This is a genomic window from Roseateles sp. T103, assembly GCF_057219915.1.
In genome coordinates this window covers 220,597-274,770 of record NZ_JBXVVS010000003.1, presented here as the reverse complement: position 1 = coordinate 274,770, position 54,174 = coordinate 220,597, and the positions used below count along the sequence as shown (strand labels likewise).

Sequence of the window (54,174 nt, the reverse complement as noted above, 5' to 3'; positions counted from 1 at the left end):
GAGAACTTGATCGCGTTGGCCAGCACATTGCGCAGCACCTGCTGGAAGCGCAGCGGATCGACCTTGGCAACCAGCGGCTGCTGCGGCAGCCGCGGCAGCAGTTGCACCCGGCGTCGGTCGGCCAGCGGTTCCAGCTCGTGCAGCACCGCCTGCACCAGGCCGCGCAGATCGCTCAGCTCCAGCTCCAGCGCGCCGACCACGCTCTCGATCTTGGAGACGTCCAGCAGATCGTTGACCAGGGCCAGCATGCGCTGGCCGGAGGCATGGATGTCGTCGAACATGCCGGCCAGCCGGGGATGGGCCTGGGCGCGCGCCTGCCCCAGTTCGGAGAAGCCCAGGATGGACTGCAAGGGCGTGCGCAGCTCGTGGCTGATGTTGGCAATGAACTCGGACTTGGCGCGCGAGGCCTCCTCGGCCGCGTCACGCGCCTCGCGCGTGGCGCGCTCTGCATCGCGGAACTCGCTGATGTCCAACAGCGTGCTCAGCGAGCCGGTGACGCTGCCCAGCTCGTCTCTCAGCAGCACCTTGGTGATCTGCACATCGCGGCGCGATCCGTCGCGATGCGGCCAGCGCGCCTCGTAGCGCATCGTGCCCCCCTCGGCAAGCAGGCGCTCGTGCATGCGCTCATGCAGCGCGCGATCGGCGGCATCCAGGAAGCTGGCGAGTCGCGCGCCGATCACACGCTCCCGCGGCAGGCCGGTGAACTGCTCCCAGGCCCGATTCACCGTGGCATAACGGCCCTGCGCATCGAACAGCACGATGGGCTGCGGACTCACCTCGAGCAGCAGCGTGGTGAAGGCCAGCTCCTGCCTGAGGCGCTGCTGGGCCGCATGCCGCTCGGTGGTGTCGATCGCGCTGCCGGCGAAACCGGCGACACGGCCCTGCGCAATCAACGGCACCACCGAGATCGCCAGCCGGCGATGGCTCCCATCGGCCAGACGCAGCACCGCCTCCGTCGCACGCATGCCCGGTGCATCGACCGCGCGGCCGAACAGCGCCGCAACACGGTGCTCATAGGCCGGCTCCACCAGTGCGGCGAGCCGACGCCCGATCAGCTGCTGGCCGCCCGCTGCGCCGAGCAGGGTCCAGCGAGCGTTGACGAAGCTCAGGCGACCGTCGGCATCGGTACGGAAGATCAGCTCCTGCACGCTCTTCATCAGCACGCTGAGTTCGCGCTCGCGCAAGGCCACCTCCTGGTGTGCGCGATCCAGAGCGGCCCGCGCGCGCTGACGCGCCGCCAGGCTGCGCAGCACCACCAGCGTGCCGGCGCCGACGGCCAGCAGCATCAGCGCCGCCACGCCGCTTTGCCAACCCAGCGAGGCACGCCAGGCCGCCAGCACGGCATCACGGCTCTGCTCCACCGCCAGCACGAGGGGGCGCTCGCCCAGCGCGCGGTAGGCCACCAGCTGCTCGCCGTCCGTCAGTCCGCCGCCGTCGTAGGCACCGATCTGTGCCAGGCGCAGCCAGTGATCGAACACGGGGTGGGCCGACAGCGTACTGCCGGGCTCGGCCTCGACACCCTGGGTCGCCGCCAGCAGCTCGCCGTCGTAGCTGGCCATCCAGGCCCGGCCAGGCATCTCGTCCAGCACACGCTGCTGGTAGTTGGCGAAGGCGTCAGGGCTGAGCAGCAGCACGATGAGCAGCGCGCGCCCATCGGCACTTTGCAGCGGACGAGACATCGGCAGCACGGCGACACCGGCCGGCACGTGCCGCTGCGCCTGCCCCTTGGCCAGATCGCGCAGGCCGCGCGCGGCCAGCACGCGCGGCCGGCGCGCGTCGCCGGCCTCACGCAGCGCTGTCAGCGCGTCGCCACGCAAGAGCAGCCCGGCCTCATGTGGCTCGCTGGACGCGATCACCCGGCCGCGCTCGTCGAGCAACGCCAGGCTGCGGATGTGGTTCAGGCCCAGCAGTGCGTTGGCGAACGCCGCCTGCAGCGCCGATTCCTCGCGCAGGGCGCCAGGGCGCTGCAGGCCGTCGCCCACCGACGCTAGCACCAGCACGCTGCTATCGAACGCCCGACGCGCATGGTCCTCGAGCACGCGCACCGCCATCGCGCCGCGGTCGCGCGCCTGTTCGAGCGCAGCCTGGCGTTGCGCCTGCAACAGCGCCAGCAGCGCCGCGACGATCGCCAGCGCAGCCATGCCGCCTATGGCCAGGACGATGCGCGCGGGCTTGCGCAGCAGGGCGTCGGCAATCCGGGCGAAGGCAGCCATGAGTCGGCCCGCTCTAGCGCACGACGATCTCGTCCAGGCGGTGACGGCGCGCCGCACCGAGCAGCCGGCCATCGGACTTGATGCGTGCCACGAAGGCATCGAGCACAGTCAGCCATTCGCCATCGCCCTGGCGCGTCGCGTAGGCATAGGGCAGCACATGGAAGGGCCGAGGCGGCGCCACCAGCCGCGCCCAATCGACGTTGTCGAGCAGACGGCGGCTGTAGGGGTAGTCGGTCATGAACACATCGACGCGGCCCGCCTCGAGCTCGGCCTCGCGCGTCTGCGGCGGGCGCACCACCACCATCTGGGCCTGCTTGAGCGACTCGCGCATCACCGGCTCCATGAAGGTGCCGGCTTGCACGGCGACGAGCACACCGGGCTTGTCGATGTCGGCCCAGTCGCGCACGACGCGGTTGCTGCGCGTGGTCACCGCATAGATGTCGCTCTGCATATAGGGCTGGGTGAAGGCCAGCCTCTCCTTGCGCGACGGCAGCACGCCAACAGCGAACATGGCGACGTCGCAGCGCCGCGACTCCAGGTCCTCGATCAGCTTGGCGAAGCTGCTGTCCACGTAGTCCACCGCGACCCGCAAATCGCGCGCCAGCTCGGCAGACAGCTCGATGTCGATGCCGCTGAGCTGGCCGGTATGCGGATGGCGGTAACTGATGCCGTGGTAGGAGGGCCAGATGCACACGCGCAACTTGCCCGAGCTGCGCACGCGCTCCAGCGTGGCACCGGTTTCACGCGCACTCGGCTGTGCAGTCGCTGCATCGCACAGCAGCATGGCAGCGCCTGCAAGCCAAAGTGCGTGTAGCGGCGCTCGCTTCATGGGCTGTCCCGTGGCAGTCGTCGCGACGCTCAGTCGAGCTCAGCCAGCGACTCGAAGGTCGGCGGATGCCGGTTGATGTAGTCGCGCAGCGCAACCAGGCGGTGAATGTTGCGCACGAAGCAGTCGACGATGTGCGGATCGAAGGCTCGGCCGGATTCCTGTTCGAGCATGCGCAGCGCGACCTCAGGGCTCAGCGCCTCGCGATAGCAGCGATCCATGGTCAACGCATCGAAGAAATCGCACACGGCGACGATGCGGCCACTGAGCGGGATCGCCTCGCCGCTCAGGCCCCGCGGGTAGCCGCTGCCGTCCCAGCGCTCATGGTGGGTCAGGGCGATCTCAGCCGCCAGCTCGAACAGCGCAATGCTCGATCGACCCAGGATGTGTGCGCCCAGCACCGGGTGCTGCTTCATCTCCGCCCGCTCGCTCTCGGCGAGCGGGCCGACCTTCTTCAGCACGCGGTCGGCGATCCCGATCTTGCCGATGTCGTGCATGGGCGCCGCTCGGCGCAGCTGCTGAGCGTATTGAACCGGCTCACCCAGCATCAGGGCCAGTGCCTCGGCCAAGTAGCCGATGCGCACGATGTGCACGCCGGTGTCGTCGTCGCGCAGCTCGGCCGCCAGCGACAGGCGCAGCAGCGCCTCGTGATGGGCACGCGTCACCTCTCGCAGCGCCTCGTTGCGCTCCTTGTACATGCGCCCGAAGTCAGCGACCAGCCGCTCCATCTGCGCCACTGCGGCCGCGTCGAAGGATCGGCTCGCCACGCCAGAGCTACCTGTACCTAGCATTGCATGAGTCCTTCGTGTGTCAGGCGTGCGCCCAGATGCCGGCAATGCTGTCGATCAGCTGCAGCGGGCTGAAGGGCTTGACCAGATAGGCGTCCGCACCGGCCTCGCGACCGGCCTCGCGATCACGGGCCTGACCGCGGGCGCTGAGCAGCATGACGTGCGGCGCGTAGTCACCCCAGGTCGATTTCAGGCGGCGACACGCCTCCAGACCGTCAAAGTCTCCTGGCATCATCACATCCAGCAGCACCAAGTCCGGATGCAAGTCGGCCGCCATGGCGATAGCCGACGGTGCATCTCCCGCCTCGAAGATCTCATAGTCCTCGAACTCCAAGGTCATGCGGATCAATTTGCGAATATCCGCATGGTCATCGACGATCAGTATCTTTCTCATGATCACTCCCCGCAGATGTGATACATCAATAGTATCATTTACAGCAAATCTTATTGGGGCAATTCCGCGCTGCCCGACGCCGAATTCCGGCAAAATTACGCTATGAGGAGCAAGAGAATTGCCGAGGCCGTCAGCGACGGCGACTACAGCACCATGGAAGTCGCCCGCATGCTCGGCATGGCGGTGCGTTCGGTGCAGCTGATGGTCGACCGCGGCGAGCTGTCGGCCTGGAAGACACCGGGCGGACACCGACGCATCTCGCGCGCCTCGGTGGACAGCTGGCTGGCGCGGCGCAGCATCGGCCCGGGCGGCAGCGAGGCAGCCCGTCAAGTGGCGCTGAGCCGTTCGGCAGAAGCACGCACCGGCGGCGGCCGGCCTCGCGTGCTGCTCATCGAGGATTCGGTTCACTATCAGAACCTGCTCGCGCTGCTGCTCAACCAGCAGTTCCCTCAGGCCGAACTGCATACGGCGCCGGACGGAATCGTCGGCCTGGCGATGTATGGTCAGTTGCAGCCGCAGGTGCTGATCGTCGACATCCTGCTGCCCGGCATCGATGGCGCCACGCTCATCACCAGCCTGCGCTCGCAGCCGCAGTTCGCCAACAGCAGGCTGATCGTCGTGACCTCGCTGGACCAAGAGCAGATCAAGCCCTACGCCTTCGCACTGGCAGGCGTGCCGGTGGTACATAAGCCCAATCTGGTCGCCGAGCTTCCGCCCCTGCTGGAACAGGCGCTCTCCGAAACCGCGCATCTGGTGGCATGAGCCTGCCGCGCGTCCTCCTCGTCGAGGACGACCCCTCGCTGCAGCGCTTCGTCGAGATGGCGCTCGACGGCCTGCCGATCGAGTTGCGTTGCTGCGCCACGCTCGGAGACGCCACGGCGCTGCTGCGCGAACAGCGCTTCGCGCTCATCATCACTGACCTGCTGCTGCCCGATGGCTCGGGGCGTGAACTGCTGGCACTGCTGCAGCGCGAACCGGCGCTGCGCGGCACGGCGCACTGCGCGGTATTCAGCGCCGGCCTGGACGATGCCGCCAAGCGTGCCGACCTGACCCGCCTGGGCGCCTGGCGCCTGCTCGGCAAGCCCTGCTCGCTGGACGAGCTCGAAGCCCTGGTCAACGATGCGCTGGCCGCCGGGGCGGCAACGCCGACACCGTCCCCGGCCAATGATCAGGTGCAGCGCCATTTCGGTGGAAACGAAGCACTCTATCTGGCCTTTCGCGCCAGCTGTCTGCAGCAGTTCGGCCAGGATCGGCTGCTCGGCGACGCGGCCTGCCGTGATGGCGATGCCCCCGCGCTGCAGCGACTGGCCCACAGCCTCAAGAGCGTGTTGCTGACGCTGGGCCACGGTGGCGAGTCGATGGCGGCCGCCGCGCTGGAGCAGTCGGCCGCCAAGGCGGACTGGGCCCATGCAGTGCCGCAATGGCAGGCCCTGCGCGAACAGCTTGCCGCGCTGCGCTGAACGCACCGGCGAGAGGCGCACCGAACGCCGACAGCCACAACCGCCAGCCTCAGATCGCCAGCGGGTCCACGTCCACCGCCCAGCGCAGCAGGCCCCGGTGCTCGCGCTTGAGCGCGAAGAGTTCAGGCATCCAGGCTCGTAGCAGGCGCTGCAACGAGGCGCGGCTGGCGGACTCCACCAGCATCTGCACCCGCTCAACGTTGGCCACGCGCGCCACGCTCATCGGCACCGGCGGATAGATCAGGGCTTCCGCCGCCTCTGGCTGCGCTTGCGCCCATCGCGCCGCTGCAGCCAGAAAGGCTTGCGCCACCTCGGCCGTGCGCGCCTCGGCACGCAACAGCGCCAGATGGGAGAACGGAGGCAAGCCGGCGCTCTCGCGCTCCTCGAGCTGTGCGCTCGCGAAGGCCTCGTAGTCATGCCGCGCAAGAGCTTTGTACAGCGCATGCTGCGGATGCCAGGTCTGCACCCACATCTCGCTACGCGCCGCCGCCTCAGCATCGCGCCCAGCGCGGCCGGCGGCCTGCATCAGTAGCGAAAAGAGCCGCTCGGGTGCACGGAAATCGCTGCTGAACAACGCACCATCCGGATTCACCGCGGCCACCAGCGTGATGCGGCGGAAGTCGTGGCCCTTGGTGATCATCTGCGTGCCGACGAGCACATCGACCTCGCCGGCATGGACGGCGTCGAGCTGAGACTCCAGCGCACCCTTGAGTCGCGTCGAATCGGCATCGATGCGCGCGACTCGGGCGCCGGGTAGCGCTGCGGCCAGTTGCTCCTCGAGCCGCTCGGTGCCGCGGCCCAGCGGCGCGATGTCCTGATTGCCGCAGTCGGGGCAGGCCTGCGGCACGCGCTCGCTGAAGCCGCAGTGGTGACAGCGCAGCGTACGGTCGCCCTTGTGGAAGACGCGAAAGGCACTGCAGTGCGCGCACTGGCTCTTCCAACCGCACTCGGTGCAATGCAGCACCGGTGCGTAGCCGCGACGGTTCAGGAACACCAGACTCTGCTCGCCACGCTCCAGCCGAGCACGCAGTGCGTCCACCAGGGGCGTGGTCAGCGTGGTCATCACGCCCTTGTTGCGCGGCAGCGTGTTCATGTCGAAGATGCGCACCCGCGGCAGCGCGCCGCCGCCGATGCGCTCGGGCATGGCCAGGCGCAGGTAACGGCCGCTGTTGGCATGCTGCCAGCTCTCCAGCGACGGCGTGGCTGAGCCCAGGATCACCGGCACCTTCTCCAGCCGCGCACGGTAGATGGCCAGGTCGCGCGCCGAATAGCGCGCGCCGTCCTGCTGCTTGTAGGAAGGATCGTGCTCCTCGTCGACGACGATCAGGCCCAGCCTTGGCAGCGAGGCGAACACCGCCAGCCGCGTGCCCAGCACCAACTCGGCGCGCCCCAGGTGGGCGGCCAGCCAGTGCTGCAGGCGCTGTGCCGGCGTGAGGCCGCTGTGCAGCGAGACGATGCGGCGGCCGGCGAAGCGCTGGGCGAAACGCGCCTCCAGCTGCGGCGTCAGGTTGATCTCCGGCACCAGCACCAGGACCTGGCGCCCCTGCGCCAGCGCATGTTCGGCGGCACGCAGATAGACCTCGGTCTTGCCGCTGCCGGTCACGCCGTAGAGCAGCAGCGGCGGCGGCGCCGCAGCCACTTCGCCGGCATCCGGGCCGGCACTCATCAGCGCGTCGATCTGGCGCAGCGCCGCATCCTGCGCCGGGCTGAGTTCGGGGCGCGACGCGCCTGCGGCAGCAGGCCCAGGTCTTGCCTCCTCGGCAGCGGCAGCCCATTTGTCCAGCTTCTTCAGCCGTGCCTGCAGTTGCCGCGCGTCAAGCTCGCGCAGCTGCGGCGGCAGCACCGACAGCGCCACCTCGCCGACGCTGCGCTGGTAGTAGCTGGCAGCGAAGTCCAGCAGCGCGCGCCAGCTGCGCGACAGCGGCGGCAGCGCGTCCAGGACACTGCTCAGCGACCTGAGTTGCCCTGGATCCAGCCCCGGCACAGGCGGCTGCTCATCCCAGACGATGCCCGCCAGTTCGCGCCGCCCCAAAGGAACACGGACGATGCACCCTGGCTCGGCGCCCGAGACACCGGCAAGATAGTCCAGCGGACCGGTCAGCCCGCTGTGCGCTGGAGCGTCCACCGCGACGCTGATGCGCACGCCAGTCATCGCCCAGCCCCGCTCGCAACTTGAACAACAGCGCCTAAGCACATGATTTCAAATTGCTTTCCTGCTCACCACAGGAGTCTGTGGATAACTTTGTGGGAAATTGGCGTGAATGGCGGCCTCGTCGTGAATTGGCGAAACAGCCTGCCTTGGACAACATTCCGCCGTTTGCGCAATTGCCTGCTTTGAAATCAAGTACTTAGCGCGCAATCGGGAAAACCAGGGCTTGCGCCGCAGCACGCACAGCCTGCGCCGACGGCAATCCCCAATTTGGGGATAAGTGAGTTCCCGCTTGCACGAAATCACGGCAGCGGCCGCACCGGCTCAGGCTGCGGCACGCAGCCGGCGCGAATGCGCATGCACCTCGTCCACCAGGGCCGAGACATGCTCGGGCGGCGTGAACTGGCTGATGCCATGGCCCAGGTTGAAGACATGGCCGCCCCAGCCGCCGTCGGCGCGCTGCGGACGGCCGAAGCTGTCCAGCACCGCACGCACCTGTTCGCGCACCGCGTCGGGCGGCGCGAACAGCACGTTGGGGTCCAGATTGCCTTGCAGCGCCACCTTGTCCTGCAGCTGGGCGCGGGCGCGGGCCAGGTTGACCGTCCAGTCCAGGCCCACCACGTCGGCACCGGCCGCGGCGATCTCGTCCAGCCAGAGGCCGCCGCCCTTGGTGAAGAGAATGCGCGGGATGCGCTGGCCTTCGTGCTCGGTTTTCACCTGCGCCAGCACGCGGCGCGAATAGTCCAGGCTGAAGCGCTGGAACATGCCATCGGCCAGCACGCCGCCCCAGGAGTCGAAGATCATCACCGCCTGAGCGCCCGCCTCGATCTGCGTGTTCAGATAGGTCGCCACGGCGTCGGCATTGACCTGCAGGATGCGATGCATCAGATCGGGCCGCGCATACATCAGGCTCTTCACCTGGCGGTAGTCGTCCGAGCCGCCGCCCTCGACCATATAGCAGGCCAGCGTCCAGGGGCTGCCGGAGAAGCCGATCAGCGGCACGCGGCCGTTCAAGGCCTTGCGGATCGAGGTCACGGCGTCGAACACATAGCGCAGCTTGGCCATGTCGGGCACCGCCAGCTCGGCCACGGCGGCCTCATCGCGCACGATCTTGGCGAACTTCGGCCCCTCGCCCTGCGCGAACGTCAGGCCCAGGCCCATCGCATCCGGCACGGTGAGGATGTCCGAGAACAGGATCGCCGCGTCCAGCGCATAGCGGTCCAGCGGCTGCAGGGTCACCTCGGTGGCGTAGTCCACATTGGTGGCCAGGCCCATGAAGCTGCCGGCCTTGGCACGCGTGGCGCGGTACTCAGGCAGATAGCGGCCCGCCTGGCGCATCAGCCAGACGGGCGTGTAGTCGGTGGGCTGGCGCAGGCAGGCGCGCAGGAAGGTGTCGTTTTTCAGAGTTGCGCTCATGGCCGGATTATCCGCTGCGATACTGGCGCCGGCACTTGATGCCGGCGGCGCTGACGCCATCTGCAGGCAGCGCACCGAGCGCCCAACGCACCACCTAGGAGGACCTCTGCCATGGCTTGGCTAGACACGCGCCGCGGACTCGGCGCACTCTTGATTGCCTCGACACTGTCGCTGTCGGGCTGCGGCTACAACGAGTTCCAGCGGCTGGATGAGCAGGTCAATGCCAACTGGGCCGAGGTGCTGAGCCAGTACCAGCGCCGCGCCGACCTGATCCCCAACATCGTCAACACCGTCAAGGGCGAGGCGAACTTCGAGCAAGAGACGCTGACCAAGGTGGTCGAGGCCCGTGCCAAGGCCACGAGCATCCAGGTGACGCCTGAGCTGGCACGAGATCCCGAAGCACTGAAGAAGTTCCAGGCCGCACAAGGCGAGCTGTCCGGCGCGCTGAGCCGCCTGCTGGTGATCAGTGAGAACTACCCCAACCTGAAGGCCAACCAGGGCTTCCAGGACCTGCGCGTCCAGTTGGAGGGCACCGAGAACCGCATCACCGTGGCGCGCAACCGATACATCAAGTCTGTGGCCGAGTACAACACGCTAGCGCGGAGCTTCCCGACCAACCTGACCGCCATGGTCTTCGGCTACCAAGTCAAGCCCGGCTTCCAGGTGGAGAACGAAGCCACCATCAAGACTGCGCCGACGGTGAACTTCGACAAGCCCGCAGCGCCCGCCGCCTCGAAGTGAGGTTGCCCTGAGCGCTCGGTTCCAGCCCCTTTCTGCGGTGATCGCGCGGCTGCGTCTGCTGCTGCCGGTGTGGCTGTGCGTCTTCGCCTGGCTGGCGCCAGCGATCGCGTCGGCCCAGGACGTGCAGCCCGTGCCGGTGCTGACCGCCCGCGTGATCGACCAGACCGGCACGCTGGATACCGTGCAGCGCTCGGCGCTGGAGGGCAAGCTCGAGGCCTTCGAACGCGAGGCCGGCCCGCAGATCGTGGTGCTGATTGTTCCGTCCACGGCGCCGGAGGACATCGCGGCGTATGCGCAGCGCGTCGCAGACAGCTGGAAGATCGGCCGGCGCGAGCTTGGCGACGGGCTGCTGATCGTCGTGGCCAGGAATGACCGCCGCGTGCGCATCGAGGTCGCCAAGGCGCTGGAAGGCGCGATCCCCGACCTCGCCGCGCGGCAGATCATCCAGGACGCCATCACCCCGGCGTTCAAGGCGGGCGACTATGCCGGCGGACTGAACCGCGCCGTCGACCAGTTGCAGGCGCGTATCCGCGGCGAGCATCTGCCCGCGCCGCCGCCGCGCGCGGCAGGCAGCGGCGGCGCTGGCTTCGACTTCGAGGATCTGGGACTGTTCTTCTTCGTTGGCGTGCCCGTCATCGGCTCGGTGCTGACAGCCATCTTCGGCCGCAAGCTCGGCGGGCTGCTGACGGGCGGCGCCGCAGGTCTGGTGGGCTGGCTGCTCGGCACCGGACTGCTGCTGGCTGTGGTGGCCGCCTTTGCAGCGCTGATCATGGTCAGCGTGATGGGGATAGGCGCCAGCCGACGCGGCCTGCCCACGCACTGGGGCGGCTGGGGAAGTAGTGCCGGCCATGGCAGCAGCGGCTGGGGTGGCGGAGGCGGAGGCTTCTCGTCCGGTGGGGGCGGCGACTTTGGCGGTGGCGGCGCCTCAGGAGACTGGTGATGGATGTGAGACGCGTGCTGCGCGTGATCAAGCACCGCTGGACCGACAGCGCGGACCTGAGCCGCGCGCTGCCTCACGCGGCAGTACGTCGGCTCGAGGCGCATGTGCGTGCCAGCGAGAGGCGGCACAGCGGCGAAATCTGCGTCTGCGTGGAGGCAGGCTTGCCGCTGTCCTATCTCTGGAAGGGTCTGCGTGCCCGCGACCGCGCACTGACGCTATTCGGCAAGCTGCGCGTCTGGGACACCGAGGACAACAACGGCGTGCTGATCTACCTGCTGCTGGCCGAGCATGCGATCGAGATCGTCGCCGACCGCGGGCTGAGCCGTCGCGTGTCGGGCGAGCAGTGGCAGGACATCGTCCACTCGCTCAGCGCCTCGCTGCGCGGCGGACGATTCGAGGAAGGGCTGAGTACCGCGGTGGACGCGGTCGACGCCCTGCTGCAACACCACTTCCCTCTGGCCCCCGGACAGCTCAATCCCAACGAGCTGCCGGACGCTGTGCTGCTGCTGGGCTAGGCAGGGAGAAGTGGCGTTACACGCGCCTCTGCGAGTCGGCCGGTAGCACGCTTCACGGCCGCACAGCGACTGGCAACCTTGGGCCAGGTGGAATGCCCTGAGGTGTTCCCGCAGCAAAGAGTCGGTTAACAGCACGCCCCGCAACAGGAAAGCTTCGATCAGTGGCCGTATTGAGGATTTGCTCGACCAAGGCCTTGACCAGAAGGCCGACGATGCCCTGCTGAGAGCTCCCGCCCTCTTCCGAAGAAGCGGCGCTTGCTTGGCCCTTCCATAGCTCTGCTCCACTGCGCAGATCGACGATGCGGGCCTCTACGGCAACGATCGTGTCACTTGCCACAACCATGTACTTGGTGCCGTACTGCTTGACCGTCACGTACACCGCAGCGTCAGCACCAAACACTTCCCTCAGCTTGGGGAACGAGATTTGATGAATGTCGTGAGACGTCTGCATGCCGTTTTGTCGAAAGGTCTCTGCGACCATGCTGACGGGCATGACGTAATAGCCGGCCTCGGCAAGCGGGAGGCTCAGCTGTGCCATGACACCGTGCACCGCATTCGGTTCGGGCGTCTCGTTGAGCGGCGGCAAGACCAGCATAGACGCAGGCTTGGCAGCTCGGAATGCGGTCAGGTCCTTGGGAGGCACAGTGGCACAGCCTGCGAGTATGGCGACTGAGACCAGGGTGAAGACGAGTCGTTGGTACATGCTGTGGCGTTTCCTAGCTATTCGACTGGGCCTTCTGCGCATTGCGTAGCAGATGCTCCATGTATGCGGCGGATTCCGGGAAACGCCTACGCTCTGCCTCAAGATGCTGGCGCGACAGTTCCCCGCGGCCGAGCTTGGCGTTCAACAGCGCGAGGTGCGCATGCAGCCCCGGAGGCGGAGCAAGGCCTTGCCGATCTGTCTCGCGAAGCTGCGACTCGAGTTTGTCGAGCATCTCTTGGAGCTTCGCTTCGTCACCCTTGAAGTGTGCGTAAAGGGCTGGCTGATACACGCCCCACTGATACAGCGGCTTCGAAGGTGAAGCGCAAGCGGCGAGCAACAGAGGCAGAGTGAGCGCGGCAATCCTGACCTTCAGCGACTCGGACGACTTCATTTCGCTGCCCCCCGCCAAGCACCGCTGTCCAGGGCAGCTACCAATTTCTCGACCGCCTCCCGCACAGCAAGGTCGAGCACTTTCCCATTTAGTGTCGGGTCGTAAGACGCGGTGCTACCAAATCCAATGACTTCACGCTCGGAGAGGCTGTACTCGCCACCGCCCTGTACGGAGTAGACAACTTCTGCCGTCTGGCTGTTCAGGACATTCACAGTCACCTTCGCATATGCGACCTGCGTCTTGCCACGACCGAGCACGCCGAAGAACTGCCTGTCGCCCACCTCCTTGCGACCGAATTCGCTCACCGCACCCGAGATCAAGAAGCTGGCGCCGCGAACCTTTAACTGTGTTTCATTGAAGCCTGACTCCAGGCGCGCCTCGGCCATGTTCTCGCGATCCATGACACTGAACCGCTGTGACTGCTGAAGGTGACTTTGCAGAATCGTCTTGGCCTGCGCCCCCAGGCGATCCGGGCCGCTAGTGAACATGCCACGCATGTACTCGGTCCGATTCTCAAACTTGGCGATAGCGACCGTCACCTTTGCACTGGCAGGCACAGGCACGCTTGCGCTGCTCACTTGCTGGGTCTGTATCGTTCGTGACTGCTCGACCGTCGCGCATCCACCCATCACCGCGGCCATTGCCACCACACTTACACAGCGCCTGCTGATTCCCATTCAACCCCCGAACCCGTTAGGTGAACGGATGCTAGCGCCGCGACTGTTGTCACCACGCGAATTCCGGCGGGGACTTTCCCTTCCTACTTTAGGGGGTCAGCGTCAGGGTCTGCATCCCCGACCACTCCTGTCCGGGCTCGAGGGCGATCGGGTGCTCGATCGCTGCGGCCTCGACGCAGAGCATGTGTCGCCAGCCATCCGCCGGCATGTCAGTGAGGGCGGCACAGCGTTCGGCACCAGGATTCCAGACCACCGTGTCAGCAAAGCCCTGCTGGCTGATGCCCAGCGTACGCGTCTTGCCATCAATACCCTGTTCGCGCAGGGTCAGGTCTTGCCTCACCTGGTGGTAGATGCGATCCAGGTCTTCCGCGCCCGGTGCGCCGGGCAGCAACAGGTCACTGCGCTGGCGATGCTCGGCCTTGTCGATGGCGTCCCAATAGTGCAGTCCAGCCAGCCCGGACAGGCTCACATCGTGCAAGGACTTGACGCGCAGATAGCTGTGCAGCGCCGCGGTGAAGGCGAATCGTTCGGCGCCGGTATTCAAGCAGGCGAGCTCGATCTCGAGGCTGCGCCCGGCAACGCGCACCGTCAGCTCGGCCTCGAAGGCATGAGGCCAGAACATGCGCGTCGCTGCGTCGTCAGTCAGGCGCAGCACTGCCAGCGCATCGTCACTGCTTTGCTCTGCCGAAACCAGCTGCCAGGGCTTGCTGCGAGCAAAGCCATGGCGCTGCAGCGGACCGCGGTCGGAGAACTGCGGGAAGATCACCGGCACGCCACCGCGCAGCGCTTGGCCGCTGGCGTAGGCTGCCTTCGGAGACATGTAGAGCTGTTCGTCGGCACCGGCCGGCACCCATGACAGCACCTGGGCGCCATGCAGCAGCACAAGCGCGCGGGCACCGTCCGGTGCCCGCAGGTCCAGGGCATCCATGTCTTGATGACGGCTGATCGCAATGGAGGTCGGCATGGTAGGGCTGGCGCGTTCGGGGGGTGGCTGGAAAGACAACGCCCGCCGGACTCGCGTCGGCGGGCGCTGATGATGTTACGGCGGCAACGGGGCCGCCGGGTTCCATCCGGATTACTTCTTGCGGAACTTGCGCAGCGCAGCGATCTGCGCAGCCATGGCCGCGAACTCGCTCTGCGCCTTGGCGAAGTCGATGTCGCTCTTGGCGTTCTTCATCGCTTCCTCGGCCAGCTTCTTGGCCTCGGTCGCCTTGGCCTCGTCCAGGTCCTTGCCGCGGATTGCGGTGTCGGCCAGCACGGTGACCGTGCCCGGTTGCACTTCGAGAATGCCACCGGCCACGAAGACGAACTCCTCGCCGCCCTCGGCACGCTCGATGCGCACCGCGCCCGGCTTGATGCGGGTGATCAGCGGAGTGTGCTGCGGCAGGATGCCCAGCTCGCCACCTTCGCCCGGCAGCGCGACGAACTTGGCCTCGCCGGAGAAGATCTGCTCTTCGGCGGACACCACGTCAACATGAATGGTTGCCATGTTCAATCTTCCTTAGCGTTAGAAACTCAGTAAGCAAGCAGACGGTGGTCTGGCTAGGCGTCGCGCGCAGCCGGGGTCAGACCCCGGCGAGCACGGCAACGACGCCAGCCCGCCGTATGCGCCGCTTACTGGAGCTTCTTGGCCTTTTCGAAGGCTTCGTCGATGGTGCCGACCATGTAGAAGGCCTGCTCCGGCAGGTGGTCGCACTCGCCGTTGACGATCATCTTGAAGCCGCGGATGGTTTCCTTCAGCGGGACGTACTTGCCGGGCGAGCCGGTGAACACTTCCGCGACGTGGAAGGGCTGCGACAGGAAGCGCTGGATCTTGCGGGCGCGAGCCACGGCCAGCTTGTCTTCCGGCGACAGTTCGTCCATGCCCAGAATCGCGATGATGTCGCGCAGTTCCTTGTAGCGCTGCAGCACGGCCTGCACGGCGCGGGTGGTGCCGTAGTGCTCTTCGCCGACCACGTTCGGGTCCACTTGACGCGAGGTCGAGTCCAGCGGATCAACGGCGGGGTAGATACCCAGCGCGGCGATGTCACGCGACAGCACGACGGTGGCGTCCAGGTGGGCGAAGGTCGTGGCAGGAGACGGGTCGGTCAAGTCGTCCGCAGGGACGTACACGGCCTGGATCGAGGTGATCGAGCCGACCTTGGTCGACGTGATGCGCTCCTGCAGGCGGCCCATTTCTTCGGCCAGCGTCGGCTGGTAGCCCACGGCGGAAGGCATACGGCCCAGCAGCGCGGACACTTCGGTACCGGCCAGCGTGTAGCGGTAGATGTTGTCCACGAAGAACAGCACGTCACGGCCTTCGTCACGGAACGACTCAGCCATGGTCAGGCCGGTCAACGCCACGCGCAGACGGTTGCCCGGGGGCTCGTTCATCTGGCCGTAGACCATCGCGACCTTGGAGTCCTTCAGCGACTCGAGGTTCACGACGCCGGAATCGGCCATCTCGTGATAGAAGTCGTTGCCCTCACGGGTACGCTCGCCCACACCAGCGAACACCGACAGACCCGAGTGAGCCTTGGCGATGTTGTTGATGAGCTCCATCATGTTCACGGTCTTGCCCACGCCGGCGCCACCGAACAGACCCACCTTGCCGCCCTTGGCGAACGGGCAGATCAGGTCGATCACCTTGATACCGGTTTCGAGCAGCTCGGTCGACGGGCTCAGCTCGTCATAGGCCGGGGCCTTGCGGTGGATCGACGCGGTCAGCGCCTGGTCGATGTCGCCGCGCTCGTCGATCGGATTACCCAGCACGTCCATGATGCGACCCAGGGTCGACTGACCCACGGGCACGCGGATGGTGTCGCCGGTGTTGTAGACCTCGACGCCACGGCGCAGACCGTCGGACGAGCCCAGCGCAATGGTGCGCACCACGCCGTCGCCCAGCTGCTGCTGGACTTCCAGCGTCAGCGCGGAGCCTTGCATCTTCAGGGCGTCGTACACCTTGGGCATCTGGTCACGCGGGAACTCCACGTCCACCACGGCGCCGATGCACTGAACGATCTTGCCCACCGATTGAGTGTTAGCCATTTTTTCGTTCCTTCAATTCCAAAAACTTTAGCGTTCGCTTGAGCGTCGGACGATCAGCCCACGGCGGCAGCGCCACCGACGATCTCGGACAGTTCCTTGGTGATCGCAGCCTGACGGGTCTTGTTGTAGACCAGCTTCAGCTCACCGATCAGGGTGCCTGCGTTGTCGGTCGCGGCCTTCATGGCCACCATGCGTGCCGACTGCTCGGACGCCATGTTTTCGGCCACGGCCTGGTAGACCAGGGCCTCGCTGTAGCGCACCAGCAGCTCGTCGATGACGGACGGGGCATCGGGCTCGTAGATGTAATCCCACGAGTGCGAGCCGCCACCAGTCTTCATCCCTTCGGTCGTCAGCGGCAGCAGCTGATGCACCACCGGCTCCTGCTTCATCGTGTTGATGAAGCGGGTGTAGCAGAGGTACACAGCCGACAGCTTGCCTTCGGCGTACTGGTCGAGCAGCAGCTTCACCGGGCCGATCAGGCGCTCGATGTGCGGCTGGTCGCCCAGCTGCGTCACCTGAGCCACGACCTTGGCGCCGATGCGGTTCATGAAGCCCAGGCCCTTGTTGCCGATGGCAACGACCTCGGCCTTCTGACCCGCAGCTTCCAGCTCCTTGAGCTTGGCGGTCGTCGCGCGCAGCAGGTTGGTGTTCAGGCCACCGCACAGACCCTTGTCGGTCGTCACCACCACGAAGCCCACCTGCTTGGCCTGATCGTTCTTGATCAGGAAGGGGTGGACATACTCGGGGTTGGCCTGCGACAGATTGGCAGCGATGTTGCCGATCTTCTCGCTGTAGGGACGAGCCGCACGCATCCGCTCCTGCGCCTTGCGCATCTTGGAAGCGGCGACCATTTCCATGGCCTTGGTGATCTTCTTGGTGTTTTCGACCGACTTGATCTTGCCGCGAATTTCCTTGCTTGATGCCATGATTTCTCCTGTTAGGGCCGGGCAGCTTCTTGCGTCACCGCCCGGTCATGGTCACTTAGGCGAAGGACTTCTTGAACGCGGTGATGGCGGCGTTCAGCTCGGCCTCGGCATCCTTGTCCATGGCCTTGTCGGCTTCCAGCTTGGCCAGCAGAGCGGCATGGCTAGTCTTCAGGAACTGGTGCAGACCGTGCTCGAAAGCCAGGACCTTCTTGACGTCGATGTCGTCCATGAAGCCCTTGTTCACCGCGTACAGCGAAGCGCCCATCAGGCTGATCGGCAGCGGCGAATACTGGGCCTGCTTGAGCAGCTCGGTCACGCGGGCACCGCGGTCCAGTTGCTTGCGGGTCGATTCGTCCAGATCGGAAGCGAACTGCGCGAAGGCAGCCAGCTCGCGATACTGCGCCAGGTCGGTACGGATACCGCCGGACAGGCTCTTGATCAGCTTGGTCTGCGCTGCACCGCCGACGCGCGACACCGAGATACCGGCGTTGATGGCGGGACGGATACCAGCGTTGAACAGGTTGGTTTCCAGGAAGATCTGACCGTCGGTGATCGAGATCACGTTGGTCGGAACGAAGGCGGACACGTCACCGGCTTGCGTCTCGATGATGGGCAGCGCGGTCAGCGAACCGGTCTTGCCCTTCACCTCGCCCTTGGTGAACGCTTCGACGTAGTCGGCGTTCACGCGAGCGGCACGCTCCAGCAGGCGGCTGTGGAGATAGAACACATCGCCAGGGAAAGCCTCGCGGCCCGGGGGACGGCGCAGCAGCAGCGAGACCTGACGGTAGGCCACGGCCTGCTTGGACAGGTCGTCATAGACGATCAGCGCATCCTGACCGCGGTCGCGGAAGTACTCGCCCATCGTGCAGCCCGAGTAGGCCGACACGTACTGCATGGCAGCGGATTCGGACGCCGAGGCGGCGACGACGATGGTGTACTCCATCGCGCCAGCCTGCTCCAGAGCGCGCACCACGTTCTTGATCGACGAAGCCTTCTGGCCGATCGCGACGTAGACGCAGGTCATGTTCTGACCCTTCTGGTTGATGATGGCGTCGATGGCCACGGCGGTCTTGCCGGTCTGGCGGTCGCCGATGATCAGCTCGCGCTGGCCACGGCCGACGGGCACCATCGAGTCGATCGACTTCAGGCCGGTCTGGACCGGCTGGTCCACCGACTTACGGGCGATCACGCCGGGAGCGACCTTCTCGATCACGTCCGTCATCTTGGCGTTGATCGGGCCCTTGCCGTCGATAGGCTGGCCCAGGGCGTTCACGACGCGTCCGATCAGCTCGGGGCCGACGGGCACTTCCAGAATGCGGCCCGTGCACTTCACGGTATCGCCTTCGGAGATGTGCTCGTACTCGCCCAAGATCACGGCGCCGACGGAGTCGCGCTCGAGGTTCAGCGCCAAGCCATAGGACGGCTGGCCGTCCTTGCCGGCGGGGAACTCCAGCATTTCGCCTTGCATCACATCGGACAGGCCGTGGATGCGGACGATGCCGTCGGAGACGGACACCACGGTGCCCTGGTTACGGACGTCCGTCGATGCGCCAAGACCCTCGATGCGGCTCTTGATCAGTTCGGAAATTTCAGCAGGATTCAGTTGCATTGCTTGCTCCCATCTGGTCGGGCGTCTGTTGCCAGAGCGCGTTTGACACAGGGATGAATCGGTTTGGGTGTCTTCGCGCTGGTACTCAGGCGGTGAGCGCCACTTTCATGCGGTCCAGGCGTGCCTTGACGGAGGTGTCGAGCACCTCGTCGCCAACCACCACCCGGATGCCGCCGATGAGTGCGGGCTCCAGCTGCACATGGGCTTCGAGCTTGCGACCGAAGCGCTTTTCCAGCGTCGCGACCACGTCCGCCAACTGAGCCGGCTCGATCGGGAAGGCACTGAAGATCTGCGCGTCTGCAACGCCGGCAGCTGCGTTGGCGAGCACGTGGAATTGCTCCACGACTGCCGGCAGCGCGGCGAGGCGGCCGTTGTCGATCACCGCGCGCAGGAAGTTCTCCAGCTCGGGTGCCAGGGTCTGCTTGGCGGCGGCCGTCATGACGGCGTAGACCTGCTCCGCAGTGACCTTGGGGTTGTCGGCAAACGAACGCAGTTGCGCATCGTGCGCGACCAGGGCCAGCGCGTCGAGCGCCTGGCCCCAGGCCTTCACGTCGTGCTTCTTTGCGACCTGGAAGAGCGCTTCGGCGTAGGGGCGTGCAATGGTGGCGAGCTCAGCCATGATTACAGCTCCGTCTTCAGACGGCCCAGCAACTCGGCGTGCACGCTGGCGTTGACTTCGCGCTGAAGAATCTGCTCGGCGCCCTTCACGGCCAGCACGGCGACCTGCTCACGCAGGGCTTCGCGGGCACGGGTGGCTTGCTGGTCGGCCTCGGCCTTCGCAGCAGCCACGATCTTGGCGCCTTCTTCTTCAGCACGCTTCTTCGCCTCGTCCACGATGGCGGCAGCACGCTTTTCAGCGTCGGCCAGCAGCTTGGCAGTCTCGTTGCGCGCAATGGCCCGTTGCTCATCGGCCGCCTTGTTGGCGGTGGCCAGCTCAGCCTTGGCTTTGTCGGCAGCAGCCAGACCCTCGCGGATCTTGGCGGCACGCTCGTCCAGTGCCTTGGTGATCGGCGGCCAGATGAAGCGCATCGTGACGAACACGAGCACCGCAAACGGGATCCACTGAATGATTAGGCTAGCGTTGATATTCACGGCACGATCCTTTCAGTCGTGAAAGGGAACGTGGCGGATTAACGCAGCACGAAGGGATTCGCGAAGGCGAACAGCAGAGCGATAGCGACACCGATCAGGAAGGCGGCGTCGATCAGGCCGGCCAGAATGAACATCTTGGTCTGCAGTTCGTTCATCAGCTCAGGCTGACGAGCCGACGACTCCAGGAACTTGCCGCCCATCAGCGCGATGCCGATGGAAGCGCCGATAGCGCCCAGACCAACGATGATGCCGCAAGCCAGTGCAACGAGGCCGAGGATGTTTTCCATTTGAAGCTCCTGAAGAGAGGTTAGAAAAAAGAAAGGAAAGAAACGAGGGAAATGAATGCCCGACTGAGACGTCTCAATCAGTGCGCGTCATGGGCCTGGCCGATGTAGATCAGCGTCAGCATCATGAAAATGAACGCCTGCAGCGTGATAACGAGGATGTGGAACAGCGTCCACACCGTGCCGGCGATCACGTGACCGATGGCCAGACCGATGCCGGTACCGGTCAGCGCCCAGCCGCCGCCCATCAGCGCGATCAGCATGAACACCAGTTCGCCGGCAAACATGTTGCCGAACAGTCGCATGCCGTGCGAGACCGTCTTGGCGATGAACTCGATCATCTGCATCGCAAAGTTGAACGGCCACAGCACCGGGTGGGCGCCGAACGGGGCCGAGATCAGCTCGTGACCCCAGCCGCCCAGACCCTTGATCTTGATGTTGTAGAAGAGGCACATCAGCAGCACGAAAGTCGACATGCTGAGCGTCGTCGACAGGTCGGCGGTCGGCACGACACGCATGTACGCATCATGAGGATCGGCGTACGGACCGTAGCTACCCCACAAGGCCGGCAGCCAGTCGACCGGCAGCATGTCCATGGCGTTCATGAAGAAGATCCACACGAACACGGTCAGCGCCAGCGGACCGACGACCTTGCGGCTCTGCTCGTTGTGGATCACGCCCTTGGCCTGGTTGTCCACCATCTCGACGAGGATCTCGACCGCAGCCTGGAAGCGACCCGGCACGCCGGCATGGGCCTTGCGTGCAGCTCGCCACAGGAAAAAGACGGCGATGGCACCAAGCACCACGGAGTACAGCAGCGAATCGAAATTGAAGACGCTGAAATCAACAATGCCCTGCTGCTTCTGGTCGACAAAGGAGAAATTCTTCTGCCAGTGCTGCAAATGGTGAGTGATGTACTCACCAGCGGTCGGCGCGTGTCCTTCTGCTGCCATGTTCAGGTTCCGTCGCTAATTTTTCGTTCGACCCCGCCGAAGCAGGACCAGCCAATTAACCTTCAGGCATCCGATCATGGTCAGCAGCATCGCCGGCCAACTCAGATCAGACACCTGCATGACCACCGCCACCAGAATGGCAATGGCCAGCAAAATCTTGATCGACTCCCAGAACATCAGCGAGAGCAGAGCAGCACCCGCATTCGTCACCGGTCGTCTGGCAGTCCCCCATGCCATCAGAGCATTCGGCACCACCACCGCGATCGCGCCATACAGCGCCGACCACGCCTTGCCCCCCTCCAGCGTGAACAACCACCAGAGCGCGACAAGCACCGCCCCCGCAACGGCTTGCACCGCCACCACTCGCCAAGGCGAGACCGGGGGATTCTTCGCCTGCAAGGCCTGTGCTTCTTCTCGCGTCAGGGGCTTGAAGGCTGCCTCACCGTCCACATCTAGCTCGCTATCGCGATCCCAGTTCTGAAGCGGCGGCACCTCCACCTGATTCGGCGAAGAGCGGCGCGCACGCGAGTCTTGGGTTGTCACGGCGGCAGTAGGCAGTCGGCAAAACCCAAAGATTATATGTGGAAACCCTGATCAATCCGACAAGCCCCGGGACGGCGGTGGCACATGTCGGACTGCTTAACCCTGCGGCATCTTGTCAGCGCGGCTGGGATCTGGCAGAGCTCACCAGTTGACACAGTGTGGTGCGAGTCCCGGCACCTCGGCGCGCCAGCGAAGCACGCAGCCAGCCCAAGGCTGGGCGGCCAACTCAGCCGCCGGGCGGCCGTGGCGAGCCGTGGTGATGTAGATCGTGCGCAAGTCCGGCCCGCCGAAACACAGCATGGTCGGGCAACTCACCGGCAGACGGACCTCTTGGAGCACATCGCCCCCAGGCGAGAAGCGCAACAGGCGCTGGCCCTCGTACATCGCCACCCAGTAGCAGCCCTCGGCATCGACGGCAGCCCCGTCGGGGCGACCGCCATAGCCGCCCGCCTGCAATTGCCCCGGCTGCGGCGGCGCGAAGCTCGCGAACAGGCGACGCGCGCCGACCGCGCCGCCATCGAGTTCCACATCATTGAATGCCCAGACCTGATGGCCTTTGGTATCCGCCCAATAGAGACGCCGGCCATCGGGGCTGAACGCCAAGCCGTTGGAATTGGCGATGCCACCCTCCACTCGCTCGCAGTGCCCGGCCTCGCAACGGTACAGACTGGCCTGCGGCTCGCGGGCGTCGTCGATGGTGCCGACCCAGAAGCGTCCGCGAGCATCGGGCTTGCCGTCATTGAATCGCTGTCGGCCCGGGTCATAAGGCGGGGGGCAGAGCAGGCGTTGCTCGCCCGTAAGGGTATCGAGCCGCCACAGCCCGTCGCGCCTTGCGACCAGCAACCCGCCGTCGCACAGATGCGCGATGCAGCCGGGCTCAGCATCGAGTTGCCAACGCATCAACTGCCCGCTTTCAGGCTGCAGGCGCAGCACTTGCCGCGCGGCGATGTCCACGTAATAGAGGCACTGCTGCCCGACATGCCACAGCGGCGACTCGCCCAGCCCGGCCGGCTCCGGGCCAGCCAGTTCCACCTCGGCAGGCATGCCGGCATTCGTCTTCATTGGCTGCATCCTTGCGAAAGCCTGGATGCTAGCGACGTACCCGGGCGTAACCGCGCACCCGGCTCAGTCCAGCGACGCTTTCAGGTAGTGGGCACCGGGAATGGGGTTGAAGTAGAAAGGCGGCACCTCCTCGAAGCCCAGACTCTCGTAGAGCCCGCGCGCCGCCTCCATCTCGTCCAAGGTATCGAGCAGCATCGACGAGTAACCAGCCTGCGCTGCGCGGTCCATCAGCGCCTGGGCAATCAGTCGACCTAGACCGAAGCGCCGGAACGCCGGTCGCACATAGAGCCGCTTCATCTCGCAGGCGTTGGGGTAATCCACGTCCGGCAGGTTGCGAAAGGCGCCACAGCCGGCCACTTCCTTGTCGACCAGCACGAGCAGCATCAGGCCATCTGGCGGCGCATAGGCGCCGGGCAATGCGGCCAGTTCGTCCTCGAAGCCCTGGAAGCACAGGTCCACATGCAGGCTGTCGGCGTACTCGCGAAGGATCGCGCGCGTCGCCTCCCAGTCAGCCGACGATTGCGGACTGACCATCCGGATGTCGGGCAGTTTGCTCTCGCCAGTCATGCTAGAACGCTCCCAAGCCGATGATCCAGTACACCAGGGCCGCAGACCCAGCGAACACGGCCAGCGCAAGCAGCCTCGTGATGGCACTGTCGCGCGAGGCCGGCGTCGTCGCCGGCAGTTCCTTGTCGCCCACGATCATGGCCTTCAGCATGGCCCCGCCCTTGCGCCAGCGATAGAAGCCGATCGCCACCAAGTGCAGGCCCACCAGCGCAAAGAGCAGCCACTGGCCCCAGCTCTTGTGATGTGACGTCCAGGCCAGACTGGTCTCGCTGGACACATAGCGCACCAGCGGCCCGACGATGGCGATCTCATCGTCGGCTATCAGGCCGGACCCTACCTGCAAGGCCAGCCAGCCCAGCATGGCAAACACCGACAGCGCGCCCAGCGGGTTATGCCCCACCTCGAAGCGATCGTCGTCGCGTGCGCGGCCGCTGAGATAGCGCAGGTAGGCAGCCGGGCTATAGACAAAGCTCCAGAAGCGCGACCAGCGACCACCGATCACACCCCAGACGAGGCGAAACAGCAGCAGGGCTGCCACCGCATAACCCAGCCGCATATGCCAGACCATCGCATTGCCGCCGAGCTTGGCGCTGACCACGGCACCGATCACGCTGGCTGCGAGCGCCCAATGAAACAGCCTCGTCGGCAAATCCCACACCCGCACCCGGGCCGCACCCCTGGCGGCCGAAGCATCGACCATGCTTGCACTCTCCAACTGCTGCCGCAACGAGCGGCGACGATAACCCAAGACCTGCTGCCGCGCCCAGCCCTGCAAAGATCGCAGCGACTTCGTACACTGCAGCGGCGCCCCGCGACACGAGCCGGCGCACGGCCTTTCCTCTTCCACAACAAGGAATCCCAGCATGAACCTCAAGCATTTCGCAATCGGTCTGAGTGCGGTCGCCGGCCTCTGCAGCGCCCTGCCTGCTGCAGCGCAATTCCAGAAGCCCGAGGACGCGGTGAAGTACCGCAAGGCCGCATTCACGGTGATGGCCACCCACTTCAGCCGCATCGGCGCGATGGCACAGGGCCGTGTCCCCTTCGATGGCGCAGCGGCCGCAGCCAATGCCGAGATCGTGCAGGATCTGGCCAAGCTGCCCTTCGCCGGCTTCGTCGAAGGCACTGCCGGCACCGAGAAGGGCACGCCCAAGGCGAATGTCTGGACCGAGAAGGCCAAGTTCGACGCCGGCGCGAAGAAGATGCAGGAAGAAGTCGCCAAGCTGGCCGTCGCCGCCAAGGCCAACAACCTGGATCAACTCAAGGCAGCCTTCGGCCCCGCGGCGAACACCTGCAAGGCCTGCCACGACGACTTCCGGAATCCTTGATCCCTCCACGCGCTACGCGCACCCCATGGCTGAGCACATCCCTGGGCCCGGCAAAGCCGGATCCTCGGGTGTCGCTCGGGTAGGGGCGTGGCCCGGCGCCGCGACCGTGGCAGATCAAACCCGGTCGCCAGCCCTCAAGCGATGCGCTCGAGCGCCACTTCCCCTCGCGGCGTAGCAAGCCGCACATGCAGCCCGTCCCGGGCATCGAAGGCCAACAGGCGCACGCCGCTGTCGGGCATGGTGTCGGTCGGATGCGCGTCGCCCCACTCGATCGGCACCGGCAGGCTATCGCGCGCCAGGCGCAGCCCGTCCTGACGCAAGGCTATGCGCCAGCGCAGCGCGTCGCGAGAGGCCTCGACCGCTTCGCCCACATCGATGCCCTCGCTCTGCCAATCGGCCAGCGCCGCATCGAGATTGGCCACGCGCGCCACCCAGTGGATCAGCCCTGGCCCCTTGTCGCGGAGCGCCTGCTGCAGCTCCGGCTTGTCCAGGTCGAACCAGCGTGCGCGGCCCTGCGGACCCGGCGCTTCCGGGTCGATCGCGATGATCTCCAGATAGCAGCGCTCGTAGCCCGGACCGCTGATGTTGAGCAGCCGGTTGTGCGTGCCCATCAGCGCATGCTTGCCACCTGGCAGCGGCGTCACGCCCAGCACGCGCTCGCACCACGCCACGCCTTCATCGAGGCTGGCAGCTCCAACGACGAGGTGGTCGATTTCCATGCGTCAAAGCTTAACCTGACCATGGATCAGCGGCGTCACCTCGCCACTGATCCAGGTCAGATCGCCGTCACGCCAGACATGCACGCGGCCATCGCGCCCCAGCGCCGAACCCTGCGCGGCGATGTAGCGCTCCGGCGCCAGCCCGGCGCCCTGCAACCAGAGCGCCACGCCGGCATTGAGGCTGCCGGTCACCGGGTCCTCGGGCACGCCCAGCGCGGGCACGAAGGCGCGCAGCTCAAACTGCGTGTCGCTGCCGAGCGGCTGCGGGCCGACGACGCCGAGCTTGAGTCCCTTCATCGCGACGAAGTCCGGCTGCAGCGCGCGCACCGTAGCGGCGTCCTTCAGGCGTGCGGCCATCCAGCCGGGACCGTTGTCCACCCAGACCAGGTCGAGCAGCTCGTCTTCGGCAATGCGCAGCGAGCGCAGCACCTGCTCGCGCAGCGCCGGATCCTGCACCGGTCCGCTGCGGCGCAGCGGCGGCGCGGCGAAGGCCAGCCGCGCGCCATCGCGCTTCACGCGCACCAGGCCGATGCCGCACTGCTGCACCAGTTCGCCGGGCTTCTTCGGATCGCCGCCCGAGGCCAGCCAGGCATGCGCAGAGCCCAGCGTTGGATGGCCGGCAAAGGGCAGCTCGCCGCCCGGCGTGAAGATGCGCACGCGGTAGTCGGCCGCCGGATCGGTGGGCGGCAGCAGGAAGGTGGTCTCGCTGAGATTGGTCCAGCGCGCGAAGGCCGCCATCTGCTCGTCGCTCAAGCCCGCCGCATCGACCACCACGGCGAGCGGATTGCCTTTCAGCGGCTGGGCAGTGAACACATCGACTTGCACGAAACGGCGCAGCTCGCTCATCGCTCGGGCTCCAGACAGATTCAGGGGGTACTCAGCGCCGGCGCCTCGGCCAGCGCCTCGCGCAGCACGCGGCCGAGGATGGCCACGCCGTCGGCGATCAGCTCGGGCGTCAGCGTCACGAAGGACAGGCGCATCGTGCGCGGGTCGGGCCGCTGCGCGTAGAAGGCCGCGCCGGGCACGAAGGCGACGCCAGCCTCCACCGCGGTCTCAAGCAGCGCCATCGCGTCGAAGCCCTCGGGCAGGCGGATCCAGAAGAACATGCCGCCCTCGGGGCTCTGCCATTCGCAGCCGGCCGGCAGGTGCTCGCGCAGCGCCACGGCCATCGCGTCCCGGTTGGCCTTGTAGAGCGCGCGGATCTTCGGCACATGCTGATCGAGGAAGCCGTCCTTGACCACCTCGTAGACCACGCGCTGGTTGAAGCCCGGCGTGTGCAGGTCGGCGGCCTGCTTGGCCTGCAGCAGCTTCGGATAGAGCTCGGCGGGCGCGATCATGTAGCCCAGGCGGAAGCCCGGCGTCAGCACCTTGGAGAACGAACCCAGATAGACGCTGCCCTCGGGCCACAGCGAGGCGAGCGAGGCCGGCGGCGGCTGGTCGAACCAGAGATCGCCGTAGGGGTTGTCCTCGATGATGGGCACGCCCGCAGCCTGCGCTGCGGCCACCACCTCCTGGCGGCGCGCGGCGTTCATCACGCGGCCGGTGGGGTTCTGGTAGTTGGGCAGCAGATAGGCGAAGCGCGTGCCCGGCGCGTCGTGCGGCAGCGCGCGCAGCGCCTCGGGACGCACGCCCCCGGCGTCGCTGGCCAGGCTGGCGTAGATCGGCTCGAAGGGATTGAAGGCCTGCAGCGCGCCCAGATAGGTGGGCGTCTCCACCGCCACCGGCGCGCCGGCGTCGCACATGATCTTGCCGATCAGGTCCAGGCCCTGCTGCGAGCCGCTGGTGATCAGCACCTGGTCCGGCGTGACGCTCATGCCCAGCGCGGCGGCGCGCGCCGCGACCCACTCGCGCAGCGGTGCGAAGCCCTCGCTGGCGGCGTACTGCAGCGCCTCGCGCGGATGCTGGCTGAGCACGCGGTCGCAGGCGGCCTTGATCGCGTCCACCGGGAAGGTGTCGGCCGAAGGCAGGCCGCCGGCCATCGACAGGATGCCGGGCTTCTCGGTGACCTTGAGGATCTCGCGGATGATGGACGGGTTCATGCGGGCCGCGCGACGGGCCTGGGTCCAGACGGTGCTCATGGCTGTTTCTCTCCGATATGTGCCGCCGTGCTCGCGCCGGCGGATGAAGGCATCGATTGTGGACCAGCCGGCGCGGCCGCCAGCATCCAGTCCAGCGCCGCCTCGGCATGCAGCCGCGTGCTGTCGAACAGCGGCACCGGGCTCCAGGCCTTCGCATCCTGCGGGTCCAGCAGCAGGCTGATCTCGGTGCAGCCGAGGATCACGCCCTGCGCGCCAGCGGCGGCGAGTTCCTTCACCACCGCCTGGTAGCGCTGGCGCGAGGCCGGCAGCACCTGGCCGCGGCACAGCTCGTCGAAGATCACGCGGTGCACCTCGGCACGCGCATCCGGCGACGGCAGCACCATCTCGATGCCATGGCGGGCCAGACGCTGGCGGTAGAAGTCCTGCTCCATCGTGTAGCGCGTCGCCAGCAGGCCGGCACGGCTGACGCCGGCATCGCGCAGCGCCAGCGCGGTGGCGTCGACGATGTGGATCAGCCGCAGGCCGCTGCCCGCCTCGATCGCGTCAGCCAGCTTGTGCATGGTGTTGGTCGCGATCAGCAGGCCTTCGGCGCCTGCCGCCTTCAGCCCGGCGCCGGCACGCGCCAGCAGCCGGCCGGCCGTGGCCCAGTCGCCGCTGCGTTGCAGCGCCTCGATCTCGGCGAAGTTCACGCTGTGCATGATCAGCCGCGCGCTGTGCAGGCCGCCCAGCCGCGCCGCGACGCCTTCGTTCAGCAGTTGGTAGAGCAGCGCGCTGCTCTCCCAGCTCATGCCACCCAGGATCCCAAGTGTCCTCATCAATCAGCCCCCCCTGCTGTCCACCGGCATGCGCTTGCCCAGCCACACCACCGCCACCACCGCCACCACCGCCAGCCCGAAGGCCAGCGTCATCGGATCCAGCGCCTCGCCCAGCAGCGGCACCGCCAGCAGCATCGACAGGAATGGCTGCAGCACCTGCACCTGGCTGACGCGCAGCGTACCGCCCAGCGCCAGGGCGCGATACCAGGCGAAGAAGCCCAGCCACATCGAGAACAGCGACACGTAGAGAAAGCCGCCCCAGGCCGCCGCGCCCACCGGCTGCGCCGGCCAGTACAGCAGCGCCACCGGCAGCGTCAGCGGCAGGCTGAGCACCAGCACCCAACAGATCACCTGCTGTGGCGGCAGGCTCGTGCTCAGCCGCGCGCCGCCCACATAGCCCCAGGCAGCCGCCAGCACAGCGCCAAGCAGCAAGGCGTCCGCCCACTGCAGGCCGCCCGCGCCGCGCCAGGCGGCGAAGCCCACCACCAGCGCCAGCCCGGCCAACGCGCAGGCCCAGAAGCCGGCCGAGGGCCGCTGGCGCATCACCAACGCCGCCAGCGTCGCGGTGGCCAGCGGCAGCACGCCCGACACCACCGCGGCATGTACCGCATCCACATACAGCACCGCCCAGCCCAGCAGCAGCGGCCAGCCGAACACCACGCCCGCCGCCGTCCAGGCCAGCAGCGGCCATTCGCTGCGCCGCGGCCAGCGCGCCCGCACCGCCACCAGGTAGACGATCGAGCACAGCCCGGCCAGCGCCGCGCGGCCCAGCGCGACGAACACTGCGTCCAGCTGCGGCGCCGCGGCGCTGCCGCTGGCCAGCCGCGTCATCGGGATGCTGAGCGCAAAGATGAACACCCCCAGCAGGCCCAGCAGCATGGCGCGACGCAGCGTACGCGCTTCGTCCGCCTGCGGCGACGCCAGGCTTGCAGCGGCGCACGTGCCTGCTGCACCGGACAGGCCCGGGCTTGCGTCGATGGTGTTGCTGCTCTTGCTGTCCATGGGCTATGCAGTCTAGGATGCATCACCAACACAGCACCAATACACTTTGGCGCACACAACATCTCACTGTATCGGCATGGACACCAATACATCTGGCAGCAGCCGCGATACCCAGACGCTGTCGCGCGGCTCCAGCATGCCGCTGGCGCAGCAGCTGGCGCAACGCTATGCCGAGCGCATCCGCCAGCGCCTGCTGCTGCCCGGTGCGCGACTGCCCTCGGTGCGCGACTGCGCGCAACGCCACGGCGTGAGCCCCTACACCGTGGTGGCCGCCTACGACCAGCTGCTCGCGCAAGGCCTGCTGGAGGCGCGCAAGCAGCGCGGCTTCTTCGTGCGCGACGGAGCCACCACCATGCCGCCAACGGCGCCCGCTGCACCGCACCTCGGCCCGGCCGAGCGCGCCACCGGGCGGCGCAGTCGAAGCCTGCCCGGCGCCGAGGCGCCGCTCGATGCCAGCACACTGATCCGCGGCATGTTCCAGGCCGATGCGCGCACCGCGCCCGGCCTCGGCACATTGCCGGCCGAGTGGCTGGACCTGGCGATGCTGCAGACGGCGATGCGCCGCGTCGTCGCGCAGAGCGACGACGCCGGCGGCCAGCTGATGCTGCAATACGGCGAGCCCGCCGGCGACGAGCGGCTGCGCGTGGCGCTGGCGCAGCGCCTGAGCGACCTGGGCATCGTCGCCGCGCCGGAGCAGATCGTCACCACCGTCGGCGCCACCCATGCGCTGGACCTGATCACGCGCAATCTGCTCAAGCCGGGCGATGCGGTGCTGGTTGACGAGCCTGGCTGGGCGATCGAGTACGCGCGCCTGACGCAAGCCGGCATGCGCTTGCTGCCGGTGCCGCGCGGCAGCGATGGCCCGGACCTGGACGTGATGGCCCGCCTGGTCGAACAGCACCGTCCGCGCGCCTACGTCACCGTCTCGGTGCTGCACAACCCGACCGGCAATACGCTGACGCTGGCCGCGGCGCACCGCATCCTGCAGCTCGCCGAGGCCGGCGACTTCCTCATCGTCGAGGACGATACCTATGCCTTCCTCGCGCCCAACCATGCGCCGCGCCTGGCCGCGCTGGACGGCTTGCGGCGCAGCGTCTATGTCTCGGGCTTCGCCAAGATCCTCACGCCGGCCTTCCGCGTCGGCTATGTGGCGGCCAGCCCCGAGCGCATCGCACTGCTCACCGAAGCCAAGCTGCTGCAGACGCTGACCAGCAGCCCGCTGCTGGAGCGCGCCGTGGCGCTGTGCCTGGAGCAGGGCCAGCTGCGCCGTCATGCCGAGCGCGTGCAGACGCGCCTGGATGCCGCACGCCAGCGCGTCGTGCGCCTGGCGCTGGACGCCGGCTGCCGCTTCGTCACACCGCCGCAGGGCCTGTTCGGCTGGGTGGATGCGGGCGTCGATACCGAACAGCTCGCGCAGCGCCTGCTCGACGCCGGCTGGCGCATCTCGCCGGGCCTGCTGTTCAGCGCCACGCGCCAGCCCGGCGCGCTGATGCGCGTGAACTTCGCCACTGCGCAGGACGCGAAGTTCTGGCGTCAGCTGAAGCGAGACAGAGACGCGCTGCTGGCACGCTAGCGCAGCGCGTGGCTCACTCGCTCAAGCGATTTCGCCCGCGCTGCTTGGCGCGGTACAGCGCCTCGTCGGCGCGCCGGTAGAGCGAATCCGCGCTCTCCTCGTCCTGCGCCAGCGCGACACCCAGACTGACAGTCAGCAAGCCGTCGGCCACGCCACCTTCATGAACGACGGCAGCCTGCCGCAAGGACTGCTGCAGCGACTCGGCGCAGCGCCTGGCGCCGGCCAGGTCGGTATCGACCAGCACCACGGCGAACTCCTCGCCGCCGAGCCGCGCCGCCATATCGCCGGGCCGCCGGGCGGCGCCGGACAGGCAGTCAGCCACGACCTTCAGCGCCTGGTCGCCCTGCTGGTGGCCGTAGCGATCGTTATAGGCCTTGAAGAAGTCGACGTCCGCCATCAGCAGGCACAGCGGCCGGCCGTCACGCCGATGCTGCCGCAGCGCCTGCTGCAGCCGGATCTCCAGGCCGCGACGATTGCTCAGACCCGTCAGCGGGTCGGTCTGCGACAGCCGCTCCAGGGTCTGCACCTGATCGGCAATGATGCCCAGGAACTCGTTGGAACCTCGCGCCAGGGCCGAGATCTCGTCCTTGCCTTGCACGGAGACTCGTTGCAGCCAATCCCGCCGCCCCTGGATCTGCTCCATCTGGCGTCCCAGCCGCGCCAGTCGCACGACGACGATGCGATCGATCGCGATCCCGATGCCCAAGGCCAGCGCCGCAGCCAGGCCCGCCATCATCCAGCTGATCCGGCGTAGCAGCTGCTTGCCCCGCTCCATCTCCCGCCGGGGCCAGGCAGCCTCCAGCGCGGCCACAGGCACGCCCGAGATGTCGCGCAGCGGCCAGCTCAGCTGCACCCGGTCGCGCTGCTGCTCCATGCGCAGCGGCCCCTGCCCGGCCATTGCCGGCAGCTCGACAGCCAGCGCCTCGCCCGCCAAGGCCTCGGTGGCCTCGACCGGGCGGACAGCGAAGGCCATCTCGCTACGCCGCGTCACCGCTGCCAGCACATGCTGACCAAGCGGCACCGCCACGGTGACCACGGCCACAGCGCCCGCCGCTGGCTGCCCGCTGCTGCCCAGCAAGGGCCGCTGGCAGAGCATCATCAGCGCTGTGCCCGCACGCGCCAGCCCGCAGGGCAGCGCTTCCGCCTGCGCAGCCAGACCGCCGCTGCGCAGCCGCAGCTGCACGGACGGCTCCAGCGCGCCCGGCAGTCCCAGGCGGGCGCCGTCGGGGGCGCTCACATTGACGGCCAGCGAGCCATCCTGGCGATGCACGGCCAGCCAGACCAGATTGGACGGCTCCAACGCCTGCGCGCTGAGGTTGCGCGCCGCGAACGCCGGATCTGCGCGACGCACATGCAGCAGCAGATCGTCCCAGTTGCTCCACTCGCGCAGGGCCAGATCGACCTGGAGGAACTGGTCTTCGAGCGCCATCAGCAGCTGCCCGAACTTGTCCACCGCCTCCAGGCGATCCACCTCGCCATAGCTGTCCAGCACCTGCACGCGCAGCAGCCACAGGCTCAGGCCACCGCTGAGCAGGTACAGCATCAGTACCCAGAGCGCCACCTTGACTCGCAGTCCCATCCAACACCTCTGTCTGCCTGGCCATGCAAGTATCGGTCGCGCACCACCGGCCAGGATCACTGACGAAGAAAACCACACCGCGGCAAGAACCGATGAGCCTCAGCGCCGAGGCACCGCTCGAGCTCCGTCTCCTGATGGTCGATCCGCTGGAGGGCGTGCGCACCAATCCCCGCAGGCTGTTGCAGGTCGTGCAGCTGAACGGCTCGGGTGCGCTCGTTCCTGCGGCCAGGCTGCCGCGCAAGCCAAGCTGAGGCTGCTGCGCCGCTCAGCCCAGCAGCAGCGCCAGTGCGATCAACAGCGGATAGGGAAATGCGACCGTTGGCCGGCAGGCGGCGCGCGCATACGCGCCGAGCAGCCCGGCGACGCCAGGCTTGCCGGCCTGCCAGTCGCTGTGCAGCTGCATCGCAGCCGCAACGCCATCGTCGGGCCGGCGCAGCAAGGTCTCGATGCGCAGCAGGCGCTCGCCCAGTCGCGCCTGAAAGGTCTTGAGCACCGCGTCCATGACCCACAGCGACAACAGCAAGACTGCGAGTGCCACGGCAGAAGCGGGGGAACAGGCCAGCAGCACGACAGCCGCAAGCTTGACGATCAAGGCCCAGAGCTCGTAGGACTCGTGCTGCCCCTGCAGCAGCAGCCATTCCTGCCGCAAGGCCACAGCCTGCGAAGCGTCGCTGGTGTGCTGGCTCATCGGGCCTCCAGCGCTTCCCAGCGCTCCAGCAACGCCAGCAGCTCTTCCTCGATCTGGCCGGCACGTGCCGTCACCTCGGCAATGCGTGCCGCGCCCTGGCTGTAGAGCTCGGTGCCGGCGATCTGCGCATTGAGTTCAGCCTGCTCGCTCTCCAGCGCAGCGATGCGGCCGGGCAGCTCCTCGAGTTCGCGCTGCTCCTTGTAGCTGAGCTTGCGCTTGGTCGCGACCGCCGGCGCTGCGGCAGGCGCAGGAGCGGCCGCCACCGCAGGCGCTGGCGCCGCCTTCGCGGCCAGTGCAGCAGCGCGCTTGGACTGGATCAGCCAGTCCTCGATATTGCCCTCGTACTCGCGCCAGCGGCCATTGCCCTCGCTGACGATGGTGCTGGTCACCACGTTGTCGAGGAAGCGCCGGTCATGGCTGACGAGGAAAACCGTGCCGTCGTAATCGGCCAGCAGTTCCTCCAGCAGCTCCAGCGTCTCGATGTCCAGGTCGTTGGTCGGCTCGTCAAGCACCAGCACATTGGCCGGACGTGCAAAAAGCCGTGCGAGAAGGAGGCGGTTGCGCTCGCCGCCGGACAGGCTCTTCACCGGCGAATCGGCGCGCGCCGGCGAGAACAGGAAGTCGCCCAGATAACTCTTCACATGCTTGCGCTGGTTGCCGATCTCGATCCATTCGCTGCCGGGGCTGATGGTGTCGGCCAGTGTGGCGTCCAGATTCAGCGCGTCGCGCATCTGGTCAAAGTAGGCAACGCTGAGCTTGCTGCCCAGGCGCACGGTGCCGCTGTCGGGCTGCAACTCGCCCAGGATCAGCTTGAGCAACGTGGTCTTGCCGGCGCCGTTGGGACCGACCAGGCCGATCTTGTCGCCGCGCAGGATGGTGGTGCTGAAGTTGTCGACGATCAGCCGGTCGCCGTAGCGCTTGCTGACGTTCTCCAGCTCCGCGACGATCTTGCCGCTGCTGCCGCCGCTGTCGATGTCCAGCTTCACCTTGCCCTGCACGTCGCGCCGCGCAGCCCGCGCCGCGCGCATCTCGTGCAGCCGCGCCACGCGCGCCACGCTGCGCGTGCGTCGTGCCTCCACGCCCTTGCGTATCCACACCTCTTCCTGCGCAAGCAGCTTGTCGAAGCGCGCATTGGCCAGCGCCTCGTTCTCCAGCTCGTAGGCTTTGGCGGCCTGGAAGGCGGCGAAGTTACCCGGATAGCCGCGCAGCTGGCCGCGGTCCAGCTCGACGATGCGGTTGCAGACCTTGTCGAGGAAGGCGCGGTCGTGGGTGATCAGCAGCAGCGAGCCCTTGAACTCGTTGAGCAAGCCTTCCAGCCAGGCGATCGCATCCAAGTCCAGGTGGTTGGTGGGCTCATCGAGCAGCAACACATCGGGCTGCGCCACCAGCGCGCGCGCCAGCGCGACGCGCTTCTTCAGGCCGCCCGACAGCGTGCCGATCACGCGCGAGCCGTCCAGGCCCAGGCGCTGCAGCGTCTCGTCGACGCGCTGCTCCCAGGTCCAGCCGCCGATGTGCTCGATGCGCTCCTGCACCCAGGCCAGGTCGTCGTCCGGATCGTGGCGCTCGAAGCGTTCGCGCAGCGCCTTGGCCTCGGCCACGCCCTCGCTGACCACGTCGAAGATCGTCGCCTGAGGGTTCAGCTCGGGCTCCTGCGGCACATAGACGCTGCTCAGCCCCTGCTGCAGCTGCAGCAGGCCGTCGTCGAGCTTCTCGATACCAGCGAGGATCTTCAGCAGCGAGGACTTGCCGCTGCCGTTGCGGCCGATCAGGCCGACACGCTCGCCGGTCTCGAGGGCGAAGTTGGCACCATCGAGCAGCGGCACATGGCCGAAGGCGAGATGGGCATTGGTGATGGAGAGGACTGCCATGCCGCGATTGTCGGCGACGCGCCGCCCGGGCTGCGGCAGCGGCCTGCCCGCACCTCGCGAACCGCTCAGGCCTTCAGCGGAGCCGTCAGCGGCAGGACCAGCCGCACCTGGGTGCCGTCGCCGGGCTTGCTGGACACGGAAATCCGGCCGCCGAGCGTGCCCGTGACAATGTTGCGCGTGATGCTCAGCCCCAGTCCCGACCCGCCCTTGCCCAGCCGGGTGGTGAAGAAGGGCTCGAAGATGCGCGCCTGGTGCTCCGACGCGATGCCCGCCCCGTCGTCGGCCACCTCGATCGCCACCTCGGCGGCGCCCAGCCTGTCGATGCTGATGCGGACTTCACCGGCATCCCTGTCCGCATAGCCATGAAGCAGGCTGTTGTTGACCAGGTTGAGCAGCACCTGCCCCAGGGGGCCGGGGTAGCTGTCCATGCGGATCTGCTCATCGCTCTCGATGAGCCTGACCGCGCAGCCCGATCGCTTCAGCGAGGGCGACATGGCCACCAGCACCTCGGAAACCGTGTCATGCAGCAGGAAGCTGCGCCGCTGCGAGCTGGTCTGGTCGACCGCCACCTGCTTGAAGCTGGTGATCAGTTCTGCGGCACGTTCCAGATTCCGCTGCAGGATCTCGCTGGCGGCCACCGAATCGTCGAGAAAGGCCTGCAGCGCCGAGCGCTTGATGCCGGTGTCCATGGTCCTGCGCATCGCCTGGCTCATCTCGCCCAGCGTGCTCGCCACGGTCACGCCATTGCCAATGGGGGTGTTGAGCTCATGCGCGATGCCCGCCACCATCGAGCCCAGGGCCGCCAGCTTCTCTGACTCGACCAGCTCGTCGCGCGTGCGCTGCAGTTCGTCGAGCGCCTGCGCAAGCTCGGCATTGCGCCGCGCCAGCTCGGTCGTGCGCCTGGCCACGCGCTGCTCCAGGTTCACATTCAGGCTGCGCAGCCACAGCAGCTGGGCCAGCACGGCCAGCAGCAGCACCAGGGCGCCCACGACAAGAAAGGTGGGCACCGGATCGCTCATCTGCTGCTGCAGCACCAGCAGCGGGCCCGACGGCTGCTCGGCATGAGCCGGGAACAGGCGCTGGAACTGGATGCCCTCACCCTCCGCCATGCGTCCCTCGAAATCGGTGTTGAGCATCGCGCCGACCTCGACCGAGCCCTCGGAACTGGCCAGCACCCGTCCCTGATGCGCCAGCAGCAGCCGCGTACCCGGCGGGGCCAGCTGACGCATCACCGCATTGCCCATGGGCTGAAGCAGCACCAGCCGGCCCTGCCCTTGCTCGCCCAGCCACAGCGGCACCGCCAGCAGGTGATGCAGCTCGCGGCGCTGCTCCTCCAGCCACATCGCCGGCAGCGGCTCGCCCTCGCGCAGCGCGGCGCTCAAGGCGGCGCCGTCCTGCCCATAGCTGAAGATGACTTTGCCGGCGGCGTTCAGCACCAGCCCCGCAGGAAAACGCTCGACCTTGCCCTCCATGGCGGAGAAGTAGGCACGCAGACGCAGCAGGGGTCGCGTCTCGCCAGGGCCGAAGATGCGCATGAAGTCGATCTGCGCCTTGACTTCATCGGCATTGCGCAACCAGTTCTGCTGCTGAAGCTCATAGCTGCGCTGCACATGCACCAGGGTCGCCTGTGCGGTCGCCTGCTGGTTGGCGCGCACGCTGCCGAGATAGCCCCAGACGATCAGCAGCGCACCCAGCAGGCTGCCCGCCAGGAACAGCCCGCGCAGCCGTGCACCGGCCCAAGCCACCAGACCCGGCGATGCGGAGGAGGACGGCTCGTCCGGCTTGTCTGCAGATTCAGCGCTCATCGATGCCGCCGCGATTGCCAGCCTCAGGGGCTGGTGCCGGCCCAGCGGGCGTTGACCATGCTCTGCAGCTTGAAGGCCTGCGCCGCCGGCGTCTGCTCGGTGGCATGCAAGAAGCGCTCGGTGGTGGCAATCTGCTCCGCCGAGAAGCGGCCATCCGGCGAGTAGATACCCTTGTTCCGTTGCAGAACCTGCAGCAGCTTCTCGCGCTCGCCAGCATCTGCCGACAGCACCGTGGCGATCTCGGCGGCAGACTTCTGCGCCACCCAGGTCAGGGTGCGCGAGACCATACGCACCACCTGGCCGACCAGTTCGGCCCGCTCGGCCACCATGTCCTCGCGTGTGGTCAGGCATGAGTTCAGGAACAGGCCGCCGAGCAGCTCTCTTGTCTGCTTGGGGTCATGGAAGTCCGCCAGCGCGAAGGCTTCCTTGTCCTGCTGCAAGAGCGTGGCGAAGGGCTCGTCGCCCATCAGCGCGTCGACGGCGCCGGTGGCCAGTGCTGCCTGCTGATTGGCATAAGCCTGCCCAACCGACACATAGTTCACCTCATTGGCGCGCAGCCCTGCGCGGGCGAGCATGAACTCGGTAAACAGCTGCGAGGTCGAACGGCCGCCCGGCGCATAGCCCTTCACACCCACCACCATGCCGCGCAGATCCTTGATGCTGCGCACCTGCTTGCGCAAGGACTGACGCACCAGCAGCGTGTAGCCCGGCACCCGCGACAAGGGCGCGATGCAGACGAGCGGATAGCCATTGATGCGCTGCAGCGCTGCGGCGGACAGGCCGGCGGCGGAGAAATCGCTGTTGCGGTCCAGCATCTGCTTCATCGCCAGCGGGCCACCACCGACGTAGCGCAGTTCCAGCGCCAGCCCCTCGGCCACATCGGCACCAATGCGCGGTGCCAGATACAAGGGCAGGAACAGCAGGTTACCCGGCCCCGGCAGCGTCATCGTCACACGCTGCCGTGTCTGCGCGGTCGCGACCGCGGGCGCCAGCGCCAGCAGCGCCACGCCGCCCAGCGACGCAGCGCCGAGATCAAGGACGAAACGTCTCCGATCGTTCATGGGTGTGGCTCCCTGTTTGGCCGGCAGGATAGCAAACGGCACAAAGTAATGCCCCCGACTGCTGGCAGGCCTGCCCCGTCACGGGCAAGATACGCGCACATCGCGACATGCGCATAAGGAACGCAGGACAAATGCTTTGGCACGGATTGATCTGGGCACTGGTGCTGGTCACGCTGGCGCTGTGGAGCAGCTTGGCCTGGGGCGCAGGCAGCCTGCTGCAGGAGGCACTGCACCTGGCCGCCGGCGAGTCGGGCCGCATCGCCCAGGCGCTGGAACAGGCAGCGCGCCACCTGGCCGAGTTGCAGCTGCCACCCTGGCTAGTCCAGCTGCTGGGGCTCGACGCGCTGCAGGGCCTGGTGCGACTGCTGCAAAGCCTGGCGCCCTGGCTGCAGGACCTGCTGGCCTACATGCCAGGACTGCTGCCCTGGCTGATGCCCCTGCTGTGGCTGACCTGGGGCCTGGGCGCGCTCGGCCTGCTGCTGGGTGGCGCGCTGCTGTCAGCCCTGTTGGTGCTGATGCGGCGCACGGCGCCGTCACAGCCACGGCCGGCGCCTTAGGCCTCGCGGCAGGCGTCAGCGCTGCAGACGCCGCGCCAGCAGCCCGGCCAGTGCCAGGCCGGTGATGGCACAGGCACCGGTGAACAGCCAGGTCCAGTGCCAGCCGCCGACCCGCGCCGCCAGCGCCGCCACCAGCGGCGGGCCGAGGAACTGGCCCGCGGCCGACCACTGCTGCATCCAGCCCACCGTCGTGCCCAGCGTATCCTCGCCCGGCGCGACGCGCACGGCCAGCGCGAACAGCGTGCCCGGAATCAGCCCGCCCATGCCGGAGAACAGCAGCACCGCCAGGTAGCGCAGCGATGCCGGCAGTCCTGCGCCGGCCGCGCCGGCAAAGGTGGCCACCGCGGCCAGGCCCATCACCGCAAAGCCGGTGGCGAGCAGGCGCTGCGGCCGCACGCCGCGCTGCAGCAGCTGGCCCGAGCTGATGTTGCCGGCGATGTTCACCGCCGCGGCCAGCGCGGTCAGCGCACCGATCGCACCGGCCGGCACGCCGGCCTGCGCATAGATGGTCGGCAGGAAACCGATCACCGCCAGCCACTGCCCCGAATAGACCGCAAAGCCCAGTGCCACCAGCCAGGGCCCCGCGGCGGTGACGGTGCGGCGCAGCCGCGAGGTCCAGCGCGCCGTGCTGACCACCGTGGCCGGTGCCGGCAGGCGCGGCAGCTCTGGCACGGCGCGGGCCAGCCACAGCGCCATCGCCGCCGTCAGGAGGCCGAGCACCAGCCACCAGGCCCGCCAGCCCAGCGCGCCGATGCACAGCGGGCCGAACAGCAGCGCGGCAGCGGTGGCCGCCGGCATATAGCCGCCCCACATGCCCAGCATCGCGCTGGCGCGGCCCGGCGGCGCGAGCCGGCGCACCAACCCCGGCGCCGGCAACACGACGAGCAGGAAGCCGAAGCCTTCGAGCGCGCGCAGCACCATCATCAGCAGCACATGGCTGGCGGCCGCCCCGGCTGTGCTGGCAGCGGCCAGCACGGCGAGCCCGATGAGCATGCTGCGCCGCGAGCCCAGCGCGTCGGCCACGCTGCCGAAAGCCAGGCCCAGGCTCATGCCGGCCAGCTGCACCAGCGACAGCAGAAAGCCCGCCTGCAGCAGGCTCATGCCCAGCGCCTCGACCAGCACGGTGACGGCCGGCGCCAGCTTGCCCACATGCAGGGCCGCGCAGACGCCGGCCAGCATCACCAGCAGCGCGGCGCGCAGCTGGCCATTGGCGTCTGTCTCGATCGGTGCGGGGGAGGCCTGGCGTGTTGCGCTCATCGTGGGCGCAGTATCGCCGCCGACCGGGGCGACACGGCGCCGACGGCGCCTTGCTGTTCAGCCAGTGCGGCCGCCAGATTCCTCGCTCATCGCATCGGCGCGGCGCACGACGCGAATCCAGAACCAGGTTTCCAGCACTGCACCCGCCCCGAGCAGCAGCGCCGCCCCGTAGACAAAGCCCAGCCCGTAGGCGAACCCGGCCAGCAAGAGCAGCGCCACGGTCAAGGCACGGGTGTGCTTCGTCATGATGAGGTCTCCCTGCAATGGTGGGGCTGCGCAGCGCACTTCGCCGCAAAGTCCGGCAGCATACTAACCCTGAAACGACGCAGCTGCGGGCTGCGGGTCCTCCCCCTGTGGAGGGATGCCGAGACAGGCGATGATTAGGCACGAACCAGCGCCTGTGCCCGCCCCGTGGGCACAGCACCGACCCGACCAAGACCATGTTGAGTTCCCTGCGCAAACTCCTGGGCCGTGAGCCTGCGGCGGCGACAAGCCGCCCGCCTGCGCTGACGGCCCAAGCCCCGACGCCCCCCGCCGCAGAGGCTTCGCGGCCGCCCCACGCCGCTGAGCCGGCGCTGGACCTTCGCTTCAGCGGCTGGCTGCTGGCGCTGGAGCCTCGCGAGGCGGCAGCGCCCAGCGCGGCCGAGCAGCAGGTGCTGACGCATCTGGCTGCACTGACCACCGCCGGCCGCGACGCTGCACTGGTGCCGCGCCTTCCGGCGGCGCTGCCCCGCCTGCTCTCGCTGGTGCGCCGCCCGGACGCCTCCGTGCGCGAGCTGGCCAGCCACCTGTCCGGCGACCAGGCCATGGTCGGCGAGGTGGTGCGCCTGGCCAATTCGCCGCGCTATCGCCCCTCACGGGAGATTCGCAGCCTCGAGGAGGCGGTGCAGCTGCTCGGCCAGATCGGGCTGGAGCAGCTGGTCAGCCGCGTGATGCTCAGCCCGGTGTTCAGCGCCCGCCAGGGCCGGTTCGGCCGCCAGGCCAATATGAGGCTGTGGGATCTGGCGGACCGCTGCGCGCATGGCTGTGCCTTCCTGCGCCAGCCGCATGGCGACGGCTTCGACGCCTACCTGGCCGGCATGGCAGCGCAGACGGGCTGGCTCGTCAGCCTGCGCGCGCTGGACCGGCACTATGCCGATGCGGCGGCGCCGGACTCGCTGCCCTTTCACCAAGGGCTGGCGGCGCTGAGCGCGCGCCTGGCCCTGCGCATCGCGCAGAACTGGGACTTCCCGGTGGCAGCCATCGCCGCGCTGGACGTGCATGCACGCCAGTTGCCGGCGGCACCCGACAGCCTGGCTCATGCGCTGGTGCTCGCCGATCGCAATGCCAAGCGCCAGCTGCTGGGCCTGCCGCCCGAGCCGCGCCAGGCCATCGAGCAGGCCGAGAGCCCGGCCGAGCGCTCGCTGATCGCCGAGCTCTACCAGCTCTTCGGCAGCAAGGCGGCGGTCTGAGCCGCGCCGGCCTTCATCTCGTTGCTCGTCTCAGGGTTCAGCCCGCCGCGGCCACCGCGCGCTCCAGCGCGTCGACGAACATCTTGGCCACGTCGAAGCCGCTCTGATTCGTGATTTCCTGGAAGCCGGTCGGGCTGGTGACGTTGATCTCGGTGAGGCTGTCTCCGATCACGTCCAGGCCCACCAGCAGCAGGCCGCGCGCGGCCAGGATCGGGCCCAGCGTCGTCGCGATCTCGCGGTCGCGCGCGCTGATCGCCTGGGCCACGCCCTTGCCGCCGGCGGCCAGGTTGCCGCGGATCTCGCTGCCCTGCGGAATGCGCGCCAGGCAGAAGGGCACGACCTCGCCGCCGATCAGCAGCACGCGCTTGTCACCGTCCTTGATGGCCGGCAGGTAGCGCTGCACCATCACCGTCTCGGCGCCGCCCTTGTTCAGCGTCTCGATGATGGAGCCCAGGTTCAGGCCATCGGGGCCGACGCGGAAGATGCCCATGCCGCCCATGCCGTCGAGCGGCTTGAGGATGATGTCCTGGTGCTCGGCATGGAAGGCGCGGATCGCCGCGTCGCTGCGCGTCACCAGCGTCGGGCCGATGAACTGCGGAAACTCCAGGATCGCCAGCTTCTCGGGATGGTCGCGCAGCGCCGCGGGCTTGTTGAACACCTTGGCGCCTTCGCGCTCGGCCTGGCCGAGCAGGTGCGTGGCGTAGAAGTACTCGCTGTCGAACGGCGGGTCCTTGCGCATCACGACGGCATCGGTCTCCACCAGCGCCAGCTCGGCGGTAGCGACCACCTCGAACCAGGCCTTGGCATCGCCGGTCAGCGTGATCGCCCGCGCGCCGCGCGCCACCACGCGGCCGCCGGAGCGCCACACCAGGTCCAGCGGCTCGCAGGCCCAGAGCTCGTGGCCGCGCCGGGCCGCCTCGCGCATCATCGCGAAGGTGGTGTCCTTGTAGGTCTTGAAGCTCTCCAGCGGATCGGCGACGAACAGAAGTTTCATGACAGGCAATCTTTCGTTCAACGGGAACGGAAGTGTTGCACCAATAGCGCGATCGCGCCGGCGAGCACACCCCAGAAGGCCGAGCCTATGCCCAGCACCGTCAGGCCCGACAGCGTGACCAGGAAGGTCAGGATCGCCGCGTCGCGGTGCTTCTCGTCCTTCAGCGCGGTGGCCAGGCCGCCGGCGATGGTGCCGAGCAGCGCCAGGCCGGCCACCGCCGCGACCAGCTCGCGCGGGAAGGCCGTCAGCAGGCCCACCACCGCGCCGCCGGCCAGGCCGCTGGCGATGTAGAACACGCCGGCCGCGGCCGCGGCCATATAGCGCCGCGACGGGTCCTCGTGCGCCTCGCGGCCCATGCAGATCGCCGCGGTGATCGCCGCCAGATTGAAGGCATAGCCGCCGAAGGGCGCCAGCAACACGCTGGCAAGACCTGTCACCGTGATGCTGGGCGAGACTGGCACCTGGTAGCCCGAAGCGCGCTGCGCGGCGACGCCGGGCAGGTTCTGCGAGGCCATGGTGACGAGGAAGAGCGGCAGCCCGACGCCGACCAGCGCCGGCCAGCTGAACTGCGGCGTGGTCCACACCGGCTGCGCCCAGCCCCAGTCCACCGCGCTCAGCTGCAGCCGGCCCTGCAGCGCCGCCACCGCGATGCCGGCCAGCAGCACCAGCGGCACCGCATAGCGTGGCAGCCAGCGCTTGCCGAGCAGATAGGCCGCAGCCATGGCGAGCACCAGCGTCGGCGCGGTCTTGGCGGCGAGCACCGCATCCAGCCCGAAGCGCGTCAGCACGCCGGCCAGCAGCGCAGCGGCCAGCGCCATCGGGATGCGGTCCATCAGGCGCTCGAACCAGCGCGTCATGCCGAAGAGCAGGATCAGCGCGCCGCAGGCGATGAAGGCGGCGATGCCCTCGGCCATCGTGAGCCCGGAGCTCGCGGCGATCAGCGCCGCGCCAGGCGTGGACCAGGCGGTCAGCACCGGCTGGCGCGTCCACAGCGACAGGCCCAGGCTGGTCGCGCCCATGCCCAGGCCCAGCGCCCAGATCCAGGAACTGGTCTGCGCCGGCGTCGCGCCCAGGGCCTGCGCGGCCTGGAAGACGATGGCCACCGAACTGGTGAAGCCCACCAGCACGGCGACGAAACCGGCGACGAGGGCGGAGAGCGAAAGATCTTGCAGGCGCAGCGGCGGGCGGCTCATGGTGCGCGCAGCATAGCCGTCGGCACGCCGCTCAGAGCTCGACCTTGGAGCCCAGTTCGACAACGCGGTTGGTCGGCAGGTGCAGGAAGTCGGCCGCTGCGGCGGCGTTGCGGTGCATGCTGGCGAAGAGCTTCTCCCGCCACAGCGCCATGCCCGAACCGATGGTCGGGATCACGATGTCGCGCGACAGGAAGTAGCTGGTGTCCATCTCGTCGAGATGCACGCCGTTCTGCTCCAGCAGCTTCAGCGCCTCGGGCACGTCGGGCTCGTTCTTGAAGCCGAAATGCAGGCTGACCTGCCAGCACTCATTGCCCAGCGACTGCATTTCCACGCGCTTGTCGAAGCCGATCCACGGCACCTCGTGGTGCTTCACACTGACGAAGAGGTTCTGCTCGTGCAGCACCTTGTTGTGCTTGAGGTTGTGCAGCAGCGCATTGGGCGTGGAGCCCTGCTCGGCAGAGAGGAACACCGCCGTGCCGGCCACGCGCGTGGGCGGGCTGATGAACACCGCCTCGAGGAAGCTCTTCAGGTCGATCGCGTCCTCGCGCAGCTTGGCGCTGAGCAGCGAGCGGCCCTGCTTCCAGGTCAGCATCAGCGTGAACATGCCGATGCCGATCAGCAGCGGGAACCAGCCGCCGTGCGTCAGCTTGAGCAGGTTGGAGGCCAGGAAGGTGATGTCGATGAGGAAGAACAAGCCGGTCGCGGCAATGCACAGCGCCAGCGGGTACTTCCAGCCGTAGCGGATCACGAAGAAGGTCATCACCGTGGTGATGGTCATGTCGATGGTCACCGCCACGCCATAGGCGCCAGCCAGATTGCTGGACGAGCCGAAGAACACCACGGCCAGCACCACGAAGGCGAACAGGCCCCAGTTGATGAAGGGGATGTAGATCTGCCCGGTGTCGCGCACCGAGGTGTGCAGCACGCGCATGCGCGGCAGGATGCCCAGCTGGATCGCCTGCTTGGTGACCGAGAAGGCGGCAGTGATCAGCGCCTGCGAGGCGACGATGGCCGCCAGCGTGGCGAGCAGGAACAGCGGAATCTCCGCCCAGTTCGGCGCGAGCAGAAAGAAGGGGTTCTTGATCGCGTTGGGCTCGTCCAGCAGCATCGCGCCCTGGCCGAAGTAGTTCAGCACCAGCGCCGGCATGACCACGCCGTACCAAGCCAGGCGGATCGGCTTCTTGCCGAAATGGCCAAGGTCGGCATAGAGCGCCTCGCCACCGGTGACCACCAGCACCACCGCGCCCAGCGCGACGAAGGCGACCCAGCCGTAGCTGAGACAGAAATTCAGCGCATAGAGCGGATTGACCGCCACCAGCACATGCGGATTGGCGACGATGTGCGGAATGCCCAGCAGGGCCAGCGAGCTGAACCAGAGCAGCATCACCGGGCCGAAGGCCTTGCCGATGCCACCGGTGCCGAAGCGCTGCACCGCGAACAGCCCGGCCAGCACCAGCAGCGTCAGCGGCATGATGGTGGCGTGGTACTGCGGCGCATAGACATCGATGCCCTCCACCGCGCCAAGCACCGTCATCGCCGGCGTGATCACCGCGTCGCCGAAGAAGATCGCCGTGCCGAACAGGCCCACGGCCATCAGCACGCTGCGCAGCCGCGGCTTGTCGTTCACCGCGTTGGTGGCCAGCGCCAGCATCGCGATCAGGCCGCCTTCGCCGTTGTTGTCGGCGCGCAGGATCAGCAGCACGTACTTGATCGAGACGATCACCGTCATCGTCCAGAACAGCAGCGACAGCACGCCCAGAATGTTGTCGTGGTTCACTGCGACGTGCCCGCCGTGGAACACCTCCTTGAGCGCATACAGCGGACTGGTGCCGATGTCGCCATAAACGACGCCCAGAGCACCGAGGGTCATGCCCGCCAGCGCGGTGGGGCTGCGTTGCGAAGTCGAGGAACTCACGAAAGAGGAAGCGGCCCGAGCGGGTCGCGGCTGATCCAAAGCGCTATTTTGACGCCGGCTTTGTGCAGTGCGTCAATCCGCCGCGCGACACCCCGGATGCACGGGGCTTGACAAGGCCTGTCGCTTGCGGCGCGGACGCCGCCGGCTCATTCGTAGACTTCGGCCTCGGGATCGGTGGCCTCCAGCTCGTAGCTGGCGGCCAGCATGGCCAGGCGACCGATGACGCCGTACATATAGAAGCGGTTCGGCGCGCTCGCCCCCGGGCGCTCGCCGGGGCGCGGCAGCTGGGTGGACTCGGCAAAGGCCAGCGGCACGAAGCTGGCGCCCGGCGCGTTGAGGTTCTCGTCGGCGCCGCGCTCGGCATGCACGCGGTAGAAGCCGCCGACCACATAGCGGTCCATCATGTAGACCACCGGCTCGGCCACGGCTTCGTTGACCTGCTCGTGGGTGACCACGCCTTCCTGCACCACCACTTCGCTGACGCTCTGCCCGTCCTTGATGACGCTCATCTTGTTGCGCGTGCGGCGGTTCAGCTCGTCGAGTTCCTTGGCGTCGCGCACCGTCATGATGCCCATGCCGTAGGTGCCGGCGTCGGGCTTGACGATGACGAAGGGCTTCTCGTTGATGCCGTATTCCTTGTACTTGCGCCGGACCTTGCCGAGCAGCGCATCGACCTGGGTCTGCAAGGCCTCCACGCCCTGCCCCTCGGCGAAGTCCAGCCCGCCCACCGGCACCGTCATCGGATTGATCAGCCAGGGATCCATGCCCAGCAGCTTGGCGAACTTCTTCGCCACATCCTCGTAGGACTTGAAGTGGCGGCTCTTGCGTCGCACTGACCAGCCGGCGTGCAGCGGCGGCAGCAGGTACTGCTCGTGCAAGCCCTGCAGCACGTCGGGGATGCCGGCGGAGAGATCGTTGTTGAGCAGGATGGTGCAAGGATCGAAGTCCTTCAGGCCCAGCCGGCCGCGCGTGCGCACCAGCGGCTCGATGGTCAGCGAGCTGCCGTCGGCCAGGCGCAATGCAGTCGGCTCGGTGACGCCCGCATCCAGCGAGCCCAGGCGCACGTTCAGGCCCGCCTGCGTGAAGATGCGCATCAGCGTGGCGATATTGCTGAGGTAGAAGCTGTTGCGCGTGTGGTTCTCGGGGATCAGCAGCAGGTTCTTGGCTTCGGGACAGATCTTCTCGATCGCCGCCATCGCTGCCTGCACGGCCAGCGGCAGCATCTCGTTGGTGAGGTTGTTGAAGCCGCCGGGGAAGAGATTGGTGTCCACCGGCGCCAGCTTGAAGCCGGCGTTGCGCAGGTCCACCGAGCTGTAGAAGGGCGGCGTGTGCTCCATCCATTCCAGGCGGAACCAGCGCTCGATGGCCGGCATCGATTCAAGGATGCGCTGTTCCAGCTCGTTGATCGGACCGGTCAGAGCGGTAATGAGGTGTGGGACCATGGGCCTGCCTGGGTTGAGGGGCGCGCACCGGGCGCCGGCGATCGGATGGGGCAAACGATTCTAGAAGCTGATGCAGATGGGGTCGGCGGTGCCAAGGACAAGATCCGCGCCGGGCGAGCAGCGCACGGCTGGCGAATGGCGCGCGCAGCACGCCAAATCGACGACAGTGCACGAATTTGCGTCGGTGCTGGCGCTGCAAGTCGCGGCGCTGCGGCTATGCTCGACGTTGGAATCGCCCGCAGTCGAGGCAAGAAGCGCATGGAGCAGACCCGCATACTGATCGTCGAGGACCAGGCCGACATTCGACGGCTGATCCGCTGGGCGCTGGAGGACAGCGACTACATGCTGCACGAGGCCGCCAGCGGCGAGCTGGCGCTGCAGCTGCTGCCGGTGCTGACACCCGATCTCGTGCTGCTGGACGTGATGATGCCCGGCAGCGCCGACGGCTACGAGGTCTGCCGTCAGATCCGCGCCAACCCCGCCCTGACGAAGACGCGCGTGATGATGCTCACCGCCCAGGCGCGCAGCAGCGACCAGGACAAGGCGATCGCCGCCGGCGCGGATGCCTTCCTCGCCAAGCCCTTCAGCCCGGCCAAGCTGATCGAGCTGGTGGAAGAACTGCTCGGCAAGGCCCGCTGAGGGCGGCCGCAGCGCGGCGCGCTGCCGGCCCAGCAAAGCGAACGAACACAGCAACGAAAAGGGCCGCCCCGAGGGGCGGCCCTTGCGCTTGCACACGACCCGCGCCGAAGCGCGGACCGCGGCCGGCGGCATCACTTGTGGTAGGCGGTCTCGCCGTGCGAAGTGATGTCCAGACCCTCGCGCTCTTCCTCTTCGCTGACGCGCAGACCGATCACCAGGTCGACCACCTTGAAGGCGATCACCGAGACCACGCCCGACCAGACGATGGTCACGAGAACGGCCTTGGCCTGGGTCCAGACCTGGGTGGCGATCGAGTAGGCGTCCGGGGCGATCATCGCCACCGTGACCCAATCGCCGACGGCGCTAGGGCCGCCCAGGCTGGGCGAGTTGAACACCCCGGTCAGCAGCGCACCGACGATGCCGCCGACGCCATGCACGCCGAACACGTCGAGCGAGTCGTCCGCGCCGAGCATCTTCTTCAGGCCGCTGACACCCCACAGGCAGGCGAAGCCGGCAACGAAGCCGATGATCAGCGCGCCGCCGATGCCGACGTTGCCGGCAGCAGGCGTGATGGCGACCAGACCGGCCACGGCGCCCGAGGCGGCACCCAGCATCGAGGCCTTGCCCTTGAGCAGCGCCTCACCGATGCACCAGGCCAGCACGGCAGCAGCGGTGGCAGCGAAGGTGTTGGCGAAGGCCAGCGCGGCAAAGCCGTTGGCTTCCAGTGCGGAACCGGCGTTGAAGCCGAACCAGCCCACCCATAGCAGCGAGGCACCGACCATCGTCAGCGTCAGGCTGTGCGGCGTGAAGGCTTCCTTGCCGTAGCCGATGCGCTTGCCGACCATGTAGGCGCCGACCAGACCGGCGACAGCCGCGTTGATGTGCACCACGGTACCGCCGGCGAAGTCCAGCGCGCCCATCTGCCAGATGAAGCCGGCCTTGCCGTTCATCTCATCGACGACACCCGCAGCACTGTAGGCATCCGGACCCATCCAGAACCACACCATGTGCGCCACCGGGATGTAGCTGAAGGTGAACCAGATGGCCAGGAACAGCAGCACGGCGCCGAACTTCATGCGCTCGGCAAAGGCGCCGATGATCAGCGCGGCGGTGATGCCGGCGAAGGTGGCCTGGAAGGCGGCGAAGACGATCTCGGGGATCACCACGCCCTTGCTGAAGGTGGCAGCGTTGGCGAAGGTGCCGGCGACGTTGTCCCAGACGCCCTTCATCATCACGCGATCGAAGCCGCCGATGAAGGCATTGCCCTCGGTGAAGGCCAGGCTGTAGCCGTAGATGAACCACAGCACGACGATCAGCGAGAAGCCGACCATCACCTGCATCAGCACGGACAGCATGTTCTTGCTACGCACCAGGCCGCCGTAGAACAGCGCGAGGCCGGGCACGGTCATCAGGATGACCAGCAGCGTGGCCACCATCATCCAGGCGGTGTCGCCCTTGTTGGGCGTGGGGGCCGCAGCGGCAGCGGCATCGGCCGCAGGGGCGGATGCAGCAGCAGCGGCATCGGCCGCAGCAGCGACGACGGCCGAGGCGGCCTCGGCGGCCGCCGGTGCGGACGCCGCGGCATCCTGCGCCCAGGCCGCCGGCGCGGCGGCCAGCAGCGCCAGGGCCAGACTGGCTAGAAGTTTCTTCATGGGGGATCTCCGGGAAAGTCTGTGATCTCTAGACGATGAGGGCGGGGCTCAGAGGGCGTCCTGGCCGGTCTCGCCGGTCCGGATGCGCACCACCTGGTCCAGCGGCGAGACGAAGATCTTGCCGTCGCCGATCTTGCCGGTGCGGGCGGCCTTCTCGATGGCTTCGATGACCTGATCGACCACCGCATCGGCCACGGCGGCCTCGACCTTCACCTTGGGCAGGAAGTCAACAACGTACTCCGCGCCGCGGTACAGCTCGGTATGGCCCTTCTGACGGCCGAAGCCCTTGACCTCGGTGACAGTCAGTCCCTGCACGCCGATGGCGCTGAGGGCTTCGCGCACCTCGTCGAGCTTGAAGGGCTTGATGACGGCGGTGATCAGTTTCATGACGCTCTCTCCTCGTGTCGAAAATCAGAAGGTCTTCTTGACCGTCAGCAGCACGCCGGCCTTGCCAAGGTCCTTGGCGTTCGGGCCGACATAGGCATCGGTGTTGGTATCGACCACGCCCAGGCCGAACAGGAAGCCGCCGAAGTCCTTGTTCACCGTCAGCGAGTAATCGGTGTAGGAGAAGCTGCCGTTGTTCTTCACCTTCTGGTGGCCGACGTGCGGGGTCAGCGTGTAGCCATCACCCAGATCGAAGGTGGCGGAGATGTCCAGATAGCCACTGCCCTTGCTGTCGGCGAAGCCGAACAGGTTGGACGTGCTGTGCGAATACTTGGCGGTGACCGGGCCGTAGCTCAGTGCGGCGTACAGCTCGGTGGTGTTGGCGCTGACCGCCAGCTTGTTGCTCGGGTACTGATAGGTCAGCACGCCCACGTCCAGGGTCAGGCCCGAGGCGATCTCGGTCTTGTAGCCGCCATAGACGTCGATCTCGACGTTGGCATCGCCACCCGAATCCTTGATCCACTTGATGGTCGAGCCCCAGGTGCCGATGTAGAAGCCGCTGGCATGCGCGTAGTCGGCGCCGAACTGGACGGCCGGCTTCAGGCGGGTCTGCGAGATGCCGCGGTAGCGATAGTCCGTCGTCAGACCCACATTGAAGGACAGCGGATCGGCGGCAGCCTCCTGGGCGTGAGCCGGCAGGGCCGTGAGAGCGAGCGAACCAGCAAGCGCAGCAAGAATGGTCTTCATGATCGAGGGACTCCTCAGTTGGATTGATGGGGGAAACAGGTAACGCTCCCCCTTCTTTGCAGCTTCCGTGCCAGCATGGGACAGGCGCAAACTGAGGGGCCCGAGGGCCAGCACGCCCTGGGGAAACCACAAATCGCACCACGGACGAGCAGCCAGGGTGATGCCCGCTCCTGGTGCGCGCCCCATGATGGTGCAAGTCAGTGCGCTTACAGGCAAGCCAAGCTGCAGATGGAGCGGAGCGGTCATGTCACTCGCCTTGGTTCACAGCCGTACCCTCGATGGTCTGCAGGCCGCCCCGGTGCAGGTCGAAGTGCACCTGAGCAACGGGCTGCCCGCCTTCAGCCTGGTCGGCTTGGCCGACACCGAAGTCAAGGAGGCCCGCGAGCGCGTGCGCGCCGCGCTGATCAGCAGCGGACTGAGCTTCCCTCACAACAAACGCATCACCGTCAACCTCGCGCCAGCCGACCTGCCCAAGGAAGGCGGCCGCTTCGACCTGCCCATCGCGTTGGGCATCCTGGCTGCCAGCGGGCAGATCGATGCACAGCGGCTGGACGGACTGGAGTGCGCCGGCGAGCTCTCGCTGGCCGGCGAGCTGCGGCCGGTGCGCGGGGCGCTGGCCTTGAGCCTGGCCTTGCGCCACGAGGGCTCGCCCCGGCAACTGCTGCTGCCGCGCGCGTCGGCGGCCGAAGCAGCCCTGCTGCGCCAGGTCAGCGTGCTCACCGCCGATCACCTGCTGGACATCGTTGCCGCTCTGGCTCCTGGCAGCGAGCAGGCGCTCACATCAGTCACTGCACCGGCGGCACGGACGAGCGTCAATGCCGCTGATCTGGCCGACATCAAGGGGCAGGCCGGCCCGAAGCGGGCGCTCGAGATCGCCGCTGCCGGCGGTCTGAGCCTGCTGCTGGTCGGACCGCCCGGCAGCGGCAAGTCCATGCTGGCCCAGCGCCTGCCCGGGCTGCTGCCGCCCTTGAGCGAGGAAGAGGCGCTGGAGTCCGCCGCGATGCTCAGCCTGGCCGGGCAGTTCGAACCCGGCCGCTGGCGCCAGCGGGTGCTGCGTGCACCGCACCACAGCGCCTCCAGTGTGGCCCTGGTCGGCGGTGGCTCGCCGCCGCGCCCCGGCGAGATCTCGCTGGCCCAGCATGGCGTGCTCTTCCTCGACGAGCTGCCCGAGTTCCCGCGTTCCGCGCTGGAAGCATTGCGCGAGCCGCTGGAGACCGGGCGCATCCTGATCTCGCGCGCCGCACGCAGCTGCGAGTTCCCGGCGCGCTTCCAGTTCGTCGCGGCAATGAATCCCTGCCCCTGCGGCCAGCTGGGCAATCCGCTTCGCGCCTGCCGCTGCACGCCCGACCAGGTGGCCCGCTACCAGGGGCGACTCAGCGGCCCGCTGCTGGACCGCATCGATCTGCTGGTCGAGGTGCCGGTGCAGCCTGCCGAAGCGCTGGCAGGACCGGCCGATGGGGAATCGAGCGCGACGGTGGCCGAACGCGTCGCGCGGGCGCGCTCGCTGGCGCTGCAGCGCCAGCGATGCACCAATGCGCAACTCGGCGTGCGCCAACTCGATGCATACGCGGCCGCCGAGCCGGCGGCGCTGAGCCTGCTGCAGCAAGCCGTCGCCCGGCTGGGCTGGTCAGGTCGCAGCTATCACCGCGTGCTGCGCGTGGCGCGCACCATTGCCGACCTGGACTGCAGCGCGAACATTTCCGCACCGCATATCGCCGAAGCGCTGCAGCTGCGCCGCGGTCTGCCGGGTCTCGGTCCTTGACCGTGGCGGCGCTCAGCGCCGGGCCACCAGGTCGAGCCCCTTCACCGCAAGGCGATCCACCTCGCCGGAGATGCCTGACAGCGTGCCGGCCACGACACCGAACTCGCGCCCGGCGTCACCGGCGCGAGCAGCGATCACCTGGGCATTGAAGGAGACGATCTTGGCCTGCTTGGCCACCTGCTGGATGTCGGTGACGATGCCTTTGAGCTCGCTCATCATGCGCTGCTCGCGCCGCGTGGTGATCTCGTCGAACACGGTGGTGGCGATGTTCAGCGCCTTGAGCACCTCGTCGAGCCCGTCGTAGACCTCGTCGATGCGGCCGCGCCGCTCGGCCGGCAGGCGCAGCGTCGCCAGCGCGCGCTCGCAGCGCTGCACGAAGCCCTGCACCACCTCGCCGACGCGCTGGCGCCTGTACACATCCTCGACCTTCTGCGCCTCGTCCTGCGAGCCCGTGCGACCGAACTCGACCAGCTTGGCGTGGCTGCTGGTGAACAGCTTCAGCGACTCCTCGGCCGCCTGCAGCTGGCCGGGCACGCCGCGCTCGGCGAGCAGGATCTGCAGGGCCAGGCGCTGCGACAGCATGCGCTGACGCGCCGCCATGTTCACGGTGGACATCGGGCTGGCGACGGCGGCCGTCCCTGTCGGCGTAGTCGGTCTGGGCAGCATGGTCTTGACTCGGGTGCGCGCCACATCGGCACGCACCGATCCATGCAAACCCTATGCCTGAAGCGCAGACGGCCCGCAGGCGCCCCCCATCGGTGTGAACTATTCAGCGCCGTTCAAGCCGGCCGCCGTCCTTCTGCACAACGATGTCGCCGCTGCGCAGCTGCGGATCGCTGCGCAGCTCCTGCTTCTGGCTGTGGCCCTGCTTGTCGACCAAGCTGACCACCCAGACGCGATAGGACTTGCTGCGCTTCTCGACTTCGTGACCCGCATAACCACCAGCCACCGCGCCGCCCACGGTGGCGAGCTTCTTGCCGGTGCCGCCGCCGACCTGGTTGCCGAGCAGGCCGCCGATCACCGCGCCGCCGACCGCGCCCAGTCCGCTGCCTTCGCCCTTGTGCTCGTAGCTCGTCACCTCGGCCACCCAGAAGCACTCGGCGCAGAGCTTGGCGAGCTGCTTGGCGCTGGGCTGCGACGCCGCCGCCTCCGGCTGGGCCTGAATGGCCGTGACGCCGACGCTGAGCGCGGCGGCGGCAAGAACGGTCTTGAGGATGCTGGGGCTGGACAGGCGATGCGTCATGGCGGCCTCCTGGGGGGCGATGGCTCCTACGTCCCGGCAGCATGCCACGCGAACAGCGATCGGCGCCAGTGATGCCGATCAAGCTGTGAGCAGCCGTTACGTGGCCGTCATTCAGCCATTCGGCTGGTATCGCCGTCCGGCCTTCGCCAGCCACAGGCTCCTTCCGGACCCTGTGCGCGGGCTCAGCCCAGCAGCGGCGCGAGCGCGCGCTGTGCCGCCGCTTCGTCCAGCGCCATGCGCTGCGCCCAGTCCTTCAGCTGGTCCTCGCCGATGCGGCCGACGTTGAAGTAGGCCGCGTCCGGATGCGCGAAGTAGAAGCCGCTGACGCTGGCCGCCGGCGTCATCGCCATGCTGTCGGTCAGGCCCATGCCGATCTCCTCGGGCGAGAGCGTGCGGAACAGCTCGCGCTTGACCAAGTGATCCGGGCAGGCCGGATAGCCGGGCGCCGGGCGGATGCCGCGGTACTTCTCGGCGATCAGCTCTTCGTTGGACAGCGCCTCGTCGGGCGCATAGCCCCAGAACTCGCTGCGCACGCGCTGGTGCAGGCGCTCGGCGAAGGCCTCGGCCAAGCGGTCGGCCAGGGCCTTGAGCATGATGGCCGAGTAGTCGTCGTGGTCGGCGAGGAACTGCGCCTCCTTCTTGTCCACGCCGATGCCGGCGGTGACGGCGAAGAGGCCGATGTAGTCCGGCACCGTGCCCTTCGGCGCGATGAAGTCGGCCAGGCAGCGGTTGGGTCGCTTCACGCCATCGACCACCGGACGCTCGCTTTGCATGCGCAGGCCGCGCCAGGTCATCAGCACCTCGCTGTGGCTCTCGTCGCGGTAGATCTCGATGTCGTCGTCACCCACCTGCGCGGCAGGGAACAGGCCGAACACGCCGTTGGCCGTCAGCCAGCGGCCGTCGATGAGGCGCTGCAGCATGCGCTTGCCATCGCTGAACACGCGTTGCGCCTCGGCGCCGACGATCTCGTCCTTCAGGATCGCCGGGAAAGGACCGGCCAGATCCCAGGTCTGGAAGAACGGCGCCCAGTCGATGCACTGCGCCAACTCGGCAAGGTCGTAGTTCTTGATCACGCGGCGGCCGATGAACTTCGGCACCGGCGGCTGGTAGTGCGCCCAGTCGAGCTGCGCCTTGTTGGCGCGCGCCTGCGCCAGCGTCACCAGCGGCGTCTGCTTCTTGTTGGCATGC

Annotated in this window: 56 protein-coding genes (2 of these 56 cut by a window edge); 12 read left to right on the top strand and 44 right to left on the bottom strand. The window is 67.7% G+C overall.

Features of this window, described 5'->3' with window-relative positions; translation table 11 throughout:
* From AC2EBS_RS11565 to AC2EBS_RS11550, 4 genes are all read right to left on the bottom strand, one after another.
* On the bottom strand, positions 1–2,213 hold the 5' portion of the coding sequence (locus AC2EBS_RS11565; RefSeq protein WP_484728570.1) for a sensor histidine kinase. It extends 328 nt beyond the left edge of the window; only the first 2,213 of its 2,541 coding nucleotides appear in the window; the start codon lies at positions 2,211–2,213; the stop codon falls past the left edge of the window.
* A gap of 13 nt (positions 2,214–2,226) precedes the next feature.
* On the bottom strand, positions 2,227–2,997 hold the full coding sequence (locus AC2EBS_RS11560; RefSeq protein WP_484728569.1) for an ABC transporter substrate-binding protein: 771 nt from the start codon (positions 2,995–2,997) through the stop codon (positions 2,227–2,229).
* Positions 2,998–3,071: 74 nt separating this feature from the next.
* Complete coding sequence (locus tag AC2EBS_RS11555; RefSeq protein ID WP_484728568.1) at positions 3,072–3,830, bottom strand: HD-GYP domain-containing protein; 759 nt, start codon at positions 3,828–3,830, stop codon at positions 3,072–3,074.
* Between the two features lie 19 nt (positions 3,831–3,849).
* Positions 3,850–4,221 (bottom strand): response regulator transcription factor, encoded by a 372-nt coding sequence (locus AC2EBS_RS11550; RefSeq protein WP_484728751.1) that lies wholly within the window; start codon positions 4,219–4,221, stop codon positions 3,850–3,852.
* 102 nt (positions 4,222–4,323) lie between these two features.
* Between AC2EBS_RS11550 and AC2EBS_RS11545 the strand changes: the two genes are divergently transcribed.
* The gene (locus AC2EBS_RS11545; protein WP_484728567.1) at positions 4,324–4,983 is read left to right on the top strand and encodes a response regulator; all 660 of its coding nucleotides are present in this window, start codon (positions 4,324–4,326) and stop codon (positions 4,981–4,983) included.
* On the top strand, positions 4,980–5,681 hold the full coding sequence (locus AC2EBS_RS11540) for a response regulator (protein WP_484728566.1): 702 nt from the start codon (positions 4,980–4,982) through the stop codon (positions 5,679–5,681). The genes AC2EBS_RS11545 and AC2EBS_RS11540 overlap by 4 nt, the downstream gene beginning before the upstream one ends.
* A 49-nt stretch (positions 5,682–5,730) precedes the next feature.
* Here the strand turns inward: AC2EBS_RS11540 and AC2EBS_RS11535 are convergent, their stop codons facing one another.
* Together AC2EBS_RS11535 and hemE are read right to left on the bottom strand one after the other, a co-directional pair.
* Positions 5,731–7,833: a primosomal protein N' gene (locus AC2EBS_RS11535; protein WP_484728565.1), complete on the bottom strand. Its 2,103-nt coding sequence runs from the start codon at positions 7,831–7,833 to the stop codon at positions 5,731–5,733.
* 321 nt (positions 7,834–8,154) lie between these two features.
* Positions 8,155–9,246: a uroporphyrinogen decarboxylase gene (gene hemE / locus AC2EBS_RS11530; protein ID WP_484728564.1), complete on the bottom strand. Its 1,092-nt coding sequence runs from the start codon at positions 9,244–9,246 to the stop codon at positions 8,155–8,157.
* A 111-nt stretch (positions 9,247–9,357) separates the two neighbouring features.
* On the opposite strand from hemE, the gene AC2EBS_RS11525 reads away from it, so the two are divergent.
* From AC2EBS_RS11525 to AC2EBS_RS11515, 3 genes are read left to right on the top strand one after another with little or no spacing between them, the layout of a single operon-like run.
* Positions 9,358–9,987: a LemA family protein gene (locus AC2EBS_RS11525; protein WP_484728563.1), complete on the top strand. Its 630-nt coding sequence runs from the start codon at positions 9,358–9,360 to the stop codon at positions 9,985–9,987.
* A 37-nt stretch (positions 9,988–10,024) separates the two neighbouring features.
* Positions 10,025–10,927: a TPM domain-containing protein gene (locus AC2EBS_RS11520; RefSeq protein WP_484728562.1), complete on the top strand. Its 903-nt coding sequence runs from the start codon at positions 10,025–10,027 to the stop codon at positions 10,925–10,927.
* Complete coding sequence (locus AC2EBS_RS11515; RefSeq protein ID WP_484728561.1) at positions 10,927–11,442, top strand: TPM domain-containing protein; 516 nt, start codon at positions 10,927–10,929, stop codon at positions 11,440–11,442. Before AC2EBS_RS11520 ends, AC2EBS_RS11515 begins: the two co-directional genes overlap by 1 nt.
* 52 nt (positions 11,443–11,494) lie before the next feature.
* Here the strand turns inward: AC2EBS_RS11515 and AC2EBS_RS11510 are convergent, their stop codons facing one another.
* The 16 genes from AC2EBS_RS11510 to AC2EBS_RS11435 all read right to left on the bottom strand — a co-directional run bounded on the left by AC2EBS_RS11510 (position 11,495) and on the right by AC2EBS_RS11435 (position 24,141).
* Positions 11,495–12,145, bottom strand: coding sequence for a DUF799 domain-containing protein (locus tag AC2EBS_RS11510; protein WP_484728560.1), 651 nt, complete (start codon positions 12,143–12,145; stop codon positions 11,495–11,497).
* A gap of 13 nt (positions 12,146–12,158) precedes the next feature.
* The gene (locus AC2EBS_RS11505; RefSeq protein WP_484728559.1) at positions 12,159–12,536 is read right to left on the bottom strand and encodes a DUF4810 domain-containing protein; all 378 of its coding nucleotides are present in this window, start codon (positions 12,534–12,536) and stop codon (positions 12,159–12,161) included.
* Positions 12,533–13,213 carry a CsgG/HfaB family protein gene (locus AC2EBS_RS11500; RefSeq protein ID WP_484728558.1) on the bottom strand — a complete coding sequence of 227 codons (681 nt, stop codon included), beginning with the start codon at positions 13,211–13,213 and terminating at the stop codon, positions 12,533–12,535. The genes AC2EBS_RS11505 and AC2EBS_RS11500 overlap by 4 nt, the downstream gene beginning before the upstream one ends.
* Positions 13,214–13,301: 88 nt before the next feature.
* Entirely contained in the window at positions 13,302–14,141 is an 840-nt protein-coding gene (locus tag AC2EBS_RS11495) for a D-hexose-6-phosphate mutarotase (protein WP_484728557.1), read from the bottom strand.
* A gap of 147 nt (positions 14,142–14,288) precedes the next feature.
* Entirely contained in the window at positions 14,289–14,702 is a 414-nt protein-coding gene (locus tag AC2EBS_RS11490) for a F0F1 ATP synthase subunit epsilon (protein ID WP_484728556.1), read from the bottom strand.
* 125 nt (positions 14,703–14,827) lie between these two features.
* Entirely contained in the window at positions 14,828–16,240 is a 1,413-nt protein-coding gene (gene atpD, locus AC2EBS_RS11485; protein WP_484728555.1) for a F0F1 ATP synthase subunit beta, read from the bottom strand.
* 53 nt (positions 16,241–16,293) lie between these two features.
* On the bottom strand, positions 16,294–17,166 hold the full coding sequence (gene atpG, locus AC2EBS_RS11480) for a F0F1 ATP synthase subunit gamma (RefSeq protein ID WP_484728554.1): 873 nt from the start codon (positions 17,164–17,166) through the stop codon (positions 16,294–16,296).
* Positions 17,167–17,221: 55 nt separating this feature from the next.
* The gene (atpA, locus tag AC2EBS_RS11475; RefSeq protein WP_484728553.1) at positions 17,222–18,775 is read right to left on the bottom strand and encodes a F0F1 ATP synthase subunit alpha; all 1,554 of its coding nucleotides are present in this window, start codon (positions 18,773–18,775) and stop codon (positions 17,222–17,224) included.
* An 85-nt stretch (positions 18,776–18,860) separates the two neighbouring features.
* A complete protein-coding gene (locus tag AC2EBS_RS11470; RefSeq protein ID WP_484728552.1) occupies positions 18,861–19,394 on the bottom strand; it encodes a F0F1 ATP synthase subunit delta in 534 nt (177 codons plus the stop codon).
* 2 nt (positions 19,395–19,396) lie between these two features.
* Positions 19,397–19,867: a F0F1 ATP synthase subunit B gene (locus AC2EBS_RS11465; protein ID WP_484728551.1), complete on the bottom strand. Its 471-nt coding sequence runs from the start codon at positions 19,865–19,867 to the stop codon at positions 19,397–19,399.
* Between the two features lie 38 nt (positions 19,868–19,905).
* The gene (gene atpE, locus AC2EBS_RS11460) at positions 19,906–20,154 is read right to left on the bottom strand and encodes a F0F1 ATP synthase subunit C (RefSeq protein WP_058933479.1); all 249 of its coding nucleotides are present in this window, start codon (positions 20,152–20,154) and stop codon (positions 19,906–19,908) included.
* Positions 20,155–20,231: 77 nt separating this feature from the next.
* On the bottom strand, positions 20,232–21,104 hold the full coding sequence (gene atpB / locus AC2EBS_RS11455) for a F0F1 ATP synthase subunit A (protein ID WP_484728550.1): 873 nt from the start codon (positions 21,102–21,104) through the stop codon (positions 20,232–20,234).
* 15 nt (positions 21,105–21,119) lie between these two features.
* Positions 21,120–21,647 carry an ATP synthase subunit I gene (locus AC2EBS_RS11450; protein ID WP_484728549.1) on the bottom strand — a complete coding sequence of 176 codons (528 nt, stop codon included), beginning with the start codon at positions 21,645–21,647 and terminating at the stop codon, positions 21,120–21,122.
* Between the two features lie 141 nt (positions 21,648–21,788).
* Positions 21,789–22,709, bottom strand: coding sequence for an SMP-30/gluconolactonase/LRE family protein (locus tag AC2EBS_RS11445; RefSeq protein WP_484728548.1), 921 nt, complete (start codon positions 22,707–22,709; stop codon positions 21,789–21,791).
* Positions 22,710–22,772: 63 nt separating this feature from the next.
* Positions 22,773–23,276: a GNAT family N-acetyltransferase gene (locus AC2EBS_RS11440; RefSeq protein WP_484728547.1), complete on the bottom strand. Its 504-nt coding sequence runs from the start codon at positions 23,274–23,276 to the stop codon at positions 22,773–22,775.
* 1 nt (position 23,277) lies between these two features.
* Positions 23,278–24,141, bottom strand: a complete 864-nt coding sequence (locus AC2EBS_RS11435; protein ID WP_484728546.1) for a cytochrome b/b6 domain-containing protein — start codon at positions 24,139–24,141, stop codon at positions 23,278–23,280.
* On the opposite strand from AC2EBS_RS11435, the gene AC2EBS_RS11430 reads away from it, so the two are divergent.
* Positions 24,140–24,601: a c-type cytochrome gene (locus AC2EBS_RS11430; RefSeq protein ID WP_484728545.1), complete on the top strand. Its 462-nt coding sequence runs from the start codon at positions 24,140–24,142 to the stop codon at positions 24,599–24,601. The genes AC2EBS_RS11435 and AC2EBS_RS11430 overlap by 2 nt on opposite strands.
* 134 nt (positions 24,602–24,735) lie before the next feature.
* Here AC2EBS_RS11430 and AC2EBS_RS11425 read toward each other — a convergent pair whose 3' ends face one another.
* From AC2EBS_RS11425 to AC2EBS_RS11405, 5 genes are read right to left on the bottom strand one after another with little or no spacing between them, the layout of a single operon-like run.
* A complete protein-coding gene (locus AC2EBS_RS11425; RefSeq protein ID WP_484728544.1) occupies positions 24,736–25,320 on the bottom strand; it encodes a VOC family protein in 585 nt (194 codons plus the stop codon).
* A 3-nt stretch (positions 25,321–25,323) separates the two neighbouring features.
* A complete protein-coding gene (locus tag AC2EBS_RS11420) occupies positions 25,324–26,166 on the bottom strand; it encodes a PhzF family phenazine biosynthesis protein (RefSeq protein ID WP_484728543.1) in 843 nt (280 codons plus the stop codon).
* A 20-nt stretch (positions 26,167–26,186) separates the two neighbouring features.
* The gene (locus tag AC2EBS_RS11415; RefSeq protein WP_484728542.1) at positions 26,187–27,398 is read right to left on the bottom strand and encodes an aminotransferase-like domain-containing protein; all 1,212 of its coding nucleotides are present in this window, start codon (positions 27,396–27,398) and stop codon (positions 26,187–26,189) included.
* A complete protein-coding gene (locus AC2EBS_RS11410; protein WP_484728750.1) occupies positions 27,395–28,174 on the bottom strand; it encodes an aspartate/glutamate racemase family protein in 780 nt (259 codons plus the stop codon). The genes AC2EBS_RS11415 and AC2EBS_RS11410 overlap by 4 nt, the downstream gene beginning before the upstream one ends.
* Before the next feature lie 3 nt (positions 28,175–28,177).
* Positions 28,178–29,053 carry a DMT family transporter gene (locus AC2EBS_RS11405; RefSeq protein ID WP_484728749.1) on the bottom strand — a complete coding sequence of 292 codons (876 nt, stop codon included), beginning with the start codon at positions 29,051–29,053 and terminating at the stop codon, positions 28,178–28,180.
* Between the two features lie 199 nt (positions 29,054–29,252).
* Here AC2EBS_RS11405 and AC2EBS_RS11400 point away from each other — a divergent pair, with 199 nt between their 5' ends.
* The gene (locus AC2EBS_RS11400) at positions 29,253–30,749 is read left to right on the top strand and encodes an aminotransferase-like domain-containing protein (RefSeq protein WP_484728541.1); all 1,497 of its coding nucleotides are present in this window, start codon (positions 29,253–29,255) and stop codon (positions 30,747–30,749) included.
* 13 nt (positions 30,750–30,762) lie between these two features.
* On the opposite strand, the gene AC2EBS_RS11395 is transcribed toward AC2EBS_RS11400, so the two are convergent.
* A complete protein-coding gene (locus AC2EBS_RS11395) occupies positions 30,763–32,328 on the bottom strand; it encodes a diguanylate cyclase domain-containing protein (RefSeq protein ID WP_484728540.1) in 1,566 nt (521 codons plus the stop codon).
* Between the two features lie 92 nt (positions 32,329–32,420).
* Between AC2EBS_RS11395 and AC2EBS_RS11390 the strand changes: the two genes are divergently transcribed.
* Positions 32,421–32,579 carry a hypothetical protein gene (locus AC2EBS_RS11390; RefSeq protein WP_484728539.1) on the top strand — a complete coding sequence of 53 codons (159 nt, stop codon included), beginning with the start codon at positions 32,421–32,423 and terminating at the stop codon, positions 32,577–32,579.
* 14 nt (positions 32,580–32,593) lie between these two features.
* On the opposite strand, the gene AC2EBS_RS11385 is transcribed toward AC2EBS_RS11390, so the two are convergent.
* The 4 genes from AC2EBS_RS11385 to AC2EBS_RS11370 form a co-directional block, all read right to left on the bottom strand.
* Positions 32,594–33,016 carry a hypothetical protein gene (locus AC2EBS_RS11385; RefSeq protein WP_484728538.1) on the bottom strand — a complete coding sequence of 141 codons (423 nt, stop codon included), beginning with the start codon at positions 33,014–33,016 and terminating at the stop codon, positions 32,594–32,596.
* Positions 33,013–34,884: an ATP-binding cassette domain-containing protein gene (locus AC2EBS_RS11380; RefSeq protein WP_484728537.1), complete on the bottom strand. Its 1,872-nt coding sequence runs from the start codon at positions 34,882–34,884 to the stop codon at positions 33,013–33,015. Before AC2EBS_RS11380 ends, AC2EBS_RS11385 begins: the two co-directional genes overlap by 4 nt.
* A 65-nt stretch (positions 34,885–34,949) precedes the next feature.
* Positions 34,950–36,689 carry a sensor histidine kinase gene (locus tag AC2EBS_RS11375; protein WP_484728536.1) on the bottom strand — a complete coding sequence of 580 codons (1,740 nt, stop codon included), beginning with the start codon at positions 36,687–36,689 and terminating at the stop codon, positions 34,950–34,952.
* Between the two features lie 23 nt (positions 36,690–36,712).
* Entirely contained in the window at positions 36,713–37,750 is a 1,038-nt protein-coding gene (locus AC2EBS_RS11370) for an ABC transporter substrate-binding protein (protein WP_484728535.1), read from the bottom strand.
* A gap of 131 nt (positions 37,751–37,881) precedes the next feature.
* Here AC2EBS_RS11370 and AC2EBS_RS11365 point away from each other — a divergent pair, with 131 nt between their 5' ends.
* The gene (locus tag AC2EBS_RS11365; protein WP_484728534.1) at positions 37,882–38,307 is read left to right on the top strand and encodes a hypothetical protein; all 426 of its coding nucleotides are present in this window, start codon (positions 37,882–37,884) and stop codon (positions 38,305–38,307) included.
* A 15-nt stretch (positions 38,308–38,322) separates the two neighbouring features.
* On the opposite strand, the gene AC2EBS_RS11360 is transcribed toward AC2EBS_RS11365, so the two are convergent.
* Together AC2EBS_RS11360 and AC2EBS_RS11355 are read right to left on the bottom strand one after the other, a co-directional pair.
* Positions 38,323–39,564: an MFS transporter gene (locus AC2EBS_RS11360; protein ID WP_484728533.1), complete on the bottom strand. Its 1,242-nt coding sequence runs from the start codon at positions 39,562–39,564 to the stop codon at positions 38,323–38,325.
* Between the two features lie 57 nt (positions 39,565–39,621).
* Positions 39,622–39,810 (bottom strand): hypothetical protein, encoded by a 189-nt coding sequence (locus AC2EBS_RS11355; protein ID WP_484728532.1) that lies wholly within the window; start codon positions 39,808–39,810, stop codon positions 39,622–39,624.
* A 194-nt stretch (positions 39,811–40,004) separates the two neighbouring features.
* On the opposite strand from AC2EBS_RS11355, the gene AC2EBS_RS11350 reads away from it, so the two are divergent.
* Complete coding sequence (locus AC2EBS_RS11350) at positions 40,005–41,015, top strand: HDOD domain-containing protein (RefSeq protein WP_484728531.1); 1,011 nt, start codon at positions 40,005–40,007, stop codon at positions 41,013–41,015.
* A 37-nt stretch (positions 41,016–41,052) separates the two neighbouring features.
* Here AC2EBS_RS11350 and gshB read toward each other — a convergent pair whose 3' ends face one another.
* The 4 genes from gshB to gshA form a co-directional block, all read right to left on the bottom strand.
* Positions 41,053–42,009: a glutathione synthase gene (gene gshB / locus AC2EBS_RS11345; RefSeq protein WP_484728530.1), complete on the bottom strand. Its 957-nt coding sequence runs from the start codon at positions 42,007–42,009 to the stop codon at positions 41,053–41,055.
* Positions 42,010–42,026: 17 nt separating this feature from the next.
* Positions 42,027–43,202, bottom strand: coding sequence for a benzoate/H(+) symporter BenE family transporter (locus tag AC2EBS_RS11340; protein WP_484728529.1), 1,176 nt, complete (start codon positions 43,200–43,202; stop codon positions 42,027–42,029).
* A gap of 31 nt (positions 43,203–43,233) precedes the next feature.
* Positions 43,234–45,072: a potassium transporter Kup gene (locus AC2EBS_RS11335; protein ID WP_484728528.1), complete on the bottom strand. Its 1,839-nt coding sequence runs from the start codon at positions 45,070–45,072 to the stop codon at positions 43,234–43,236.
* A gap of 191 nt (positions 45,073–45,263) precedes the next feature.
* Positions 45,264–46,559, bottom strand: coding sequence for a glutamate--cysteine ligase (gshA, locus tag AC2EBS_RS11330; protein WP_484728527.1), 1,296 nt, complete (start codon positions 46,557–46,559; stop codon positions 45,264–45,266).
* 258 nt (positions 46,560–46,817) lie between these two features.
* Between gshA and AC2EBS_RS11325 the strand changes: the two genes are divergently transcribed.
* Positions 46,818–47,198 carry a response regulator transcription factor gene (locus AC2EBS_RS11325; protein ID WP_484728526.1) on the top strand — a complete coding sequence of 127 codons (381 nt, stop codon included), beginning with the start codon at positions 46,818–46,820 and terminating at the stop codon, positions 47,196–47,198.
* A gap of 131 nt (positions 47,199–47,329) precedes the next feature.
* Here the strand turns inward: AC2EBS_RS11325 and amt are convergent, their stop codons facing one another.
* Genes amt through AC2EBS_RS11310 form a run of 3 tightly spaced genes read right to left on the bottom strand, consistent with a single transcriptional unit; the run spans position 47,330 to position 49,981 of the window.
* Complete coding sequence (amt, locus tag AC2EBS_RS11320; protein WP_484728525.1) at positions 47,330–48,850, bottom strand: ammonium transporter; 1,521 nt, start codon at positions 48,848–48,850, stop codon at positions 47,330–47,332.
* A 48-nt stretch (positions 48,851–48,898) separates the two neighbouring features.
* Positions 48,899–49,237 carry a P-II family nitrogen regulator gene (gene glnK, locus AC2EBS_RS11315; protein ID WP_484728524.1) on the bottom strand — a complete coding sequence of 113 codons (339 nt, stop codon included), beginning with the start codon at positions 49,235–49,237 and terminating at the stop codon, positions 48,899–48,901.
* Between the two features lie 24 nt (positions 49,238–49,261).
* Positions 49,262–49,981 (bottom strand): TorF family putative porin, encoded by a 720-nt coding sequence (locus tag AC2EBS_RS11310; protein ID WP_484728523.1) that lies wholly within the window; start codon positions 49,979–49,981, stop codon positions 49,262–49,264.
* A 244-nt stretch (positions 49,982–50,225) separates the two neighbouring features.
* Here AC2EBS_RS11310 and AC2EBS_RS11305 point away from each other — a divergent pair, with 244 nt between their 5' ends.
* Positions 50,226–51,743 carry a YifB family Mg chelatase-like AAA ATPase gene (locus AC2EBS_RS11305; RefSeq protein ID WP_484728522.1) on the top strand — a complete coding sequence of 506 codons (1,518 nt, stop codon included), beginning with the start codon at positions 50,226–50,228 and terminating at the stop codon, positions 51,741–51,743.
* Positions 51,744–51,755: 12 nt separating this feature from the next.
* Here the strand turns inward: AC2EBS_RS11305 and AC2EBS_RS11300 are convergent, their stop codons facing one another.
* The 3 genes from AC2EBS_RS11300 to metH form a co-directional block, all read right to left on the bottom strand.
* Positions 51,756–52,409: a methyl-accepting chemotaxis protein gene (locus AC2EBS_RS11300; protein ID WP_484728521.1), complete on the bottom strand. Its 654-nt coding sequence runs from the start codon at positions 52,407–52,409 to the stop codon at positions 51,756–51,758.
* 103 nt (positions 52,410–52,512) lie between these two features.
* The gene (locus AC2EBS_RS11295; protein ID WP_484728520.1) at positions 52,513–52,986 is read right to left on the bottom strand and encodes a glycine zipper 2TM domain-containing protein; all 474 of its coding nucleotides are present in this window, start codon (positions 52,984–52,986) and stop codon (positions 52,513–52,515) included.
* Between the two features lie 182 nt (positions 52,987–53,168).
* On the bottom strand, positions 53,169–54,174 hold the final stretch of the coding sequence (metH, locus tag AC2EBS_RS11290; protein WP_484728519.1) for a methionine synthase. Its footprint extends 1,736 nt past the window's final position; only the last 1,006 of its 2,742 coding nucleotides appear in the window; the start codon falls outside the window, past its right edge; the stop codon is at positions 53,169–53,171.

Coding starts and splice junctions, on each gene's coding strand:
- AC2EBS_RS11560 (WP_484728569.1), bottom strand. CDS start 2,997: ATGCTGCTGTGCGATGCAGCGACTGCACAGCCGAGTGCGCGTGAAACC.
- AC2EBS_RS11555 (WP_484728568.1), bottom strand. CDS start 3,830: ATGCTAGGTACAGGTAGCTCTGGCGTGGCGAGCCGATCCTTCGACGCG.
- AC2EBS_RS11550 (WP_484728751.1), bottom strand. CDS start 4,221: ATGAGAAAGATACTGATCGTCGATGACCATGCGGATATTCGCAAATTG.
- AC2EBS_RS11545 (WP_484728567.1), top strand. CDS start 4,324: ATGAGGAGCAAGAGAATTGCCGAGGCCGTCAGCGACGGCGACTACAGC.
- AC2EBS_RS11540 (WP_484728566.1), top strand. CDS start 4,980: ATGAGCCTGCCGCGCGTCCTCCTCGTCGAGGACGACCCCTCGCTGCAG.
- AC2EBS_RS11535 (WP_484728565.1), bottom strand. CDS start 7,833: ATGACTGGCGTGCGCATCAGCGTCGCGGTGGACGCTCCAGCGCACAGC.
- hemE (WP_484728564.1), bottom strand. CDS start 9,246: ATGAGCGCAACTCTGAAAAACGACACCTTCCTGCGCGCCTGCCTGCGC.
- AC2EBS_RS11525 (WP_484728563.1), top strand. CDS start 9,358: ATGGCTTGGCTAGACACGCGCCGCGGACTCGGCGCACTCTTGATTGCC.
- AC2EBS_RS11515 (WP_484728561.1), top strand. CDS start 10,927: ATGGATGTGAGACGCGTGCTGCGCGTGATCAAGCACCGCTGGACCGAC.
- AC2EBS_RS11510 (WP_484728560.1), bottom strand. CDS start 12,145: ATGTACCAACGACTCGTCTTCACCCTGGTCTCAGTCGCCATACTCGCA.
- AC2EBS_RS11505 (WP_484728559.1), bottom strand. CDS start 12,536: ATGAAGTCGTCCGAGTCGCTGAAGGTCAGGATTGCCGCGCTCACTCTG.
- AC2EBS_RS11500 (WP_484728558.1), bottom strand. CDS start 13,213: ATGGGAATCAGCAGGCGCTGTGTAAGTGTGGTGGCAATGGCCGCGGTG.
- AC2EBS_RS11495 (WP_484728557.1), bottom strand. CDS start 14,141: ATGGATGCCCTGGACCTGCGGGCACCGGACGGTGCCCGCGCGCTTGTG.
- AC2EBS_RS11490 (WP_484728556.1), bottom strand. CDS start 14,702: ATGGCAACCATTCATGTTGACGTGGTGTCCGCCGAAGAGCAGATCTTC.
- atpD (WP_484728555.1), bottom strand. CDS start 16,240: ATGGCTAACACTCAATCGGTGGGCAAGATCGTTCAGTGCATCGGCGCC.
- atpG (WP_484728554.1), bottom strand. CDS start 17,166: ATGGCATCAAGCAAGGAAATTCGCGGCAAGATCAAGTCGGTCGAAAAC.
- atpA (WP_484728553.1), bottom strand. CDS start 18,775: ATGCAACTGAATCCTGCTGAAATTTCCGAACTGATCAAGAGCCGCATC.
- AC2EBS_RS11470 (WP_484728552.1), bottom strand. CDS start 19,394: ATGGCTGAGCTCGCCACCATTGCACGCCCCTACGCCGAAGCGCTCTTC.
- atpE (WP_058933479.1), bottom strand. CDS start 20,154: ATGGAAAACATCCTCGGCCTCGTTGCACTGGCTTGCGGCATCATCGTT.
- atpB (WP_484728550.1), bottom strand. CDS start 21,104: ATGGCAGCAGAAGGACACGCGCCGACCGCTGGTGAGTACATCACTCAC.
- AC2EBS_RS11445 (WP_484728548.1), bottom strand. CDS start 22,709: ATGAAGACGAATGCCGGCATGCCTGCCGAGGTGGAACTGGCTGGCCCG.
- AC2EBS_RS11440 (WP_484728547.1), bottom strand. CDS start 23,276: ATGACTGGCGAGAGCAAACTGCCCGACATCCGGATGGTCAGTCCGCAA.
- AC2EBS_RS11430 (WP_484728545.1), top strand. CDS start 24,140: ATGAACCTCAAGCATTTCGCAATCGGTCTGAGTGCGGTCGCCGGCCTC.
- AC2EBS_RS11435 (WP_484728546.1), bottom strand. CDS start 24,141: ATGCTGGGATTCCTTGTTGTGGAAGAGGAAAGGCCGTGCGCCGGCTCG.
- AC2EBS_RS11425 (WP_484728544.1), bottom strand. CDS start 25,320: ATGGAAATCGACCACCTCGTCGTTGGAGCTGCCAGCCTCGATGAAGGC.
- AC2EBS_RS11420 (WP_484728543.1), bottom strand. CDS start 26,166: ATGAGCGAGCTGCGCCGTTTCGTGCAAGTCGATGTGTTCACTGCCCAG.
- AC2EBS_RS11415 (WP_484728542.1), bottom strand. CDS start 27,398: ATGAGCACCGTCTGGACCCAGGCCCGTCGCGCGGCCCGCATGAACCCG.
- AC2EBS_RS11410 (WP_484728750.1), bottom strand. CDS start 28,174: ATGAGGACACTTGGGATCCTGGGTGGCATGAGCTGGGAGAGCAGCGCG.
- AC2EBS_RS11405 (WP_484728749.1), bottom strand. CDS start 29,053: ATGCTGCTGGGCCTGCTGGGGGTGTTCATCTTTGCGCTCAGCATCCCG.
- AC2EBS_RS11400 (WP_484728541.1), top strand. CDS start 29,253: ATGGACACCAATACATCTGGCAGCAGCCGCGATACCCAGACGCTGTCG.
- AC2EBS_RS11395 (WP_484728540.1), bottom strand. CDS start 32,328: ATGGGACTGCGAGTCAAGGTGGCGCTCTGGGTACTGATGCTGTACCTG.
- AC2EBS_RS11390 (WP_484728539.1), top strand. CDS start 32,421: ATGAGCCTCAGCGCCGAGGCACCGCTCGAGCTCCGTCTCCTGATGGTC.
- AC2EBS_RS11385 (WP_484728538.1), bottom strand. CDS start 33,016: ATGAGCCAGCACACCAGCGACGCTTCGCAGGCTGTGGCCTTGCGGCAG.
- AC2EBS_RS11380 (WP_484728537.1), bottom strand. CDS start 34,884: ATGGCAGTCCTCTCCATCACCAATGCCCATCTCGCCTTCGGCCATGTG.
- AC2EBS_RS11375 (WP_484728536.1), bottom strand. CDS start 36,689: ATGAGCGCTGAATCTGCAGACAAGCCGGACGAGCCGTCCTCCTCCGCA.
- AC2EBS_RS11370 (WP_484728535.1), bottom strand. CDS start 37,750: ATGAACGATCGGAGACGTTTCGTCCTTGATCTCGGCGCTGCGTCGCTG.
- AC2EBS_RS11365 (WP_484728534.1), top strand. CDS start 37,882: ATGCTTTGGCACGGATTGATCTGGGCACTGGTGCTGGTCACGCTGGCG.
- AC2EBS_RS11360 (WP_484728533.1), bottom strand. CDS start 39,564: ATGAGCGCAACACGCCAGGCCTCCCCCGCACCGATCGAGACAGACGCC.
- AC2EBS_RS11355 (WP_484728532.1), bottom strand. CDS start 39,810: ATGACGAAGCACACCCGTGCCTTGACCGTGGCGCTGCTCTTGCTGGCC.
- AC2EBS_RS11350 (WP_484728531.1), top strand. CDS start 40,005: ATGTTGAGTTCCCTGCGCAAACTCCTGGGCCGTGAGCCTGCGGCGGCG.
- gshB (WP_484728530.1), bottom strand. CDS start 42,009: ATGAAACTTCTGTTCGTCGCCGATCCGCTGGAGAGCTTCAAGACCTAC.
- AC2EBS_RS11340 (WP_484728529.1), bottom strand. CDS start 43,202: ATGAGCCGCCCGCCGCTGCGCCTGCAAGATCTTTCGCTCTCCGCCCTC.
- AC2EBS_RS11335 (WP_484728528.1), bottom strand. CDS start 45,072: ATGACCCTCGGTGCTCTGGGCGTCGTTTATGGCGACATCGGCACCAGT.
- gshA (WP_484728527.1), bottom strand. CDS start 46,559: ATGGTCCCACACCTCATTACCGCTCTGACCGGTCCGATCAACGAGCTG.
- AC2EBS_RS11325 (WP_484728526.1), top strand. CDS start 46,818: ATGGAGCAGACCCGCATACTGATCGTCGAGGACCAGGCCGACATTCGA.
- amt (WP_484728525.1), bottom strand. CDS start 48,850: ATGAAGAAACTTCTAGCCAGTCTGGCCCTGGCGCTGCTGGCCGCCGCG.
- glnK (WP_484728524.1), bottom strand. CDS start 49,237: ATGAAACTGATCACCGCCGTCATCAAGCCCTTCAAGCTCGACGAGGTG.
- AC2EBS_RS11310 (WP_484728523.1), bottom strand. CDS start 49,981: ATGAAGACCATTCTTGCTGCGCTTGCTGGTTCGCTCGCTCTCACGGCC.
- AC2EBS_RS11305 (WP_484728522.1), top strand. CDS start 50,226: ATGTCACTCGCCTTGGTTCACAGCCGTACCCTCGATGGTCTGCAGGCC.
- AC2EBS_RS11300 (WP_484728521.1), bottom strand. CDS start 52,409: ATGCTGCCCAGACCGACTACGCCGACAGGGACGGCCGCCGTCGCCAGC.
- AC2EBS_RS11295 (WP_484728520.1), bottom strand. CDS start 52,986: ATGACGCATCGCCTGTCCAGCCCCAGCATCCTCAAGACCGTTCTTGCC.